The sequence below is a fragment of the Vibrio sp. 1151_11 genome, assembly GCF_029478525.1.
Classification (GTDB): Bacteria; Pseudomonadota; Gammaproteobacteria; order Enterobacterales; family Vibrionaceae; genus Vibrio; species Vibrio anguillarum.
In genome coordinates, this window is sequence record NZ_SHMN01000023.1 from 1 (window position 1) to 57,671 (window position 57,671).

54 protein-coding genes (1 of these 54 running past the window's edge) are annotated in these 57,671 nt (G+C 47.2%); 23 read left to right on the top strand and 31 right to left on the bottom strand.

Translation table 11 applies throughout. The annotated features are described in order from the left end of the window. Positions 1-228 precede the first annotated feature (228 nt). From fre to trxA, 6 genes are all read right to left on the bottom strand, one after another. Positions 229-936 carry an NAD(P)H-flavin reductase gene (gene fre, locus EXZ60_RS15135; protein WP_017044373.1) on the bottom strand — a complete coding sequence of 236 codons (708 nt, stop codon included), beginning with the start codon at positions 934-936 and terminating at the stop codon, positions 229-231. Between the two features lie 14 nt (positions 937-950). Next, the gene (locus EXZ60_RS15140) at positions 951-1,220 is read right to left on the bottom strand and encodes a 2Fe-2S iron-sulfur cluster-binding protein (protein WP_013855397.1); all 270 of its coding nucleotides are present in this window, start codon (positions 1,218-1,220) and stop codon (positions 951-953) included. Further along, complete coding sequence (gene ubiD / locus EXZ60_RS15145; RefSeq protein ID WP_029189858.1) at positions 1,217-3,073, bottom strand: 4-hydroxy-3-polyprenylbenzoate decarboxylase; 1,857 nt, start codon at positions 3,071-3,073, stop codon at positions 1,217-1,219. The genes EXZ60_RS15140 and ubiD overlap by 4 nt, the downstream gene beginning before the upstream one ends. Before the next feature lie 77 nt (positions 3,074-3,150). Beyond that, on the bottom strand, positions 3,151-4,146 hold the full coding sequence (locus EXZ60_RS15150; RefSeq protein ID WP_017045715.1) for a hypothetical protein: 996 nt from the start codon (positions 4,144-4,146) through the stop codon (positions 3,151-3,153). A 108-nt stretch (positions 4,147-4,254) separates the two neighbouring features. Beyond that, positions 4,255-5,514 carry a transcription termination factor Rho gene (gene rho, locus EXZ60_RS15155; RefSeq protein WP_010319292.1) on the bottom strand — a complete coding sequence of 420 codons (1,260 nt, stop codon included), beginning with the start codon at positions 5,512-5,514 and terminating at the stop codon, positions 4,255-4,257. A 199-nt stretch (positions 5,515-5,713) separates the two neighbouring features. Beyond that, positions 5,714-6,040: a thioredoxin TrxA gene (gene trxA / locus EXZ60_RS15160; RefSeq protein ID WP_010319293.1), complete on the bottom strand. Its 327-nt coding sequence runs from the start codon at positions 6,038-6,040 to the stop codon at positions 5,714-5,716. A 111-nt stretch (positions 6,041-6,151) separates the two neighbouring features. Here trxA and rhlB point away from each other — a divergent pair, with 111 nt between their 5' ends. Both rhlB and gppA read left to right on the top strand, forming a co-directional pair. Beyond that, positions 6,152-7,462 carry an ATP-dependent RNA helicase RhlB gene (gene rhlB / locus EXZ60_RS15165; protein ID WP_026027733.1) on the top strand — a complete coding sequence of 437 codons (1,311 nt, stop codon included), beginning with the start codon at positions 6,152-6,154 and terminating at the stop codon, positions 7,460-7,462. Between the two features lie 7 nt (positions 7,463-7,469). Beyond that, positions 7,470-8,963 carry a guanosine-5'-triphosphate,3'-diphosphate diphosphatase gene (gppA, locus tag EXZ60_RS15170; RefSeq protein ID WP_069211982.1) on the top strand — a complete coding sequence of 498 codons (1,494 nt, stop codon included), beginning with the start codon at positions 7,470-7,472 and terminating at the stop codon, positions 8,961-8,963. Between the two features lie 99 nt (positions 8,964-9,062). Here the strand turns inward: gppA and EXZ60_RS15175 are convergent, their stop codons facing one another. Then, the gene (locus EXZ60_RS15175; protein ID WP_277435908.1) at positions 9,063-9,737 is read right to left on the bottom strand and encodes a 7-cyano-7-deazaguanine/7-aminomethyl-7-deazaguanine transporter; all 675 of its coding nucleotides are present in this window, start codon (positions 9,735-9,737) and stop codon (positions 9,063-9,065) included. Between the two features lie 391 nt (positions 9,738-10,128). On the opposite strand from EXZ60_RS15175, the gene gmk reads away from it, so the two are divergent. From gmk to EXZ60_RS15200, 5 genes are all read left to right on the top strand, one after another. Next, positions 10,129-10,752, top strand: a complete 624-nt coding sequence (gmk, locus tag EXZ60_RS15180; RefSeq protein ID WP_017044367.1) for a guanylate kinase — start codon at positions 10,129-10,131, stop codon at positions 10,750-10,752. Positions 10,753-10,855: 103 nt separating this feature from the next. Then, positions 10,856-11,128, top strand: a complete 273-nt coding sequence (rpoZ, locus tag EXZ60_RS15185) for a DNA-directed RNA polymerase subunit omega (RefSeq protein WP_013855406.1) — start codon at positions 10,856-10,858, stop codon at positions 11,126-11,128. A gap of 39 nt (positions 11,129-11,167) precedes the next feature. Next, positions 11,168-13,288: a bifunctional GTP diphosphokinase/guanosine-3',5'-bis pyrophosphate 3'-pyrophosphohydrolase gene (spoT, locus tag EXZ60_RS15190; protein WP_277435909.1), complete on the top strand. Its 2,121-nt coding sequence runs from the start codon at positions 11,168-11,170 to the stop codon at positions 13,286-13,288. A gap of 207 nt (positions 13,289-13,495) precedes the next feature. After that, positions 13,496-15,574: an ATP-dependent DNA helicase RecG gene (recG, locus tag EXZ60_RS15195; protein WP_277435910.1), complete on the top strand. Its 2,079-nt coding sequence runs from the start codon at positions 13,496-13,498 to the stop codon at positions 15,572-15,574. A gap of 218 nt (positions 15,575-15,792) precedes the next feature. Beyond that, positions 15,793-17,187, top strand: coding sequence for a uracil-xanthine permease family protein (locus EXZ60_RS15200; RefSeq protein WP_115339452.1), 1,395 nt, complete (start codon positions 15,793-15,795; stop codon positions 17,185-17,187). 103 nt (positions 17,188-17,290) lie between these two features. Here EXZ60_RS15200 and envZ read toward each other — a convergent pair whose 3' ends face one another. The 3 genes from envZ to EXZ60_RS15215 all read right to left on the bottom strand — a co-directional run bounded on the left by envZ (position 17,291) and on the right by EXZ60_RS15215 (position 20,533). Next, positions 17,291-18,595 (bottom strand): two-component system sensor histidine kinase EnvZ, encoded by a 1,305-nt coding sequence (gene envZ, locus EXZ60_RS15205; protein WP_013855410.1) that lies wholly within the window; start codon positions 18,593-18,595, stop codon positions 17,291-17,293. An 80-nt stretch (positions 18,596-18,675) separates the two neighbouring features. Then, positions 18,676-19,395 (bottom strand): two-component system response regulator OmpR, encoded by a 720-nt coding sequence (ompR, locus tag EXZ60_RS15210; protein WP_010319303.1) that lies wholly within the window; start codon positions 19,393-19,395, stop codon positions 18,676-18,678. Between the two features lie 151 nt (positions 19,396-19,546). Further along, complete coding sequence (locus tag EXZ60_RS15215; protein WP_088720727.1) at positions 19,547-20,533, bottom strand: DUF3187 family protein; 987 nt, start codon at positions 20,531-20,533, stop codon at positions 19,547-19,549. Between the two features lie 282 nt (positions 20,534-20,815). Between EXZ60_RS15215 and EXZ60_RS15220 the strand changes: the two genes are divergently transcribed. Together EXZ60_RS15220 and EXZ60_RS15225 are read left to right on the top strand one after the other, a co-directional pair. Then, the gene (locus EXZ60_RS15220; protein ID WP_017049380.1) at positions 20,816-21,469 is read left to right on the top strand and encodes an oxygen-insensitive NAD(P)H-dependent nitroreductase NfsB; all 654 of its coding nucleotides are present in this window, start codon (positions 20,816-20,818) and stop codon (positions 21,467-21,469) included. Between the two features lie 3 nt (positions 21,470-21,472). Next, positions 21,473-21,763, top strand: coding sequence for a putative quinol monooxygenase (locus tag EXZ60_RS15225; protein ID WP_277435911.1), 291 nt, complete (start codon positions 21,473-21,475; stop codon positions 21,761-21,763). Positions 21,764-21,770: 7 nt separating this feature from the next. Here EXZ60_RS15225 and EXZ60_RS15230 read toward each other — a convergent pair whose 3' ends face one another. Together EXZ60_RS15230 and EXZ60_RS15235 are read right to left on the bottom strand one after the other, a co-directional pair. After that, positions 21,771-22,703: a LysR family transcriptional regulator gene (locus EXZ60_RS15230; RefSeq protein WP_013855415.1), complete on the bottom strand. Its 933-nt coding sequence runs from the start codon at positions 22,701-22,703 to the stop codon at positions 21,771-21,773. Beyond that, on the bottom strand, positions 22,687-23,451 hold the full coding sequence (locus tag EXZ60_RS15235) for a tRNA (adenine(22)-N(1))-methyltransferase TrmK (protein WP_170889730.1): 765 nt from the start codon (positions 23,449-23,451) through the stop codon (positions 22,687-22,689). Before EXZ60_RS15235 ends, EXZ60_RS15230 begins: the two co-directional genes overlap by 17 nt. A gap of 181 nt (positions 23,452-23,632) precedes the next feature. Here EXZ60_RS15235 and EXZ60_RS15240 point away from each other — a divergent pair, with 181 nt between their 5' ends. Continuing rightward, complete coding sequence (locus EXZ60_RS15240; RefSeq protein ID WP_017048724.1) at positions 23,633-23,983, top strand: GlpM family protein; 351 nt, start codon at positions 23,633-23,635, stop codon at positions 23,981-23,983. Positions 23,984-24,100: 117 nt separating this feature from the next. Next, positions 24,101-25,141, top strand: a complete 1,041-nt coding sequence (locus EXZ60_RS15245) for an AbrB family transcriptional regulator (protein ID WP_277435912.1) — start codon at positions 24,101-24,103, stop codon at positions 25,139-25,141. 48 nt (positions 25,142-25,189) lie between these two features. Here the strand turns inward: EXZ60_RS15245 and greB are convergent, their stop codons facing one another. Next, complete coding sequence (gene greB / locus EXZ60_RS15250) at positions 25,190-25,672, bottom strand: transcription elongation factor GreB (protein ID WP_010319306.1); 483 nt, start codon at positions 25,670-25,672, stop codon at positions 25,190-25,192. A gap of 343 nt (positions 25,673-26,015) precedes the next feature. Here greB and EXZ60_RS15255 point away from each other — a divergent pair, with 343 nt between their 5' ends. Continuing rightward, on the top strand, positions 26,016-28,346 hold the full coding sequence (locus EXZ60_RS15255; protein WP_277435913.1) for a Tex family protein: 2,331 nt from the start codon (positions 26,016-26,018) through the stop codon (positions 28,344-28,346). A gap of 149 nt (positions 28,347-28,495) precedes the next feature. Here the strand turns inward: EXZ60_RS15255 and EXZ60_RS15260 are convergent, their stop codons facing one another. Both EXZ60_RS15260 and bioH read right to left on the bottom strand, forming a co-directional pair. After that, positions 28,496-28,966 (bottom strand): hypothetical protein, encoded by a 471-nt coding sequence (locus tag EXZ60_RS15260; RefSeq protein WP_026027513.1) that lies wholly within the window; start codon positions 28,964-28,966, stop codon positions 28,496-28,498. A 265-nt stretch (positions 28,967-29,231) separates the two neighbouring features. Then, on the bottom strand, positions 29,232-29,996 hold the full coding sequence (gene bioH / locus EXZ60_RS15265; protein WP_038148688.1) for a pimeloyl-ACP methyl ester esterase BioH: 765 nt from the start codon (positions 29,994-29,996) through the stop codon (positions 29,232-29,234). Between the two features lie 146 nt (positions 29,997-30,142). Here bioH and EXZ60_RS15270 point away from each other — a divergent pair, with 146 nt between their 5' ends. The 4 genes from EXZ60_RS15270 (at position 30,143) to cysQ (ending at position 33,084) form a co-directional block, all read left to right on the top strand. Next, entirely contained in the window at positions 30,143-30,844 is a 702-nt protein-coding gene (locus EXZ60_RS15270) for an amidophosphoribosyltransferase (protein ID WP_013855424.1), read from the top strand. 99 nt (positions 30,845-30,943) lie between these two features. Beyond that, entirely contained in the window at positions 30,944-31,531 is a 588-nt protein-coding gene (gene nfuA, locus EXZ60_RS15275) for a Fe-S biogenesis protein NfuA (RefSeq protein ID WP_013855425.1), read from the top strand. Between the two features lie 155 nt (positions 31,532-31,686). After that, complete coding sequence (gene nudE, locus EXZ60_RS15280) at positions 31,687-32,232, top strand: ADP compounds hydrolase NudE (protein WP_013855426.1); 546 nt, start codon at positions 31,687-31,689, stop codon at positions 32,230-32,232. A gap of 24 nt (positions 32,233-32,256) precedes the next feature. Next, entirely contained in the window at positions 32,257-33,084 is an 828-nt protein-coding gene (gene cysQ / locus EXZ60_RS15285) for a 3'(2'),5'-bisphosphate nucleotidase CysQ (RefSeq protein ID WP_010319313.1), read from the top strand. Positions 33,085-33,163: 79 nt separating this feature from the next. Here the strand turns inward: cysQ and EXZ60_RS15290 are convergent, their stop codons facing one another. Genes EXZ60_RS15290 through gspC form a run of 12 tightly spaced genes read right to left on the bottom strand, consistent with a single transcriptional unit; the run spans position 33,164 to position 44,387 of the window. Beyond that, a complete protein-coding gene (locus EXZ60_RS15290) occupies positions 33,164-33,922 on the bottom strand; it encodes a type II secretion system protein N (protein ID WP_019281047.1) in 759 nt (252 codons plus the stop codon). Next, positions 33,919-34,416, bottom strand: a complete 498-nt coding sequence (locus tag EXZ60_RS15295) for a type II secretion system protein M (protein ID WP_013855429.1) — start codon at positions 34,414-34,416, stop codon at positions 33,919-33,921. The genes EXZ60_RS15290 and EXZ60_RS15295 overlap by 4 nt, the downstream gene beginning before the upstream one ends. Before the next feature lie 10 nt (positions 34,417-34,426). Continuing rightward, on the bottom strand, positions 34,427-35,638 hold the full coding sequence (gspL, locus tag EXZ60_RS15300; RefSeq protein WP_017043522.1) for a type II secretion system protein GspL: 1,212 nt from the start codon (positions 35,636-35,638) through the stop codon (positions 34,427-34,429). After that, complete coding sequence (gene gspK / locus EXZ60_RS15305; RefSeq protein WP_017048718.1) at positions 35,607-36,626, bottom strand: type II secretion system minor pseudopilin GspK; 1,020 nt, start codon at positions 36,624-36,626, stop codon at positions 35,607-35,609. Before gspK ends, gspL begins: the two co-directional genes overlap by 32 nt. After that, entirely contained in the window at positions 36,613-37,266 is a 654-nt protein-coding gene (gspJ, locus tag EXZ60_RS15310) for a type II secretion system minor pseudopilin GspJ (RefSeq protein WP_017043520.1), read from the bottom strand. Before gspJ ends, gspK begins: the two co-directional genes overlap by 14 nt. Beyond that, positions 37,253-37,615, bottom strand: a complete 363-nt coding sequence (gspI, locus tag EXZ60_RS15315) for a type II secretion system minor pseudopilin GspI (RefSeq protein WP_017045697.1) — start codon at positions 37,613-37,615, stop codon at positions 37,253-37,255. The genes gspJ and gspI overlap by 14 nt, the downstream gene beginning before the upstream one ends. After that, complete coding sequence (gene gspH / locus EXZ60_RS15320; protein WP_277435914.1) at positions 37,599-38,177, bottom strand: type II secretion system minor pseudopilin GspH; 579 nt, start codon at positions 38,175-38,177, stop codon at positions 37,599-37,601. Before gspH ends, gspI begins: the two co-directional genes overlap by 17 nt. Before the next feature lie 34 nt (positions 38,178-38,211). Beyond that, positions 38,212-38,655, bottom strand: a complete 444-nt coding sequence (gene gspG, locus EXZ60_RS15325; RefSeq protein ID WP_010319321.1) for a type II secretion system major pseudopilin GspG — start codon at positions 38,653-38,655, stop codon at positions 38,212-38,214. Positions 38,656-38,705: 50 nt separating this feature from the next. Next, positions 38,706-39,926, bottom strand: coding sequence for a type II secretion system inner membrane protein GspF (gene gspF, locus EXZ60_RS15330; RefSeq protein WP_017045694.1), 1,221 nt, complete (start codon positions 39,924-39,926; stop codon positions 38,706-38,708). Further along, positions 39,926-41,425: a type II secretion system ATPase GspE gene (gene gspE, locus EXZ60_RS15335; protein WP_019282846.1), complete on the bottom strand. Its 1,500-nt coding sequence runs from the start codon at positions 41,423-41,425 to the stop codon at positions 39,926-39,928. The genes gspF and gspE overlap by 1 nt, the downstream gene beginning before the upstream one ends. Further along, on the bottom strand, positions 41,422-43,452 hold the full coding sequence (gene gspD, locus EXZ60_RS15340; protein ID WP_277435915.1) for a type II secretion system secretin GspD: 2,031 nt from the start codon (positions 43,450-43,452) through the stop codon (positions 41,422-41,424). Before gspD ends, gspE begins: the two co-directional genes overlap by 4 nt. A gap of 38 nt (positions 43,453-43,490) precedes the next feature. Continuing rightward, positions 43,491-44,387, bottom strand: a complete 897-nt coding sequence (gspC, locus tag EXZ60_RS15345) for a type II secretion system protein GspC (protein WP_277435916.1) — start codon at positions 44,385-44,387, stop codon at positions 43,491-43,493. Between the two features lie 337 nt (positions 44,388-44,724). Here gspC and hslR point away from each other — a divergent pair, with 337 nt between their 5' ends. The 4 genes from hslR (at position 44,725) to EXZ60_RS15365 (ending at position 50,026) form a co-directional block, all read left to right on the top strand. Beyond that, complete coding sequence (gene hslR / locus EXZ60_RS15350; RefSeq protein WP_026028320.1) at positions 44,725-45,111, top strand: ribosome-associated heat shock protein Hsp15; 387 nt, start codon at positions 44,725-44,727, stop codon at positions 45,109-45,111. A gap of 31 nt (positions 45,112-45,142) precedes the next feature. Continuing rightward, the gene (gene hslO / locus EXZ60_RS15355; RefSeq protein ID WP_013855441.1) at positions 45,143-46,018 is read left to right on the top strand and encodes an Hsp33 family molecular chaperone HslO; all 876 of its coding nucleotides are present in this window, start codon (positions 45,143-45,145) and stop codon (positions 46,016-46,018) included. A gap of 337 nt (positions 46,019-46,355) precedes the next feature. Beyond that, on the top strand, positions 46,356-47,984 hold the full coding sequence (gene pckA / locus EXZ60_RS15360; protein WP_013855443.1) for a phosphoenolpyruvate carboxykinase (ATP): 1,629 nt from the start codon (positions 46,356-46,358) through the stop codon (positions 47,982-47,984). A gap of 107 nt (positions 47,985-48,091) precedes the next feature. After that, a complete protein-coding gene (locus EXZ60_RS15365; protein WP_277435917.1) occupies positions 48,092-50,026 on the top strand; it encodes an AsmA family protein in 1,935 nt (644 codons plus the stop codon). Here EXZ60_RS15365 and EXZ60_RS15370 read toward each other — a convergent pair. The 4 genes from EXZ60_RS15370 to typA all read right to left on the bottom strand — a co-directional run bounded on the left by EXZ60_RS15370 (position 49,987) and on the right by typA (position 54,269). Further along, positions 49,987-50,919, bottom strand: coding sequence for a bifunctional GNAT family N-acetyltransferase/hotdog fold thioesterase (locus tag EXZ60_RS15370; RefSeq protein ID WP_017048711.1), 933 nt, complete (start codon positions 50,917-50,919; stop codon positions 49,987-49,989). The genes EXZ60_RS15365 and EXZ60_RS15370 overlap by 40 nt on opposite strands. 72 nt (positions 50,920-50,991) lie before the next feature. Then, positions 50,992-51,426 carry a D-aminoacyl-tRNA deacylase gene (gene dtd / locus EXZ60_RS15375; protein WP_013855445.1) on the bottom strand — a complete coding sequence of 145 codons (435 nt, stop codon included), beginning with the start codon at positions 51,424-51,426 and terminating at the stop codon, positions 50,992-50,994. Beyond that, positions 51,398-52,312, bottom strand: coding sequence for a virulence factor BrkB family protein (locus tag EXZ60_RS15380; RefSeq protein WP_199868073.1), 915 nt, complete (start codon positions 52,310-52,312; stop codon positions 51,398-51,400). Before EXZ60_RS15380 ends, dtd begins: the two co-directional genes overlap by 29 nt. 133 nt (positions 52,313-52,445) lie before the next feature. Then, positions 52,446-54,269, bottom strand: coding sequence for a translational GTPase TypA (typA, locus tag EXZ60_RS15385; RefSeq protein ID WP_010319743.1), 1,824 nt, complete (start codon positions 54,267-54,269; stop codon positions 52,446-52,448). A gap of 500 nt (positions 54,270-54,769) precedes the next feature. Between typA and glnA the strand changes: the two genes are divergently transcribed. The 3 genes from glnA to glnL form a co-directional block, all read left to right on the top strand. Next, positions 54,770-56,179 (top strand): glutamate--ammonia ligase, encoded by a 1,410-nt coding sequence (gene glnA, locus EXZ60_RS15390; RefSeq protein ID WP_017043509.1) that lies wholly within the window; start codon positions 54,770-54,772, stop codon positions 56,177-56,179. Positions 56,180-56,327: 148 nt separating this feature from the next. Next, positions 56,328-56,909 (top strand): DUF4124 domain-containing protein, encoded by a 582-nt coding sequence (locus tag EXZ60_RS15395; protein ID WP_277435918.1) that lies wholly within the window; start codon positions 56,328-56,330, stop codon positions 56,907-56,909. A 134-nt stretch (positions 56,910-57,043) separates the two neighbouring features. Continuing rightward, positions 57,044-57,671: the 5' portion of a nitrogen regulation protein NR(II) gene (gene glnL / locus EXZ60_RS15400; protein ID WP_277435919.1), read on the top strand. 419 nt of this gene lie beyond the right edge of the window; the window shows 628 of its 1,047 coding nt (coding positions 1-628); the start codon lies at positions 57,044-57,046; the stop codon falls past the right edge of the window.

The following is a 57,671-nucleotide window of genomic DNA, read 5'->3' on the forward strand; positions in this document are numbered from 1 at the left end:
TAAATTATTTCGTCTTACTGATTTGACCTACTGATTGGCTGCTGGTTGGGCTTGAACCCTTACTGGCTGTGCCGTGTCAGTGAGGCGGCATTATAGGGAGAACGAAGATGAGTGCAAGCGGTTTTTAATAAAAAATAAGAAAAACATCTATTTTGTTTAAATAGCAGCCACAAAGCGTCAAAAGAGAGCATTTCGCTCTCTTTTGATAGGCTTTAATCTCTCTCGATCTTAAATAAAAGCGTAGGCATCAGCAAACATGTGATCGCTTTTTGCATTTTTGTATTGGGTAAACTGTTCTCTTGCTGCTCCAGCCATATCAAAACGACCTGCAATATAAATGTCGTACGCTTCTAACGACTCGAAATCATCATTGATCGCTTGGAGTACATTGCCAACCTTGCCATTCCAACCTTCATCAGCCGTTTCAACAACAGGTACAAAGTGGATGTTCTCAAATTGCTGAGCAATCTCACTCAGTTCTGTTTTTGCATAGAGTTGGTAAACGTCTTTTGCTCCCCAGTACAAATAGATAGCGTTACTTTTCTTTTGGCTAATACAGTGATCTAAAATCGAGCGTACATAGCTAAAACCTGTTCCTCCAGCAATGAGTAGTAGAGGGCGCTCATTTTCTTTTACCCACGCATCACCATGAGGTGCATCTATATTGACTAAACCCTTGTTGCTTAATGCCGTTCTCATTTTCTCAACCACTTCCTGTGCATAAGCATTGTGCTCGGCGGCACCAATGTGCAACTCTAGTTCACCAGTACGGCAAGGGCTGCTTGCGATAGAAAATGGACGTTTATCTTTCTCACCCATTTCTACCATGAGATATTGCCCAGCTTTAAATGCAAGAACACTTTCAGGTTGGAGGATGATTTTATAAGTATTAGAGGCTAATGGCTCAATTGACTTTACTTTACATTGGGTGGTCATGTTTTTCCTCTGGCTTACTCTGCAAAAGTAAGTACTAAGTTACTTGTTGCAAAGGCTTGGCAAGGGAATATCCAACCTTGTCGCTGCTCTTCGTCAGTCAACATCGGTTCTAAGTTATATTCCACTACACCTTCTAATTTTCTGCACATACACATAGCGCATGCACCTATTTGACAACGGTGTGGAAAAGAGATGTTCTTGTTGAGCGCAGCTTCCAACACCGTTGTACCGTCTTGCACTTCAAAAGTATCGCCTTTCGGCAGCAAGATCACCGTATAAGTCATAAAATACCTAGCTCATCCCAGAGCGAGTCTATTTTGGTGACGACCTCGTGATCTTTTTGGATTGGCGTCCCCCACTCTCGCTGAACTTCACCAGAGAGTTTGTTGGTTGCATCCAGCAGGAGCTTGGAACATTGCCCTTCATTAGCTTCTATACGATCAGTATCTCGAGACGGATCCATGCGCGTGGTTATCGCCCAAATCACGTCATTCCAATCTCGGATATTCACATCATCATCACAGAGCACAACAAACTTCAGATTTGAAAATGTCTCTAAAAATGCCCATATCTTTTTTAGCAGCTCTTGAGATTGACCAGCGAACGCTTTGTTCATGGATACAATCAAGAAACCATCATTAGAAAATGGCACTAAATAGATATCAACAATCTCAGAATGCTGTGCTCTAAGCTGATCCAAATGCTCAGCTTTGATCTGAGGAGCCGTTGATGGGGATGACTGTTGTCTTGTACCGTCACTCTCAACATCCCATTTAATGGTAGCATCTAAGCCCATTTTGGAGCCTAGCCCCACCACTGGAGAGGCAAAATCAAGTGAATCAATCGGTGTATGTTCGATGAATAAAGTGTCTCGGACTGGGTCCATATGTGTTGTCATTGCATTGATAACTGAATTCCAATCACGAGCATCGACTGATTCATCGCACACCACCACATATTTAGTGTACATAAACTGGCGAAGGAACGACCAAACTCCCATCATGACTCGCTTTGCATGACCAGGGTATTGCTTTTTCATCGTCACCACCGCCATTCGATAAGAACAACCTTCCGGCGGCAAATAGAAATCGACGATTTCAGGGAACTGTTTTTGGAGTATAGGTACAAACACTTCATTTAACGCAACACCAAGCACAGCTGGTTCATCAGGTGGGCGTCCGGTATAAGTGCTATGGTAGATAGGATTGCTGCGCATTGTGATATGCGTAACCGTAAAGACACGATGCTTTTCAACTTCATTATAGTAACCCGTGTGATCACCATAAGGCCCTTCGTCAGCATATTCGTTTGGATCTATGTAGCCTTCCAGCACAATTTCCGCACTAGCAGGCACATCTAGATCATTACTGAGCGATTTAACCACTTCTGTTTTACTGCCTCGTAGCAATCCCGCAAAAGCATATTCAGAAAGCGTATCTGGCACTGGTGTCACCGCGCCTAGAATGGTTGCAGGATCAGCGCCAAAAGCCACTGAAACTGGGAAATTCTCTCCGGGGTGAGTGTCCATCCAATCTCTTAAATCTAGAGCACCACCACGATGCGCCAGCCAACGCATGATGACTTTGTTTTTACTGAGTTTCTGTTGGCGATAAATCCCGAGATTTTGTCGCTTCTTGTTTGGCCCTTTAGTGATCGTCAGCCCCCAAGTCAGAAGAGGAGCAACATCATCGGCCCAACAACTCATCACTGGGATTTTGTCTAAGTCAACATCGTTGCCCTGCCAAACAATCTCCTGGCAAGGAGCCTTGCGTAGTCGTTTGGTTGGCATGTTGAGCACTTGCTTAAATAAAGGCAATTTATCGATAGCATCTTTGAAGCCCTGTGGTGGCTCGGGCTCTTTGAGATAAGCCAGTAATTTGCCGACTTCCCTTAACTCTTGGACCTCTTTACGCCCCATGCCGATCGCGACGCGTTTTGCGGTGCCAAACAAGTTAGTGAGCACGGGAACCGTATAACCGATCGGGTTTTCAAATAGCAAAGCTGGACCAGCGGCACGCAAAGTGCGGTCGCTAATTTCCGTCATTTCATAATGAGGGTCAATCGGGCAAGTAATGCGTTTTAGTTGGCCTGTTTTTTCCAGATGGTCAACAAATTCACGTAAATCCTTAAAGCTCATAGGCCTACTACATCGCTGATTAAACTGCAGGCAGTATAACAAAAACAACCCATTAACGATCCCCAAATTTCATAGGGTTATTGAGAGAGGGCTTGCAAAATACCACGACTTTTCACCTGAGAATTACTCACCAGTAAATCCTTTAGCCAGCGGCTGTGTCCTTGCTCGACCAAAGCAGTGGCCACTAAATTGACCTCTTCATTGATTGACATTTTGGCTATCAGAAAGTCGCGGATATCAGAACGCATGGGGCTGATGCGAACTAATGCCTTAATCGCTTGTACTTTTAAACTTGGATTTTCACTGGCGGCCATGATCTGTTTTATCGCAAATTCATCGCTTACGCTGGCTAATCGTGTGAGTTCCTGCTGAATGGAGAAATCGACCCGCATCAGCCACAGGAGTTTATAGATTTTAGGATCTTCACTAACTTGAGCTAATCGAACCATCACTTGTGTGGAAGGCAACCACCCGGTCACTGGCTCTGATGTCAGTTGCTCAGTGAGCGCAGCTAAAGCACTTGGGGATAGTGTATCTAACTCGCGGATCAGTAACGTTTCGCGAATTTTTACTTGATATTGAGTCCCTGACAACCATGTTTTCAGTACTAGCTCTTGGCGCTCCGCCTTCACCAAGAAATCGAGAATGGTTTGTTCTTGCCGCCAACGCTTTAATAAACGGCTGGCTATCGCAGAAGAGTCAAAAGCTGGAGTTGAGAATTCATAGCCTTGTTCTTTTTCAACAACTTGGTAAGTGGGTGCAAGCGCTTGCTGCTCTTCAATGAATATCACCATATTCGGCGTTATGGCGAGATCCAACTGCTCGATTTTTTGCAGCAACAGAAAACGTGCGGCTTCTTGCGGTAATAGCGCTAAACGTTGTAATGAAAAACGCAAAGAATCAAATTCATCATGTACCGCGTACTGCAATAACTCTGCACTTTTATGGCGAATTTGTTCTTCCTGAAGCCATTTCTGAGCTGTATCAGACGTTATTTCTATAGAGGCAGCACTTGGCCACGCACAAAATAAAAATAGCGAGAGGAGAAGCGACGACAACATTCCTTGTTGCATTTTAACCTCCTTGTAACATTTGGCCTATTGTGGAAGGTTAATGGGTTAAATGCAAACAAAAACGCCACCGATAAACGGTGGCGTTGGTCATACTAAACTTAGCGTCTATTATTGACGGCGCATCGCATCAAAAAACTCATCATTAGTTTTCGTCATCGCGAGCTTATCAATTAAGAATTCCATTGCGTCACTTTCACTCATTGGGTGAACGATCTTACGCAGAATCCACATTTTTTGTAACTCATCAGGTTTAGTAAGCAACTCTTCACGACGAGTACCGCTGCGGTTGAAGTCGATAGCAGGGAAGACACGTTTTTCCGCAATTTTACGGTTAAGGTGCAATTCCATGTTACCTGTACCTTTAAACTCTTCGTAGATAACTTCATCCATTTTAGAGCCAGTATCAACCAGTGCCGTCGCAATAATCGTTAAACTACCGCCTTCTTCTACATTACGAGCCGCACCGAAAAAGCGCTTAGGGCGTTGCAATGCGTTGGCATCCACACCACCAGTCAATACTTTGCCAGATGACGGGATCACTGTGTTGTAAGCACGAGCTAAACGTGTGATGGAATCAAGCAGGATAACGACATCTTTCTTATGCTCAACCAAACGTTTTGCTTTTTCGATCACCATTTCTGCCACTTGTACGTGACGTGAAGCTGGCTCATCGAACGTAGAAGCAACCACTTCGCCTTTCACAAGGCGTTGCATTTCCGTTACTTCTTCAGGACGTTCGTCAATCAGTAGCACCATCAACACACAATCAGGATGGTTGTTAGCAATACTTTGCGCGATATTTTGTAGCAACATGGTTTTGCCCGCTTTTGGCGGAGCAACAATCAAACCACGCTGGCCTTTACCAATCGGAGAGGCAAGGTCTAGAACTCGTGCCGTAATGTCTTCTGTCGAACCATTACCACGCTCCATGATCATACGTTCATTGGCATGCAGTGGAGTTAAGTTCTCAAATAAAATCTTGTTACGTGCATTATCCGGTTTGTCGTGGTTAACGGTGTTAACTTTTAACAATGCGAAATAACGTTCGCCTTCTTTTGGTGGGCGAATTTTGCCGGATACTGAGTCACCGGTGCGTAAGTTGAAACGGCGAATTTGGCTTGGTGATACGTAGATATCATCAGGGCCAGCTAAATATGAACAGTCGGCGCTACGTAAGAAACCAAAACCGTCTTGAAGAATTTCCAAGACCCCATCACCAAATATATCTTCACCACTTTTTGCGTGCGCTTTTAGGATGGAGAAGATGATGTCTTGTTTTCTTAGACGCGCTAGGTTTTCGAGGCCTAGGCTCTCACCAAGTTTCACAAGATCAGACACAGGTCTGTTCTTCAATTCTGTTAGATTCATTGTGGTGGATACTTGTTTAGTCAAAATAGGATCTATTTTCTAGTTAAGATGGATTTTGGTCTCAGGATCGACCAAGAAGTGAACACTTGTCTAATTAACGTGCGATAAACTAGCACTAAATAATAGCCTAGTCTAGAGTTTGTTTCTTTTCAAAAAAACAAAGCCGTGCATCAGAAAATGTACGGCTTTGCGATACCTGTTATAGGTTTGCGTCCAAAAACTCTTTCAATTGAGTTTTTGATAACGCACCAACTTTCGTTGCAGCGACGTTGCCATTTTTGAACAGCAGCAAGGTTGGGATGCCACGAATACCAAACTTAGGTGGAGTACCTGCGTTGTGGTCGATATTTAATTTACCGATAGTCAGTTTGCCTTCGTACTCGCTAGCGATTTCATCCAAAATTGGTGCAATCATCTTACAAGGACCACACCATTCTGCCCAAAAATCAACAAGAACAGGGCCTGCAGCTTTGATTACATCGTTCTCAAAACCATCATCTGTAAGCTGCAAAATCTTATCGCTCATCTTCCACTCCAATATGTTTTTCTGCACTGATTATAAGCTAACCAGTAAATAGATGCTCTATTGGAATGTATTTACTTTCGTATTGCAAGCTTAAGCTGATATTCTATGGCGATGAAAAAGACACATATCACAGAGCAAAAGTTCGCCGATTTGGGATTACATCCTCAAGTTGTTGAAGGATTGGAAAAAAAAGGGTTCGATTACTGTACCCCGATCCAAGCCTTGGCGTTGCCGGTACTGCTCACCGGCCAAGACATTGCAGGCCAGGCCCAAACAGGGACTGGTAAAACGCTTGCGTTTCTCGCTGCTACTTTTAACCACTTACTAACAACCCCTGAACATGAAGGGCGAAAACCGACGCAGCCGCGTGCCATTATTATGGCTCCGACTCGTGAGTTAGCGATTCAAATTTATAACGACGCCGAACCTCTGATTGCCAGTACTGGCATCAAAGCCGCGCTGGCTTACGGTGGTGAAAGCTACGATAAGCAATTGTCTAAGCTGCAAGATGGTGTCGACATATTGATCGGTACAACAGGACGTATCATAGATTTCTACAAACAACACGTGTTTAACTTGAATAATATTCAAGCTGTAGTGCTGGATGAAGCCGATCGCATGTTTGACCTTGGTTTTATCAAGGACATTCGTTTTCTGTTTCGCCGTATGCCTGAACCTAAAGAGCGCCTGAACATGCTGTTTTCAGCCACGCTTTCTTATCGCGTTCAAGAGTTGGCGTTCGAGCACATGCATAACCCTGAGCACGTGGTTGTTGAACCAGAACAAAAAACTGGCCATCGCATCCAAGAAGAGCTGTTCTACCCGTCTAACGAACATAAGATGGCGCTATTACAGACACTGATAGAACAAGACTGGCCAGATCGCGCCATCATTTTTGCCAACACAAAACACCGCTGCGACTCTATTTGGGGTCATTTAGCTGCAGATGGGCACCGTGTCGGCCTACTAACAGGTGATGTACCGCAGAAGAAACGTGAAAAGATCCTTGAGCAATTCACTACCGGTGATGTCGACATTCTTGTTGCAACCGACGTGGCAGCGCGAGGCTTACACATTCCTCAAGTCACACACGTATTCAACTACGACTTACCTGATGACTGTGAAGACTACGTGCACCGCATTGGTCGTACAGGTCGCGCAGGAGAGAGTGGTCACTCGATTAGTTTTGCCTGTGAAGAGTACGCCATTAACCTAACCGCGATTGAAGAGTACACCGGGCACGCGGTTCCTGTTTCTGATTACGATGCATCGGCGTTGATTGAAGACTTACCGCCGCCAATTCGTCTGCGTTCTCGTAATCCTCAGCAGCGCCGTACTAATAACAATGGCCCTCGTACTGGCAACCGTAAGCCACAAAGTCGTCGCCCACGTCAACCGCATCAAAGTAATAAGGGTTCGTAATCCATTTATGAGTAAAGCCGTCTCCTCGCCGCTCTACGCTGCCATCGACCTTGGGTCGAACAGTTTTCATATGCTCATCGTGCGTCATATTGATGGCAGTGTACAAACGATGGCCAAAATAAAGCGCAAAGTACGCTTGGCCGCCGGGTTAGATGATAACAACGCTCTTAGCCAAGAAGCGATGCAGCGAGGATGGGACTGCCTCAGTTTATTTGCGGAACGACTACAAGATATACCCGCCAGCAATATCCGTATTGTTGGCACTGCCACACTGCGTACAGCCACCAACGTTGAGCTGTTTTTAACTCAAGCCAACCAAATACTCGGCCACCCCATTCAGGTTATTTCCGGTGAAGAAGAGGCGGCGACTATCTATAAAGGAGTGGCGCACACTTCGGGTGGCTTAGGACGACGCTTGGTTGTCGATATTGGTGGGGCCAGTACTGAACTCATCATTGGTGAAGGGTTCGATGCCAAAGCGTTAACCAGTTTAAAAATGGGCTGCGTCACTTGGCTTGAGCGCCATTTTAAAGACAGACAGCTTAACGCGGCTAACTTTAATCGAGCGATCGATGCGGCAAAACAGACGTTAGCGCCTATCCTTGAACAATACTCACAGTTAGGTTGGGATGTGTGCGTGGGTGCCAGTGGCACAGTACAAGCGTTGCAAGAAATTATGTTAGCGCAAGGTATGGATGAGGTGATCACTCATACCAAACTAAAACGCTTGCAAAAACAAGCGATGCTCGCCGATCACTTGGAAGAGCTTGATATTGAAGGCTTAACTTTAGAGCGAGCGTTAGTTTTCCCAAGTGGCCTATCGATTTTAATTGCCATCTTTGAACTGATCGAGATTGAATCGATGACTTTAGCTGGCGGCGCATTGCGTGAAGGCTTAGTGTATGAAATGGTCGAAGAGCTGCGCCAAGATGACATTCGAACGCGTACCATCAATAGCGTTCAGGTGCGATATCAAATTGATGTTGACTACGCCAAGCAAGTGGCTCAACTTGCCCAATCGCTGCTCAAACAGTGTGGGGGGGAAGATTGGATTGCGGAACCGCAAGCTGAAATGCTGCTCACTACCGCTGCACAATTGCATGAAATAGGGTTAGCGATTGATTTAAAAAAAGGCGGTGAACACAGCGCCTACCTGTTACAAAACCTCGACTTACCCGGCTATACCCGTGCACAGAAACACTTTCTAGGCGAAATTGCTCGTCGTTATCGCGAGCAGCTCTCTTCATTGCCAGAGCAGTACGCTCTGTCGGGCAACAGCGCCAAACGGGTGTTACGTTTACTGCGCCTTGCCGTATTGCTCAGCCATCGTCGTAACAAGGCACTACAGCCTAAATTTACATTACAAGCTCAAGGTGACCAACTGACTCTTCGGTTATCCGCCAAATGGTTAGCGGCCAATCCTCTCACCACCGCCGAGCTGGATATTGAAGCAAACCGTCAAAGCGACATTGGTTGGCCACTCATTATCGATCCATCATAATCATAAATAGTCATAAGATGCAGACACATAAAAAAGCCCGAGCAGCACTTGCTCGGGCTTTGATTTTCTCTCTTCCTAGTATAATGGCTTGCTACTCCACTACTGAGCATTGATCCCAACGGTTCGAAAATCAGGGTTGACCGCTGTCAGCTTGCGGATCAAGTAATTGAGCAGCACACCGTACATCGGCACAAACAGGCCTAAACTGATCACCAGTTTAAAACCATAATCGACCAAGGCAATTTCGGTCCAATGTTCAGCCATGAACGGATCGGGGCTTTGATAGAAAGCAATCGCAAAAAAAGCGACCGTGTCTAATGCATTACCAAATAACGTAGAACAGGTTGGCGCAACCCACCACTGCTTCATCTGGCGCAGACGATTAAACACATGCACATCCATAATTTGCCCTAGCAAATACGCCATAAAACTGGCAATCGCAATACGAGCAACAAACAGATTAAACTCATGAAGCTGAGCAAGCCCTTGTAATTGACCTTCAAAAAATAGCACCGAGAGTGCATAAGAAACAATCAAAGCCGGTAACATCACTAAGAAAATGATTTTACGAGCCAACGCTGCACCAAAAATGCGTACAGTGAGATCCGTTGCCAGAAAAATGAATGGGAAAGTAAATGCGCCCCAAGTGGTATGTAAACCGAAGACAGTAAAGGGCAACTGAACCAGATAATTGCTTGATGCGATAATGATCAAATGAAATAGCACTAAAAGTGCCAAAGCTTTGCGCTGCTGCGCAAGGGTAAAGTAACTCATTGTGTACCTTTTTAGTTTGTTTTGGGGGCGAGGGAACCCAAATCGAAGAATTAGTCTTGCATTAATTTGTAGGCTTACCACGCGATCATATTCAAATCACGAGCTCAGCGGCGGGCGATTATACAGCAATAAACCCCCTCGACAAGCCTTGAAATAAGAGCAAACGTTTACCCATTGAAGAAAATATCACCGTTTTAAAATTCCCCTTTCACAGCTAAAGGCCGACCTTTTTGTTGTAGACATCCATGGGAACGTGCTACTCTTCGCCTCCATTTTTTCTGGCCTTATTTTCATTTTCTAGGATGAAACTCTCTGGGTCAGTGCTATCTTTTAACATGCTGATAGACGCAAATATCAGCATTCAATCCTAACCTAACGTGGAACAGAACAGATGGGCAAAGGTACTCTTTATATCGTCTCTGCACCCAGTGGTGCAGGCAAATCAAGCTTGATCTCTGCGATGTTGGAAACCAACCCAACCTATGCGATGAAAGTCTCTGTTTCACATACCACACGCGGCATGCGCCCGGGCGAACAAGATGGTGTTCATTACCATTTTGTACAAAAAGAGCTGTTTGAAGAGTTGATTACTAAAGGTGAATTTCTCGAACATGCTGAAGTATTTGGCAACTACTACGGCACCTCTAAGGTATGGATTGAAAATAACCTCAACAAAGGCATTGACGTTTTTCTTGATATTGACTGGCAAGGCGCGCGTCAAATACGCGACAAAATGCCGGATGCAAAAAGTGTGTTTATCCTTCCTCCTTCAAAAGAAGAATTGGAACGCCGCTTGAATGCTCGTGGTCAAGACAGTGAAGCCGTCATTGCTAAACGTATGAATGAAGCTCAAGCTGAAATCTCGCATTACACCGAATACGACTATGTCATCATAAATGATGATTTCGATGTGGCATTAATGGATTTCAGAGCTATTTTACGTGCTGAACGATTGAAGCAAGACAAGCAAGCTGCTAAATATAACAGCATGCTCAACGCGCTACTGGCGGAATAATCACCCGCTCAAACAAGGCAAAGTCTATCGCTAGTATAAACAAAGATTAGACTGTATACTTTCTCGTCATTTAAAAATTTTTAGTTAACTATTTGGAGTTCTCATGGCACGCGTAACTGTTCAAGACGCTGTTGAAAAAGTGGGCAATCGTTTCGACCTAGTTCTGATTGCGGCTCGCCGCGCTCGTCAAATGCAAACTGGCGGTAAAGATTCATTGGTGCCAGAAGAGAACGATAAGCCAACCGTTATCGCTCTGCGCGAAATCGAAGAAGGTCTTATCACGAAAGATGTGCTTGATGCTCGTGAGCGCCAAGAGCAGAAAGAGCAAGAAGCCGCAGAATTGGCCGCCGTAAGCAGCATCGCTCACAACCGTTAATTCTGCCATTCAAATTCAACAACCTTCCGGGCCTATAATTTGTATCTATTTGATAGCCTTAAAGACGTTGTCCAAGAATACCTAACAGAGCCTCAAATTGAGGCTCTGCGTCAATCTTATGTGGTCGCACGTGAAGCCCATGAAGGGCAAACCCGTTCTAGCGGCGAACCTTACATTATTCACCCTGTTGCGGTTTCTCGAATTTTGGCTGATATGCGCCTTGATTTGGAAACGCTACAAGCAGCGTTATTACATGATGTCATCGAAGATTGCGATGTCACTAAAAGCGATCTTGAAGCGCAATTTGGTCACGCCGTGGCGGAATTGGTAGACGGGGTTTCTAAACTCGACAAGTTGAAATTTCGTGATCGTAAAGAAGCCCAAGCCGAGAACTTTCGTAAGATGGTGCTGGCAATGGTGCAAGACATTCGCGTTATTCTCATCAAACTTGCTGACCGCACACACAATATGCGTACCCTTGGCGCATTGCGCCCAGATAAAAAGCGTCGTATTGCCCGTGAAACGTTAGAGATTTACGCGCCTCTTGCTCACCGCTTAGGGATTCATAACATCAAGACTGAGCTAGAAGAGCTTGGCTTTGAAGCATTGTACCCAAATCGTTATCGCGTATTGAAAGAAGTGGTGAGATCCGCTCGCGGTAACCGCAAAGAGATGATCCAACGCATCCACAGTGAAATTGAAGGCCGCTTGCAAGATTTCGGTTTGAAAGCACGCGTGGTCGGCCGTGAAAAGAACCTGTTCTCCATCTATAACAAGATGAAAACCAAAGAGCAGCGCTTTCACACCATTATGGACATCTACGCTTTTCGAGTCGTGGTCGACACTGCAGATACTTGTTATCGTGCATTAGGCCAAGTTCATAGCTTGTACAAACCTCGCCCGGGGCGCATGAAAGATTACATCGCCGTGCCCAAAGCGAACGGCTACCAATCTTTGCATACCTCGATGGTCGGCCCACACGGCGTCCCAGTTGAAGTGCAGATCCGCACTGAAGACATGGAACAGATGGCCGACAAAGGCGTGGCTGCTCATTGGTCTTACAAAGGTAATGGCGAACGCACTGGCACCACCGCGCAAATTAAAGCTCAACGCTGGATGCAAAGCCTACTTGAGCTACAACAAAGCGCTGGCAACTCGTTTGAGTTTATTGAGAACGTTAAGTCGGATCTTTTCCCTGATGAAATCTACGTCTTCACACCCAAAGGCCGCATCGTTGAGCTGCCTGTCGGGGCAACTGCGGTTGATTTTGCCTACGCGGTACACACCGATGTCGGTAATACCTGTGTTGGAGCTCGTGTTGATCGAAACCCTTATCCGTTAAGTAAATCACTGAAAAACGGCCAAACGATTGAAATCATCAGCGCTCCTGGGGCTCGTCCTAATGCCGCTTGGCTCAACTATGTGGTCACGTCTCGCGCTCGTACTAAGATACGTCAAGTGCTTAAAACCATGCGCCGTGAGGAATCGATCACACTTGGTAGACGTTTGCTCAATCACGCGCTGGGTGATCTTTCACTCAGTGACATCAGTGACGAGAACATTAAGCATGTGATTGGTGAGCTTAAAATGGCCACGGTCGATGATCTGCTGGCCGCGATTGGTTTAGGCGAACTGATGAGTATTGTCATTGCGCGTCGTCTGCTTGGCGATGCTGATGAGCTGACCGAAGTGGAAAGCAATGATGGCAAACCGAAAAAGAAACTGCCGATCCGCGGCGCTGAAGGTATTTTGCTCACGTTTGCTAACTGCTGCCACCCCATCCCAGACGATCACATCATTGCGCATGTATCTCCGGGTCGTGGTTTAGTGGTGCATCGTGAAACCTGCCCTAATGTTCGTGGCTACCAAAAAGAGCCGGATCGTTACATGGCGGTTGAGTGGTCTAAAGATTACGACCAAGAGTTCATCACCGAACTGAAAGTGGACATGCAAAACCACCAAGGTGCGTTAGCGGAACTGACGAATGTAATCTCGAAAACAGGTTCCAACATTCATGGCCTCTCCACCGAGGAGCGTGATGGACGTTTGTATACTGTCACTGTGCTGCTGACCACCAAAGATCGCATTCACTTAGCAAACATCATGAAAAAAATTCGTGTGATGCCTCATGCACTGAAAGTGCGACGCCGGAAAAATTAAACTATCCAAACAAATAAAACCCCTTGCGGCTAACCACTCATGGGGTTTTTTATTTTCCGATACCCTACCCCCATCTTGCATTTTAGGCGTCACTATTCAAATTAGCCGATGGCCTGCCGCTTATCGACCATTACATGATTTTATGCTGTACAAAAAAACAGTTCGATGGTTGAATAATACATAACGATACTGTTAATGAGCCCTGTTATGTCACAGCTACTGTCCGCGATTCCTCTCACCTCACTCTCTGGCGTGGGCGCTAAAGTGGCTGAAAAACTGGAAAAGGTTGGCTTAATCAGTGTGCAAGATCTGCTGTTCCATCTCCCTTTACGTTATGAGGATCGCACACGGATCTACCCTATCGCTAAATTGCATCCCGGGCTTTGGGCCGCTGTGCAAGGTAAAGTCATGGCGGTGGATACGGTTTTTGGCAAACGCAAAATGCTCACAGTAAAAATAAGCGATGGTAACGGCACCATTACGCTGCGTTTTTTTAACTTTACGGCTGGGATGAAAAACAATTTTGCTGAAGGTAAGTTAGTGCACGCTTACGGTGAAATTAAGCGTGGTGGATTCGGCCTTGAAATTGTTCATCCTGATTATAAATTTTATGCTCCTCAGCAACAGCCAGATGTCGAAGCTAACTTAACACCCGTTTACCCAACAACCGATGGCCTGCGCCAACTCACGCTACGCACACTCACTGATCAAGCATTAAGTTTACTCGACAAAGCCGCCGTACAAGAACTGCTACCTGCTGGGTTATATGATCACCAAATTACGCTCTCTGAAGCGCTGCACATCATTCACCGGCCGCCACCGGGCATTAACCTGCAACTGTTTGATGAAGGGAAACACCCGGCGCAGGTTCGCTTAATTATGGAAGAGCTGTTGGCGCAAAACCTCTCCATGCTGGCTGTACGCCATCAAGGCCAGCAAGATATCGCATTGCCACTAGCTGGGTCTGGCACACTCAAACAACAACTGCTTGCACAACTGCCTTTCTCTCCCACTAAAGCACAAACACGTGTTGTGACAGAGATCGAAGCCGATCTGGCACAAGCTCACCCCATGATGCGTTTAGTACAAGGTGATGTGGGCTCAGGGAAAACCTTGGTCGCTGCATTAGCCGCCGCACGTGCTATCGAACATGGCTATCAAGTAGCATTAATGGCACCGACGGAATTGCTGGCCGAGCAGCACGCAATTAACTTTGCCAACTGGTTTGAAGCAATGGGTATCCAAGTCGGCTGGCTGGCGGGTAAATTAAAAGGCAAAGCGAAAGAAACAGAACTAGCTCGCATTGCCAGCGGTGAGGCAAAAATGATAGTGGGTACTCACGCTCTTTTCCAAGAACAAGTTGAATTTCATCACCTTGCGCTCGTCATCATTGATGAACAACACCGCTTTGGCGTCCACCAGCGTTTAGAACTGCGTGAGAAAGGGGCGAAGCAAGGCGCGTATCCGCACCAGTTAATCATGACCGCAACGCCGATCCCACGAACTTTAGCGATGACTGCTTACGCTGATTTAGAAACCTCCGTTATTGATGAACTGCCACCGGGACGAACGCCCATTCAAACTGTCGCTATCCCAGATACAAAGCGTGATGATATCGTCGAGCGCGTACGTCATGCCTGTTTGAATGAAGGAAAACAGGCTTATTGGGTCTGTACTTTGATTGATGAGTCTGAGGTGCTAGAAGCGCAAGCCGCCGCCGACACAGCGCAAGAGCTACAACGCACTCTGCCCGATGTCAAAATCGGTTTGGTGCATGGCCGAATGAAGCCGAGCGAAAAACAAGCGGTGATGCAAGCCTTTAAAAACAATGAACTGCACTTGCTGGTTGCCACAACGGTGATTGAGGTTGGCGTTGACGTGCCGAATGCGAGCTTGATGATCATCGAAAACCCTGAGCGTTTGGGCTTAGCACAGTTGCACCAATTACGCGGCCGCGTAGGGCGAGGCTCTGTCGCCAGCCATTGCGTATTGCTCTACCATGCACCACTATCGAAAACCGCGCAAAAACGCTTGGGTGTACTGCGTGAGAGCAATGACGGTTTCGTAATTGCTCAGCGAGACTTAGAAATTCGCGGTCCGGGGGAGCTGCTTGGTACCAAACAGACTGGCCTCGCGGATTTCAAAATTGCGGATTTAGTCCGTGACCAAGGTTTAATTCCTGAAGTACAGCGCATTGCTCGCTACTTACACGACCATTATCCAAGCCACGCGACCGCCATTATCGATCGCTGGTTAGGAGAGAAGGACATCTACGCCAAAGCATAAGATTGTTCGTTCTGTATTCCCCTCTCCCTTACACAGCAAAGCAAACGTTTGCTTTCTTGCGTAAACTCTCTATAATTTCGCCAATTTTTTTAGTGAACTACTCACTTATCCAGTCCGAGCAGATTCTGATTAACAGCAATCACAGATGACGTGTCTGCTCCACTTAGTGCTCCCACTCAGCGAACGCTAAGACAATAACGCACCATTAGGAAAACAGTATGACTATCCACAACGCTTCGCGTAAGTCTGATTTGGTTTATCAACTCAACGATAGGCCACCGCTACCCCAAACCATTTTCGCCGCTTTACAACATTTGCTAGCCATGTTTGTTGCGGTCATCACCCCTTCGCTTATTATTTGCCAAACACTTGGTGTTTCTGCCGAACAGACCAACACCATCATCAGCATGTCGCTGTTTGCATCTGGCTTATCCTCCTTTATCCAGATCCGCACCATTGGCCCAATTGGCTCCGGTTTACTTTCTATCCAAGGCACCAGTTTTAACTTTCTTGGGCCAATTATTGGCGCAGGCTTGTCATTAAAAGCGGGTGGTGCAGATATCAGCACTATGATGGCGGCGATCTTTGGCACCATTTTAGTCGCTTCTTTTGCTGAAATCCTATTATCACGAGTGCTGCAATACGCGCGCCGCGTGATCACGCCGCTGGTGTCAGGCATTGTGGTCACCCTGATAGGCTTAACACTGGTACAAGTTGGTTTAGTTTCTATGGGTGGCGGCTATGCTGCGCTCAGCGATGGCACTTTTGGCAGCTTAGACAAACTGGCATTGGCGGGAACCGTGCTTGGGCTTATCGTGTTGCTCAACCGCTCAAGTAACCCATACATTCGCGTAGCATCTATTGTGATTGCGATGTTCATCGGTTACATCATGGCCTACTTGATGGGGATGGTGAACACTGATTCACTGAGTGAAACTGCCCTGATTGCCCTACCAATACCGATGCAGTTTGGTTTAGGTTTTGATTGGTCACTCTTTATTCCTCTGGTACTGATTTTCTTGATCACCGCATTGGAAGCGATTGGTGATATCACCGCCACTTCTGAAGTGTCGGGCGAGCCCGTCAAAGGGCCGATTTACATGAAGCGCATTAAAGGTGGTGTGCTGGCTGATGGTTTGAACTCAGCGCTGGCGGCGGTCTTTAACAGTTTTCCCAACTCGACCTTTAGCCAAAACAATGGCGTAATTATGCTCACCGGGGTTGCCAGCCGTTATGTGGGTTACTTTATTTCCGCCATGCTGGTGTTGCTCGGCCTGTTCCCAGGCGTGGCAAGCTTTGTACAATTGATTCCTGAACCGGTACTTGGCGGTGCAACCATCGTCATGTTCGGCACCATTGCCGCCGCGGGTGTGCGTATTATTTCCCGTGTGGATCTCGACCGCCGCGCGATTTTAATCATGGCGCTGTCGTTTTCGATGGGGTTAGGCATTGCGCAAAAGCCAGAGATTCTGCAATTTATGCCCGAGTTCATTAAGAGCATTTTTTCATCCGGCGTAGCGGCTGGCGGTATCACCGCCATTTTGCTCAACTTGCTACTGCCAGAAAAATTGCCACGCGAAGAAGAAGAACTCGAAGAGCTCAAAACCAACTGATTGCATGGATGGGCCCAAAAACGTCGGTCAGCAGCCGAAAAGACATAAACCGCAAACACAATGGGCTCAACGGAGACCATTGTGTTATTTAGTGAATAAGCCCCTATTTGGTCGGGAAGCTCAGTTGCGCTTTGAGCCCACCTTCACTGCGGTTACTCACCACAACGCTGCCATGATGCTGGCTAACAATCCGTTTCACTATCGCCAAACCAAGTCCTGTGCCTTCACTGCCGCGCGCGGTATCACCACGCGTAAAAGGTTCAAACACTTTACTCACTTGGCTAGGATCAATACCCGGACCATTATCCTCCACACAAACCCAAGCCATTTTGTTATCTGCGGTACTGCCCGTACTCACCTTAACCCAACCATTACCATAACGAATGGCGTTCACCACTAAGTTGCTCACTGCGCGTTTAATGGCGATCGCATTGCCAAAGGCTGGCTGCATTGGTAAATGCAGCGCGACATCGATTTTGATCTCATAGCCCCCTTCGGCAGTGGCGACATCATTAGCTATCTCATTGAGATCAACGGCGGTAAAGGTCTGTTTATTGACGGGTTTAAGGTAGTCCATAAACTGACTGATGATCTCGTTACACTCTTCCGTATCACTGATGATCCCTTCGGCGAGATAACTCTCTTCTGGAGACATCATTTCCGTGGCTAAGCGAATGCGGGTCAGCGGCGTGCGTAAGTCGTGGCTGATCCCCGCCATCAATAATGAGCGATCCTCTTCAAGCGCTTGGATCCCTTTCGACATTTGATTAAACGCCAACGTCACCGCGCGAATTTCAGAAGCGCCTTTGAGCGGCAATGGTGGCGGGTTCTCGCCTCGGCCAACGGCTTTGGCGGCTTTTTCTAAGGCAATTAAAGGACGATTTTGCAGACGAATAAACAGCCATCCCCCCAAGACAATCAGTAACGCCATCACCAAACTATTGTGAAATAGTGGCGCAAAATCCTCTTTTTGCAACTCAGAGAGAGGGATGCGTATTAATGACCCCGGAAAAGAGTCCACTTTCATCCATAAAATATAACTCTCTTTACCCAAAATCATCCGCACATCGGTCGGCGAGCCGAGCTCATTGCTCATCTCCTCGCTCATCAAATCAATGCTGATGGCATCGTGATACTCTTGGGCCATCTCACTCTCTTCACTATGAATGGTGACGCCCAACTGTTCTAACACTCGGCGGCGCTGTAAGGCGTCCATTCCCAGCTTCGATGTATTGTTCGCCGCATCATCCAGCATTAGGTTGATCTCATGGCCCAAAATCTTATTGAACTGCTGCAAACTGGGCATCAAAGCATAGTTAAATACGGCGTAATAAGAATACACTTGGCTGGCGATCAGCAATGAAAAGAAGAGCAAAATCGATTGAGTAAAGGAACTGCGAATGCGCATAGGAAAACCCGCTATGAACGTACTATCAAAAAGGTGACAAAAAAGCTCCTGTGGGTTAACCGACAGGAGCTGATTGAAATTTAAGACTCTTTACCATCTGGAACGAAGACGTAACCTAAGCCCCACACCGTTTGTATGTAGCGTGGTTTGCTTGGATCCACTTCAAGCATGCGACGTAAACGCGAGATTTGCACATCAATCGAGCGCTCCATTGCGGAGTATTCACGCCCTCTTGCCATATTCATCAACTTATCGCGCGACATCGGCTCACGCGCATTGGTGACTAAGGTCTTCAATACGGCAAATTCACCGGAAGTGAGCGGCATTGGCTCATCACCACGGAACATTTCGCGGGTACCTAAATTCAAGCGAAACTCACCAAACTCAACCACCGACTCTTCAGCACTTGGCGCGCCGGGGGCTTCAATCACTTGGCGACGCAGCACGGCTTTGATTCGCGCCAGTAGTTCACGCGGGTTAAACGGTTTGGGCAGGTAATCATCCGCACCCACCTCCAAGCCAACAATACGATCCACTTCGTCGCCTTTAGCGGTCAGCATTAAAATCGGCAACATATTATTGGCGTTACGCAAGCGGCGGCAAATAGACAAACCATCTTCACCCGGTAACATCAAATCAAGCACCATTAAGTGGAAGTTTTCACGAGTGAGCAGGCGATCCATCTGTTCGCTATTGGCGACACTACGCACCAGAAAACCTTGCTCTGACAAGTAACGCTCAAGCAATGCACGTAAACGCGCATCATCATCCACCACTAAAATTTTATAGTTTTCTTGCATCTGAGATCCCACCTAATTCTGAGCTTCAGCCAATATCAAACCGAGCGAGTAAAATGTAACACCGTTGCGGCTAAAATCATGCAAAGAATTGTTAACGTTTATGTCTTTTGTCGCGCTTCGTTGTTAGACACTAAGCGGATAACATCGTTTGTCAGTTCGGCTCTTTATCAAAGCGGCCAAAACGATAGCGATAGCCTAAACCAAAGGCAATATCGGTGCTGTTGTTGGCATTAAACATATTTTCGACCGCAGTAACTTCAATCGCTGAATGGCTCATTTGATAACGATACCCCAAAATAAACTCGGTCGATGGTTTAGAAAAGTCATCCTCGCCCGTTGAAAGGCCTTGATAGAATGAGACCTGCCCAATCAGATAATGGCGTTCTAACCACTGATATCGATAACTGGTACCCATCGACCAAGTGCTCGAATGATACTGGGTTTGGCCTGGTACATTGGTCGGGTTGCGAAAGGTGATAGCCAACAGGGTATCAAGTGCATGCTTACCTCTTCGGTAGCCATAATTAAGCTGCACCGCTTGTTCAAACTCAGACAGGTTGAATATTCCATGGTGTGGATCGTTGTAATAGAGTGAAACTCCCAATGACAAACCGTGATGAGGCTTATCCACCAGCTGGTACTGTAAATAGCTGGTCAACGCACGACTCAATGTCTCGCCTCGGAACGCTTCCTGATCAATGCCGTACTCTGGCATTTGAATGATGAAGCGATCGTTATCGACATCCTCACGCCCATTTTGATCAATGCCAAACCAGTCATGAAAAGCAAGTGTTAAGCCATCTAAATGATTATTGGCAGCAAAGTTCCAACGATAATTAAGCTCAGCCTGCCACTTCGAAGTGAGCTGCCATTTACCACCCATTGCAAGCTGATTCTGGTAATAATCCAAACTATAGTGGGGAGTGATCGCCCAAATGCTGGCGATAGTCGCGCTGGTGTAGAGCTCCACTTCTTCCTCTTGCATCGAAAAGCCGGAGCGAAGTTGTGCAGAAAGGCTATTGGTATGCAGTGGCGATTGCACATAGCTTTGCGCAGGCCCGTAGTCAATGTCCGCCCACGCCGAGGGGATGGGAAGAGAAAAGAGAATAAACCAACAAATGCACTTACACTCCGTCATGCATACTCTCCGGCCAAAGCAACCTTTTGAATATATTAGACAATCATTAACGCTTAGTGAGTGACCATATCCCTTAATGATGATCTACCGTACACATTAAGTGTATGCGCTAATTCAGAAATATCATGAGATAGTGCTAACTTTTTCCGCAAGCTAGGGCGTTTTCAAATTCGGATTATCAAATTTTTTTTGAAAATGAATTAAGTAAGAGGCGGTTTCTTGTTTGGACTCAGTCCGTTATCTTAGCGCCATCTCGAATGTTATCTTCCCTAGGAGGGAAAAATGAATATTGTTCAAGCATCGCAAGCGCGCTATTCCACCAAAGCGTTTGACACCAACCGTAAACTGACTGAACAGCAAGTCGCTGATATTAAAGAACTGGTACGCATGAGCGCCTCTAGCGTCAATTCGCAGCCTTGGCATTTTATTTTGGCGGCTAGCGAGGAAGGCAAAACGCGTATCGCCAAAGCGGCGCAAGGTCAATTTTCCTTTAACGAACGCAAAATTTTGGATGCGTCTCACGTGATGGTGTTTTGCGCCAAAACCGATATTGATGATCACTACTTATTGACGCTGCTGGAAAACGAAGAGAAAGATGGCCGCTTTGCCAATGAAGAAGCCAAAACAGGCATGCACGGCGGACGCAGCTATTTTGTTAACTTGCATCGAGAAACGCTCAATGACGCCGAACACTGGATGCAAAAACAAGTTTATTTAAATGTTGGAACACTGCTGCTCGGAGCGGCTGCGATGGGCATTGATGCTGTCCCCATTGAAGGGTTTGATGCCGAGGTGCTCAACCAAGAGTTTGGCCTGACTGAAAAAGGGTTCACCAGCTTAGTGATTGTACCGCTCGGTTACCACAGCGAAGAAGATTTCAACGCCAAGCTGCCGAAATCTCGCTGGCCAGAGCAAACCGTCTTTACTGAGTTATAAGCCATGATCCACTTATTAGCCGAAATCAAAGCCCTTCCCGACTCAATAGAGCGAGTGCAAGCTATGCTTGAAGCGCTGCTTGAACCGAGCCGCAACGAAACAGGCTGCTGCCAATATGAGCTCTATCGTGATAACTCGATTGACGGGTTATTCTTGATGCAGGAGATTTGGTGCTCAGAGGAGAGCTTGCAACAACACCTGCAGAGTGCGCATTTTCAGCACTTTCAACAACAGCTTAGCGAGCAAGAGGCATTGGAATACCTACAAATCCGCCCGCTAACGTTTGTTGGCTAATGCGGGATTAACTCTCACGCTGTTTGATGGCTGTCAGTACCGCTTGTCGTTGCTGGCAGCCTTTTCCACGAATAAATTCCTGAAAAGCGCGAATGGTTGGGGTGATCAAACGTCGATCTGCGCACACGATATAAATTGGCACTGGCCCACTTTCCCATTGCGGTAAAATGCGTACTAAGCGCCCATCAATAATATCCTGACTGATATCCATTAATGACTTATTGGCAATGCCTTTGCCTTTAACAGCCAATCGATGTACCACGTCACCATCGTTGCATGCGGGGTTTCCTTGCACTACCACACTCTGCGTTTCGCCCTCTCGGCTCAAAACCCACTTATTATGCAGCGTGTCGGCCAGCATATAACAAAGACAATTGTGATGTTGCAGGTCGTCAGGATGGAGGATAGGTGGATGCGTTGCCAAATATTCTGGCGAGGCGCACAACACGCGCTCGTTTGATTCACACAGCGGCATTGCAACCAAATTGGAATCAGCAGGATGGCCATAACGAATCGCAATATCCATCGGGTGAGCATACATATCCGCTAAGCGATCAGAGAGATCCAGTTTAACGATGACGTTCGGGTGCAAGGCAATAAATTCATCGATCCAATCCAGCAGTAAATTGCGCCCCAAATCCGAAGGGGCACTGAGGTGTAGCTTCCCCGCTAGTTGACCGCGCGCGCATGCTATCTGATCGAGCCCTTCTTGTAACGTGGCAAGGGCTGTCTGAGTTTTGGCGAGGAAAATCTCCCCCTCTTGGGTTAAGCGCATATGACGTGTCGAGCGGACAAAGAGCGGAAACTGCACCTGCTCTTCTAAGCGGCGAATGGCGGCACTGACCGCGGCCGTGGTCAGCGATACGCTGTTGGCCGCCTTAGAAAAACTGCCTTGGCGTGCGGTTTCGACAAACAAGTTCAGATCATTGAGTGCTTTCATATTCTCCGCCTATTGGGCTATTTCCATCGCTAAAATTTCCACGACAAGTGATATTAATCGGCTGATAGGCTTGCCAACACTTTTGCGCGCTAACATCACCGCCTTGCGCTTTACGCTGATAATGCTGTTGCAATTGCGTCAGATAACGCTGGGCAATCATTTTTTGCTCATCATTGGCCACTTGCCAGATCGATTCACCGACCAAACTAAGGGGGGGTAATTTTGGTTCTTTGCCTCGTACTGCAAGCGGATTAATCTGCACGTTCAGCAGCTCGTAGATACGCCGATTCTCTTCCACCAGTTGTTCCTGTTGTAATCTCGCGCCCAGTGTCATCAACTGTTCACGTAAGGTGTAGCCGTGATGCACAGGACAAAGCAGAAAATCGAACGAGCGATGCGGATAACGCTCAACCAGCGCGGCAATGAATTCACTCATTAAATCACCGCCAACCCCAGCGATGATCAGTAGATGCGAGCCAGAATGGCTATCAAGCGGCAAATCGCGCACATCCAGGCAATGTGTACGCCAGCGCGGTAACGCCGCCGTTGCAGGGAAATAGCGCGTTAAATCGAGCGTCACCTTTTCAATCAACGCTGGCACAATATCAACAAAATGCACCACACTATTTGGACAGCGCTTCAGTAATGCCGCGCCAAGCAAACCGTGATCGCAGCAGCAATCCCAAATATGATCGTAGTGGCGGTTGATCTGCTGTACTAACTGCGTGAGCCGTTTTCCTAATTTCATCTTTGCCCAACCAAGCCGCATGATACAACACGCCGCCGAATAAAAAGAGTGGCGGCCATTTTACTTGGATTTGAAGAAATGTTGCATAGAAAATAACAAACCCATCAATGAACATTTCTAGTTAACCTGTCAGTGATTTATAGTGAGCAACACTTAATCTATTCTGATAAAAGGAAATGTCATGGCAGCTCTGTTTTTCAAGTGCCTGCTTGGTGCGCTTGCCGTGTTGATCATCGCCCTGCTCTCTAAAAGCAAAAGCTTTTTTATTGCTGGTCTTGTACCGCTGTTTCCTACCTTCGCTCTGATTGCGCATTACATTGTAGGCACCGAACGCACGATGGAAGACCTGCGCACCACCGCGTTGTTTGGCCTTTACTCGCTTATCCCGTATGCGGCATATCTGTTGGCAGTATACTACTTCAGTTATTGGCTACCTCTCACCAGCACACTGGTATGTGCCACTTTGGTGTGGTTGGCATTCGCTGCATTATTGTTAGTAAGCTGGACACGTTTAAACCCTGCGATGGCCTAAATCATCATCCCCCGACGGTCATATCGATACGGGAGAAAGCCAAACGCAAGCACTACAACGTGAAGTGCTAGAGGAGCGATGGCATTTACGCTGCACAATTTATTAAGGAAAGGCATAATGTTCGAAAGAGCTTCTTTTACTCTGTTTATTCACATTGTGGTGATCGCAGCTGTTGCGGCGAGTGTGGGAAGCCTGCTCGCCATTCCGCTTTCTGAAATGTTTATTGCCGCAGCTTTGGTCATTGTGCTGCATAAAAAACGCCTCTTATCCATTCGCGTTCCTAACGGGTTATTGTTGACGGTGCAAATTGTGCTCGGCATCAGCGTTGGGGCGACCATCAGTTTAAGTCAATTGGGCGAAACCTTAAACCTACCGGTGATTATCGGTTTGGTTTGCTGCTTAAGCTTGCAGATCGCCAGCAGCTTTCTTTGGCTCCGCAAAAGAGAAGGTTGGTCACCGTTTGAATCTCTACTCGGTGCGGTACCGGGCGCGATGGCAGCGATTTTGGTGATCAGCGAATCAAGCCAGACACCTTCAACCAAAGTGGTTTATTCGCACTCGGTGCGCTTGATGATCCTCACTTTACTGGCTCTTTTTATCTCCAATAGCACGCCCGACGTTGCCCCCGTTGAGAGCAGTTTGACGATTTACGCATGGTTGATTTTCTTTGCGCTTGCGCTGCTTAGTCTACTGCTGGGCAAAGGCTCGACCTTGCTCGGCATTCCTGCGCCCTATATGTTGGCGGCACTGCTGGTCACGGCCAGTTTCAATAGTTTTTCGACAGGCATTGCGCTACAACTTCCAACATGGATGGTGGTATTCGCCACCGCACTGCTGGGCATTTTGATTGGCGCACGCCTTGCCGATACCACATTGCGCGAAGCCATGGCTTATTCGCGCGCGGGTGTGATGGTTACACTGATTGGTCTGCTGGTCGCCGTCGCCGTGTCTGGCTTGTTTGCGTTACTGCTGGATAAATCTTGGGTGGTATTACTTTTAGCTTGGGTCCCCGGCAGCGTAGAAGCGATGACCGCCGTCGCCCTACTGCAGGGCATGGAACCCGCGTTTGTGATGATCAACCACGCCCTACGGCTACTGCTGCTCTACTCGCTACCCGCCGTGTTGAAAAAGCCGTTAGAGGCGTTGCGAAGCAAGTGAGATGAGAAAAATGAGCGACCGAGGAATATTTTGAACCGAATACTCCGTTCACTGCCCTTTTTCATACTCAATCGAGTTAATAAACCACTCTTTGATACCGGTGGGTGTGGGCACTTGCACCTCGTCATCAACCTCTTTTTTCAGCAGAGCACGCGCCATCGGTGAATCGATGGAGATGTAATCTTTCGCGTCACCGTAAATCTCTTCTGGGCCCACAATGCGAAAGCGCTTTACATCACCCGCTTCATTTTCAATTTCCACCCAAGCACCGAAAAACACTTTCCCCTCTTGTTGAGGCGAATAATCAACTATCGTCACTTCCGGTAAAAATTTTCTCAAAAAACGAATTCGGCGATCAATTTGGCGCAGTAAACGCTTATTAAAGGTGTAGTCTGCGTTTTCAGAGCGATCCCCGAGGCCAGCAGCCCAAGTGACTATTTTGGTAATTTCTGGCCGTTTTTCATGCCAAAGATGGTCATGCTCTGCCTTTAATTTATTGTAGCCCTCACGGGTAATCAGTTTGGTCTTCAAGATCTTTTCCCATTACACACTGCCGCACATTCAAGGTAGCCGCGGGTTATACATTCATCACGATGGCTTGCTACTATACTGTCATTTTCGCTCGGCACCAACTGACTGAGCTTATCTTTAGCCACCAAACTCATCTTCGGTTTTAGCGCTGCCAACGCTGAAAAATGACATCAAAATCACACGCGTTACGTGACCTCTTTGGCACAATCGGGTAGAAGGTTATCTCACTAATCTCATAACAGCGCGCCGTTAGACTAGAAATAAGTCTAACGTGCCCCAATAGTTACCCTATTCAAACCACCCTGAGTGGTGGTGCTACTGAACTACAAAAGAGAAACCACGGATGAGCCAAGCTATCTGCAAATTGATCGCACAAGAGCTAAATGTGCGTCTTGAGCAAGTGACAGCAACTGTCACACTTATTGATGACGGAAACACCGTTCCTTTTATCGCCCGTTACCGTAAAGAGGTCACGGGTGGGCTAGACGACACCCAACTGCGTACCTTAGACAGCCGTTTATCCTATCTGCGCGAGCTCGATGATCGCCGCCAAACCATTCTGAAATCGATTCAAGAACAAGGCAAACTCACCGCCGAGCTGGCACAAGAGATCAACCAAGCGGATAGTAAAACTCGCCTTGAAGATCTCTATTTACCCTACAAGCCTAAGCGTCGCACTAAAGGACAAATTGCGATTGAAGCAGGGCTTGAACCCCTGGCAGACAAGCTGTGGAATGAAGCGCAAACCGACCCTGAAACCGAGGCCGCACACTATGTGAACACCGAGAAAGGGATCAGTGATATCAAAGCAGCACTGGACGGTGCACGCGCCATTATCATGGAACGCATTGCTGAAGATGCCAACCTGCTGGACAAAATACGCCGCCATTTGACGCGCAGTGCCGAATTGGTCTCTCGCGTGGTCGAAGGCAAAGAGCAAGCTGGGGAGAAATTTAAAGATTACTTCGCGCATAATGAAACACTCAGTAAAGTGCCTTCACACCGCGCATTGGCCATGCTTCGCGGCCGCAATGAAGGCTTTTTAAGCTTGAGCATGAATGCCGACCCAGAGCAAGAAGAGGGCGTGCGCCAATCGTATTGCGAAACACTGATTGCACAACACTATGGCATTCACTTAAGCAGCGCCCCTGCCGATGGGTGGCGCAAACAAGTGATCAGTTGGGCGTGGCGCATTAAAGTGTCAATGCACATGGAAACCGAACTGATGGGCGCAATGAAAGAGCGTGCCGAAATCGAAGCGATTGAAGTGTTTGCCACCAACTTAAAAGATTTGTTGATGGCCGCACCGGCTGGCCCACGCGCCACTCTCGGCTTGGATCCTGGTTTGCGAACGGGTTCGAAAATTGCGGTAGTGGACGCCACGGGTAAGGTACTGGCGACCGAGACGATTTATCCGCATCAGCCGCATAACCAACATGACAAATCAGCGAAAATTGTTGAACAGTTGGTACGCCAATTTAAGGTTGATTTGATTGCGATTGGTAACGGTACCGCATCGCGCGAAACCGATACTTTTGTCGCCGATGTCATTAAGCGCGGCAACCTGAAAGTGCAGAAAATCATTGTCAGCGAAGCAGGGGCCTCGGTCTACTCAGCCTCTGAACTGGCGGCCAAAGAGTTCCCCAATATGGATGTGTCGCTACGCGGCGCGGTGTCGATTGCTCGCCGCCTGCAAGACCCACTTGCCGAGCTGGTGAAAATCGATCCGAAATCGATCGGTGTGGGCCAATACCAACACGATGTCAGCCAGTCGATGCTCGCCAAACGCTTAGATGCGATTGTTGAAGACTGCGTCAACGCAGTGGGCGTGGATGTGAATACCGCCTCTGCCGCGCTGTTAACACGCGTGGCTGGCTTGTCTAACGCACTGGCGCAAAACATCGTTGATTATCGTGATGAAAATGGACGCTTCGCCTCACGCGCTACACTGAAAAAAGTCGCGCGCTTAGGGCCAAAAGCATTTGAGCAATGTGCGGGCTTCTTACGCATTATGGATGGTAAAAATCCACTCGATGCCTCTTCGGTTCACCCAGAAGCGTATCCCGTGGTGAAAGCCATCGCCGAAAAAAACAGCAAAGAGATCAAAGCACTGATCGGCAATAGTGAGTTTTTGCGCAATTTACACGCCGTCGATTATACCGACGAGCATTTCGGCCTGCCGACTGTCACTGACATCATCAAAGAGCTCGATAAACCGGGCCGCGATCCACGCCCTGAGTTTAAGACCGCGACCTTTGCTGACGGCGTGACTGAAATGAAAGATCTGGAAATTGGGATGATTTTGGAAGGCGTGGTATCGAACGTGGCCAACTTTGGTGCTTTTGTTGATATTGGCGTTCACCAAGATGGCTTAGTGCATATCTCTGCGCTGACCGATCGTTTCATTGCCGACCCGCGTGAAGTGGTGAAAGCAGGCGACATCGTCAAAGTCAAAGTGATGGAAGTCGATGTGCAGCGAAAACGCATTGCACTCTCGATGCGCTTAAACGATGAGCCGGGGCAAGATAACCGCAGCCAACGCTCTGGCGCAACAAGTGGCAACACGCGTTCGCATCAAAACAGTGGCCAACCGCAACGCCGTCGTGAAGAGCCACAACAAAACGCTGCGATGGGTGGAGCTTTCGCCGCCGCCTTTGCTAAAGCGAAAAAATAGCGGCGATGCATAACTTACTGGATAAACGAATCACAGTGAAAAGCACCTAACCGCGTCGCTCATATCAGAGCCGCAAAAAACACAAATCCCCACTGCGGCCAACGCCTAAGTGGGGATTTTATTTATCGCGATAAGTCGCATTCATCGACCTACAACACCGCAATCACTTCAGAAGGCGTATTGGGTGCAACCGCGTGACCATAATAGTACTTAATTACAGTTCGCCGGCGCGCCATTTTGCCTTCGGTTATCGCAGCATCAATAATGTGTTTAGGTAACCTAAAACGCATCGTATAGCTTTTACCTTGATCCTTGCTGTAGGTGGCGAGAGCGAGCAAGTCAAACAGCCTTTCGAGCTCGCTTTTCTGCTCCTCTTGATAAGAAGTCGATGTTTCGTATTCGGTGCCAACCTCATAGCTTGGATGCTCTGAAGGGTCCCATGACGACTGTTTTCGTCTTTTATCATCCGCCTTTACCTTACGCTCAGCGTTGGTTTTAGCCAGTTCGACGGTTGGCATCACAGGGGCGCGGATCCGATTGTCACGCGCGGCCTGTTCCGTTTGCACATTAACCGATGGGGCGATAAGTGGCACACTTACGTTCGTTGGTGACACCATCATAGCCGAAACCTCCTCAGTATCGCCCGCCCCGATAGACCTGCTTTCGCTCAGCACTACTGGGTTAGACTTTATATCGACCAGATTGCTCAAACTTTTAGCAAATTTATTTTTAATTTAACATTTGCACCCAACGACTTGACGTTTCAGGATGCTACAGATAAAGACAGCAAACGGGCGAATCCCCATGAGAGAGCAACGATGTGATTGAGGTGAGCCAACACAGCTGTAGCTTTAAGTAGAAAGACATTGCATGGGTATCAATGCCTTAACGTGCAAAGGCGATGAGCTGCTGGCAAAAATCGTCCAGTTCAGTGATGAACGGTGCGTGGGAGGAATTGCCAAAAATGTACTGCTCGCTATTGGGCAAGGTTTTTTGCAACTCTTGCGCCACCTTAACCGGCACCAAACCATCAAGCCGACCATATAGACGAAGCATGGGAATCGAGAGTGCTGTCAACGGCTGGCGCAAATCCACCTCCGCCAACATGACCAAACCCGCTAACAATGATTGTGGGTTCGGCGCGGGCCGTGATAACACCGCTTGTTTTAGGTATTTGACATCTTGCTTTGCCTGAGGGCTGCCCATCGCTTGCAGCGCCATAAAGCGCTCAACAGTAGCCTGAAAATCGTCCATTAACTGTTCAGTAAAGGCACTGAGCACTTGAGGGAGAATGCCACGCCACGGTTTCTGTGCCGCAAATTTGGGAGAGCTCGCCACAGTGACCAATTTGCTCACATAACTTGGGTGATGCAGTGCCATATGAGTCGCCACTAACCCACCCAAAGACCAACCGACCCAAATGGCTTGTTTAGGCGCTTGCATGATTAGCGCTTGCGCGATCTCTTCTAGATCAGCGGCGTGGCTAGCAGCGCTGTGACCATAACCAGGCAAATCAACCACGTGCACACGAAAATGTCCTTTAAGCACATCGACCGCTTGCTGCCATACTGCACCATTCATCCCCCAACCGTGCACCAAGACAAGATCATCGCCCTCGCCTGAGGCTTGCCAATATAACGCTGTGGCCATGCTCACAAATTCCCCCACTAAATTCACACTTCTTCGCTGAAAAAATACCGATCATACACTCACTCACTTGAAATCACGGTCAACACAAAGACTGATTCAAGTTGCAAGAGTATAACCATACTTCGTTTCACAGCTTTGGTTGAGTTATGTTATCGCATTGGGTTCAAAAAACCATCACTCGCTTGGTAAGCCGTCAGTGTCTACTGTGTCGTTTACCGATTGAAACTCACCAAACTGGGGCTTGGTGTAAGACCTGCCTAACCTATTTTTCACCGCAACCTCGCTGCCAACAGTGCGGCCTGCCAACGCTTATTACCGTGCCTCAATGTGGGCAATGTTTAGCGAATCCTCCGCCTTGGCAACGCCTATACTGTGTCGGCGACTATATTTTTCCGCTCAGTCACACCATTCATCAACTCAAATATGAAGGTCAATTTTGGCAATCTCGCCATTTGAGTGCCTTACTGACGCCACGTATCGACACTCCCGCCCCGCTCATCACTAGCGTTCCGTTGCACTGGCAACGGCGCTTAAAACGCGGCTTCAATCAAAGTGCGCTACTTGCCTCTCAATTAAGTCAACAGCTGGGGGCTAGCTGCGATAACCAGTTGATCAAACGCAATCGCGCAACGCCCCAGCAGCAAGGTCTTTCTAAATTACAGCGCAAACAAAATCTCAAACATGCATTCACACTACGGCACCTTCCCACGCACAAGCACATTGCACTTGTTGACGATGTAGTGACCACGGGCAGCACCGTGCAGCAAATCTGTCAATTACTGCTTGAAGTCGGTGTCGAAAGGATTGATATTTACTGCATATGCCGCACTCCTGAACCTAAAGATTAACCAACACGGTTTTATTTAGCGCGTAAAAAGGACTGGATCCGCCGTGTTTCAGGAGTAGAATGGCAAGTAATAACCTATAAATTTACTCAGGTATTCGTCGTGTCAAATTCTATTATTATTACCGAAACAGCCCAAACCCATTTCGGCAAGTTGCTTGGGCAACAGCCTGATGGTACTAACATCCGAGTTTTTGTAGTCAATCCAGGCACTCAAAATGCAGAGTGTGGCGTCTCTTACTGCCCACCCGAGGCAGTGGAAGCGACTGATACTGAAATTGCCTTTGAAGGTTTTTCTGCGTATGTCGATGAACTGAGCTTGCCGTTTTTAGAAGACGCAGAGATCGATTTCGTCACTGATAAAATGGGTTCACAACTGACACTTAAAGCTCCGAATGCGAAGATGCGTAAAGTGTCTGATGACGCAAGCCTGATTGAACGTGTGGAATATGCGATTCAAACTCAAGTCAACCCGCAGTTAGCTGGCCATGGTGGCCATGTCAGCTTGGTTGAAATCACCGAAGATGGTATTGCGATTGTCGCCTTTGGTGGCGGCTGTAACGGTTGTTCAATGGTCGATGTCACCCTCAAAGAAGGCATTGAAAAAGAACTGCTTCAACAATTTGAAGGCGAATTAACCGCGGTGCGCGATGCTACTGAACACGATCGTGGTGAGCACTCTTACTACTAGTGACTCGCTAAATACGTGGATTACAGAAAAACGAAGCCGAGATGAGATTCTCGGCTTTTTTATACTTAAAATCATTTGCCGCGCTCAAGTCCTTTTCAATTAAGGTCATTTTCTCATATAGTTAGAAAAGTCATTTGCCTTACGGGAATTAGTGTATGCCAACCAGAAAACTGCCCGAAATTTTAGCCCAAAGAACGGCAGCTCAATCGACCCTGTTTACCATCGAATCATTAGATTTACGCTTTTCTAACGGCGAACAGCGCACCTATGAACGAATGAAACCGAGCGGCCGGCATGCAGTTATGATGGTGCCAGTAACGGCACAAGGAGATTTACTGCTGGTTCGAGAGTATGCCGCTGGCACTGAACGCTATGAGCTCGGATTCCCTAAAGGTTTGATTGACCAAGGAGAAAGTCCGCAACAAGCAGCAAATCGTGAACTCAAAGAAGAAATTGGTTTTGGCGCAAGCACCTTAACCCCCTTAAAAGAGGTGGTACTTGCCCCCTCTTACTTTTCGAGCAAAATGACACTCTTCTTAGCACAAGATCTATACTCAGAAGTAATGGAAGGCGATGAACCCGAACCTTTAGAGGTCATTCGCTGGCCTCTGGCCCAAGCAGAAGAGCTACTGACTCACCTCGATTTCTGTGAAGCCCGAAGTATTACCGCACTACTGCTTGCTCTGCGCAGCCTAAAATAACAAAGTAGAGCTATAGGATTGATGATGCCAACAGCCAATAATTTATCTTACTTACTGCCTGACGTAATTGAAATCGCTCGCTCTGCCGGGCAATTGATTCTCGATATTTATGAGAAGAAAAACTACGAAGCGTTCACCAAAAGTGACCACACCCCAGTCACCAGTGCTGATCTTGCTGCGCATAAACTGATCTGCGAACGACTGAGTGAACTCACGCCAGATATTCCTGTTTTGTCGGAAGAGGCGGCGGACATTAGCCTAGAAAAACGCAGCCAATGGCAGCGATACTGGTTGGTTGACCCGCTTGATGGTACGCAAGAGTTTATTGCGCGCAGTGGTGACTTTGCCACCATTATCGCACTGATCGAAGAAAACCAACCAGTAATGGGCGTCGTCTATGGGCCCGTTTCTGGCGTGACCTACTACGCCTACGCAGGCAAAGGCGCATGGAAGATCCCCGATATGTCTGAAAGCTTGCGTATTGAAACACACAAGCACGAAACCGTTGGGCAATCCATCGCGATTGCGATCAGTCGCCGCCAAGATATTAACCGTATTACAAGTTGCATGAGCAGCGCATGGAATTATGAGCTAGTGCCGCTGGGCTCGGCAGCGCTGAAAGCGTGTTTAGTCGCGGAAGGTGCTGTCGACTGCTATTTGCGTCTCGGCCCAACCGGTGAATGGGATACCGCCGCCACGCAATGCATCGTAGAAGAGGCGGGTGGACGCATCCTTAACACGCAACTGCAACCGCTGTCCTACAATGAGCGTGAAACGTTAGAAAACCCCAACTTTATTGTATTAGGGGATGCCGATTTGCCTTGGAATACCATTTTACAAGTCAAACCATAACGCCATTACCAATAAAAATGCTGAGCAATAGACTCAGCATTTTTATTGGGGTATGAAATGATTACGGTAAAAAAACCAATCAAAGCTGGCCTTGATAATTAAACTGATATTTACCTTGGTTGTCTGGCGCTCCAATCCACTGTAATTGCTCCGCCATTTCGGGTGGGAATTGCGCTTCAGGTTTAAACCATGCTTTCGCACTGTAACTCATGTCTGGTTGCAGCTGCAGGGCAAACTCACTGCTCATTTGATCACTGTTTTGCTGGCCGTTCAATGTCATCTGATTGCTTTGACATTGCAGATCTGCGACTACCGGACCAAGCGAGAGCTCTCCTAAAGGTGAGTCAACTCGGCCATGAGTCCACGCAAGTGAGCCTTCGGCAGATTCACACCACGGGCTATCATAGCGGTAATGGTTCAGGGACAACTCGACTTGCCCCTGAAAAGTCACTGGTACAGGCAGCGGAAACAGCGTCGCTAATTTATTAGCCGCGACAGAAACCACAACCTTGTCCGCATAAGGGCCAGAAAACCCCAGACCAAGATTGCCTTTGCCACGAACTCCCATATCACTACCACGTCCAAAGCGTACCGCCACTTCAAACTTGGCCATCAGCAGTTGCGATACTTGGATGTCCCAGCTGAGATCGCCGACATTTTGCCCTTGCCAAAAGAGTTGTTGAGCACTACCAGACCACACCGTACCGTCAACACCAGTGACACGCATGACTTCGGAAGAGGAGAGTTGATTCATCACCAAGGAGGCAGGAATATGCGCGACCACACTGATGAGAAAAACCATTACAAGGAACCCGCTATAGAGCAATTTCTTTTTCACTCACCACCTCGCTTCAGTTGTAAGCGTTTTACTTCGACAACGCCACTTTGCTGAGCACGATTGATGTCCATAAACTCGACATCGACACCTTGCTGCTCTTTTAGAAAGGCAAGCCAATCCACCAATTTAGAGAAAGGAAGTGGTTGTATCCAAACCTGCATCATTTCATCACGCGGTTGAATACGAATAAGCTCAATTTGAAAACGCTGCACACTTGATGAGATGACTTGATTGAGCGGTTGCGTCGTTGCCACCCCACCACCTTGTGCGCGCAATTGAGTAATGGCATCGGCCTTATCCGTCACCCAATTAAGCAATTGTCTTTCACTGATAATCCGGGCTTGCGCAAGCTCGGTTTTCTGATTAAGTGGCGCTAAAATGCCCCAATAAATGATCGCAACCACACACAGCGACACACCACCTAACAGTAATTTCTGTTCACGAGGGGAAAAGGCCGCCCATCGTTGTTGAAGTGCACTCAGGCTATTTTTCATGTCACTAACCTCACTGGCTTTTCAGTATGAAGGTACCATTAACTACAGAACCCGAGCGGTTTAACTGCCCTTGCTCAACCACAAACTGCTTTTCCAATTTAAGGCGCGCTTGTTCAAAGCTTTCAAAATCATTACTTTGAACTTCAAGGCGAATCTCACCCCGATTGCCATCATATTTAACACTTTGCAACTGCATGTTCGGTACGCTGCCGACACTGCTGGGCAGCTTGGACAACCACTCCAACATCGAACCGTTGGCTTCGCCGCCAGAGAGTCGAGCCGCTTCATCATTCATCAGTCTTTTCAGGTAACTGATGGTGGGTATTTTCTGTTTATCAGGGAAAACCGCGCGAAAAACACGTTCACTCTCCGCTCGATAAGCATCGGCTTGCGCTTCGTAGTGCCCAGCTTGCAAAAGATGGTGGCTGGTTGAAATTACAATCAACACCGCGGCCGCTAATGCGCATTTTTGCCATACTTGCCAATGCTTCAAAAACGAGGACTTGGTTTTAAAACTTCCCGTCAGTAAAGTCACTTTGCTCGCTATCGCTTGCTGAGTCAGCAGCGCCATGACTAAATGAGGCTCGGCCTGTTGCCAATGTTGTCCTTCAGCCAGTGTCAGCTCAGGGAGCGGGGTATACGCCTCAAGTGGTAAATAGTGCCCATCTTGCTTGACCCACTCTGCAGCACTAAACAGCGTTAACCACTGCGGTTCAATGCTCACCCCTAAATACTCACCTTTACGGATTAACCATTCTTGGCCGATCTGCAGTGCCGACAACCCCTCTGATGCAGGGATAGCCAACACATCCGGTAATACCTTTTTCACGTCAAAACCCGCGGCTTTGAGCTCATCTAAGCGGGTACGCAACCAAGCACGATCCACCCCGACAACGTAAGCAGTGGAAGCGGTTTTATGCAAAATTGAAAAATGCAGCTCATCCACATCTTGTGCGATCTCATCTTCGATTAGATAAGGTAACATTGACTCTAAGCGACGAGCCGCCCCTGATGGAATCGCGACCTCAGTGAGAACTAAATCACTGGCAGCGAGCAGCACAATCGTGGCGCGTTCAGCCGCATAGCTAGAGAGCTGAGATAGCTGCTCCCATCCGGATATTTCACCGCTGGCAATCACTTCTTGCTGCTGTGTTGACCACACCAGCCAAGGTATTTCAGCGTCTTGTTGACTACTCAGCCGAACGGTCAGAAACTCGCTCACTGATCCCTCCAAAGCGACGGCGTATGACCGTTGCGGTTTCTCTATTATCACTAAACAATAAACTGCGAATACGAACTCGCGAGTCATCAACCAAGATTTGAGCATCCAGTTCAAAATAAGCACTATCGACAGCTAGGTACTGTTTCGCTTCTTCTTTCACTTTGCTCTCCACAGCAGCCAATGCGGCCTCTGCGAGAAAATTGTCTACCGAAGCCCAACCATCAAATGGTCGGCTCTCGAGTAAGTTTTTTGCATCCCCTTCACTTAAGTGCGGGCTGAACATCGCCACCAATAACTTGGCATGATCGGGTTCCAAGGTATTGATATTCAAACGCCAATCATCAGTGGGGAGAGTACAGATATAAGGCGCTATTTTATTCATTACATCACCGCTCACCTGCTGAACCGCGCGCAACTCACTGTTATCCGCAAGTAAACTATTCGCCGCCAGATAAGCAGGAGACATTGATTCATACTGGCTGTCTTCTACGCCATAAGAGGACTGCACATCTGAATCGCCATCAATATACTCCCAAGCCGAATCGGCAATCACTTCGGCTTGATAGCTGTCGACCTCAAGCTCTTCCAATAACCGTTGCAACACTTGCACTAAATAGGGTTTTTCGACACTCCCTGCCGCAGGTCTGGCTCTCGAGAGTACATTCAGGTTAAAACAAGCCTGTTTATCAAGGATGCGTCCTTTCAGAGTGCCGTAATCCAATGGATACGTTTGCTCTTTCATCGCCCAAGGTTGACTTAAGTTAATCGTTTCGTTGTCTTTGTAGCTCTGCTCGATAGCGACTTTGGCTAAAGCTTCACTACCCACACTATACCAATAGGCTTGCTGGTAACTAATTTGATTATTCGCTCTTTGAAACTGTGTGAATAAACGTTCAGACATGGTTGCGGCAATCGACACCATAATCGCCAACAACAGCAAGATAACGATTAACGCCACACCGCGTTGGGCTCGATTAGGGTGCGCCATTATTATCAGCCTCTTTATTGGTCGAATTGATGCCACCACCAGCAGTAAGGTAGATACGCTCAATCTCGCCATAATCTTTCAGCGCCAATTTCACGGCCACCGCCTGTGGGATTTTCAAGGCATCACTCCACTCTTCACTCCATTTATCTTGGTTATAAAAGCGCAGCGATAGTGACTCAACATCATGTAACAATGGCGTGATGATCCCTTCTTGCCCTGCAGGAGTATCAGGATAACGCCACCATATACGCTCTAACACGCCCTCTTTAATTCGGTAGCCGACCTTAGTGACTTCCCCGCGTGGAAATTGCTGCTGTGGGTTATGCCAACCTAATCGTGCAAACAGCACTCCTTTTTGATCGGAGTCGAGCAAGTACTCTTTCCAAATCAGCATCTGTTGACTTGGCTCTTCACCATTGGTGCGAAATTGACGCGTTGCCATCTGCCGAAAATCGCCATCCATTAACACCATGGCGCGCTGCAATTCGTTCAAACGTTGGCTACGTTGGGCTGAAATCTCATTACTGCGCTGGACTTGGTTCAATACTTGGTAAGCACCAACGCTCAAACTAGCGAAAATCGCAATCGCCACCAGCACTTCAATCAGGGTAAAGCCTTTGCTTTGTTTATTTGGCGACATAACTTCTCACTGTCACCAAAGGTGATCCTTCTTTTTCACTAGCCACGCTAACATCAAAAGCTTTCAATAAATTATCCGCAGTGGGTACTAAAGTGACTTTCCAATACCAGGTTCGACCCGCCAATACTTCACTGCCATTTTTCGCTTGTACGTTTTGAGGAGTAAGCATCACTTGCGCCATCTGGTTATCGACCACCATGGCGGCAAACGCTTTTTCTTCCAAATAACTCACGGTATTGATGTGTTGGCTGACCGAACGGATCACACTGATGGAAGCGGTGGCAAAAATAGCCAGCGCCACCAAGACTTCTAACAGCGTCATCGCTTTTTGTTTACCCATCGATCGCATCTCCCGGAGCGAACAGCGTGATTTCCCCGTTTTCTTTCACTACCACTCGCCAGCCTTGCTCTGTATCTTGCTGATTAAGATGGATGCTCAGGATAAAAGGGGTCAGCTCACCACTCGATAAAATAAACACTTGTGGTGGTAGCTGCTTTTTCTGTTCGTTTTCATCAGCAAACTTATCGTCATCAAACAGACTGCCCGGTTTGAAGAGTCGATCATCGTTTTTCCATGCACTTCCTCCCAGCTCAAACTGGAGAGATAACCCCTCAGGCAGTTGGAGCTGTGAAGCCATTTTCTTGCTCTCTAGCGGCTGCCATCCCTTATCCTCCATCGATAGGAAAACCAGATGCGATTTTTTTTCATCGACCCGCAAACCAAAATCTTTGCCACTGAGAATGGCTTCTTCATTACTCAGTTGTAGACGCTGATAAAGGCTCATCGCGTACTGTTTCGCATCATCGTTGTTCGTGCTAGGTAGCGTCGATATAACGGCCACAGCACTGAGCGAGAGCAGCACGAGCACCAGCAGTATTTCGAGTAGGGTAAAACCGCGTTGAGATAGCATCAGATAAATGGGGCGGCTAAGGCCGCCCTCTCTCTTATTGGAAATCTTGCATGTTCCAGTTGCCTATGTCGGCACTGGCGCCTTCGCCACCTTCTTGACCATCAGCACCTAGCGTGAAGATATCAATCGTACCGTTATCACCAGGGCTTAAGTATTGATAAGGGTTGCCCCAAGGATCATTTGGCAAACGGCGAATATAACCGTTATCGCGGTAGTTGCGTGGCTCAGGATTCGACGGCTTGGTCACTAGCGCTTCTAAGCCTTGATCTGTCGTTGGGTACACGCTGTTGTCTAATTTATACATATCCAACGCATTTTCGAGTGCGACAATATCGGTAATCGCTTTTTGTTGGTCAGCTTTTTCTTTATTACCGAGCAAATTAGGCACCACAAAACTCGCCAAAATACCCAAAATAACTACAACCACCATCACTTCAAGCAAAGTAAAGCCCGACTGTTTATTTGTTTTTGTTCTCATTCCAATCTCCAACATAGTTTGGTCGTTATCATTGCAGAATTCAGTCATGATCAACGACTCATTAAATTATTCATTTCTAAAATCGGCATCAAGGTCGCCATCACGATAAACAGTACCAACCCAGCCATTAATGCAATCAGCGCCGGGGTAAAAATACCTAATGCGATGTTGACCGTCGATTCAAAACTCGCGTCTTGGTTATCGGCCGAGCGCGTCAGCATACTTTCGAGCTCACCACTTTGTTCACCACTGGCGATCATATGCAGCATCATCGGTGGAAATAACTTGGTTTGCTCAAGCGCTTTACGCAAGCTCGACCCTTCGCGAACATTGTCAGCCGCCAACAATACTTGTTGCTTGACGTATTTATTGGACATCACATCCACCGCCACACGCATCCCATCCAAAATAGGAATCGCACTGGAGGTACAAATAGACAAAGTTCGCGCAAAACGCGCGGTGTTGAGACCGCGAGTGATTTTGCCAATCAACGGCATGCCGATGATTTTTTTATCCCACTTCAACCGCAAATTCGGCTTGCTTAGCAACCATCGGACGAGATAAATCAAGATCACCAATAGCACCAGCAATTGGACACCCCAATGCTGGATAAAATCACTTGAGGAGAGTAAAAATTGAGTCGACTTCGGTAATTCTTGCCCCATTTGGACAAATTGTCCGACAATTTTAGGCACCACAGCCGCCAGCAAAAAAGCCACAATACACACCGCGAACACCACCAACACCACCGGATAAATCATCGCTTGTTGTAACTTGGAACGCATTTTTTGGCGATTTTCAGCATAGTCAGCTAAACGCTCAAGCACCGAATCCAAATGGCCTGATTTTTCGCCCGCTTCAACCATCGAACGAAACAGGTCATCAAAGATATGTGGATAATCACCTAAGCTGTCTGACAAGGTATAACCCTCGGTCACTTTGGAGCGAACAGCGGCCAACATGGTGCGAATACGCGGCTTTTCCGATTGTTCAGATACCGCTTTCAAACACTCTTCCAATGGCATGCCTGACTGCACTAAAGTGGATAACTGGCGAGTAATGAGCGCTAAATCCGGTGTACTGATACCGCGCTTAAAACTCAAAGGCGATTGCTCACGCTGAGCCGCTTTCGCTTGCGTCTCAATGAGTTCAATCGGTATAAGCCCTTGCTCTTTTAAGCGCTGGCGAACCTGCCGAGCATGGTCCCCCTCAATAACACCCTTTTTTTGTTTGCCTTTGGCGTCGAGCGCTTTATATTCAAATGCCGCCATTATGCTTCCTTCGTCACTCGCATCACTTCTTCAAGTGAGGTAATGCCTTTCAGCACTTTATCGAGCCCGTCATCACGAATGCTCGGTGTTTTCGCCCGCACCGCTTTTTCAATTGCTTGCTCTCCGGCTTCGCTATGAATTAAGGCTTGTACCTCATCATCAATCAGCAACAATTCATGTATACCCGTTCGGCCTCGATACCCTTTGTGATTGCATTTGTCACAGCCCTTCGGACGATACAGTGTCAGCGACTCTTTTTTCTTACAATTGAACAGTTTTTTCTGCTCATTATCAGCTTGGTAGGCCTCTTTGCAATCTGGACATAAGGTACGCACTAAGCGTTGTGCCAATACGCCAAGCAGCGATGATGAGATCAAAAAGGGTTCAATTCCCATATCGCGCAAACGTGTTATCGCACCGATGGCGGTATTGGTGTGCAACGTCGACATCACCAAGTGTCCGGTTAAAGACGCTTGCACCGCAATCTGCGCGGTTTCTAAATCACGAATTTCCCCAACCATGACCACATCCGGGTCTTGACGCAAAATAGCACGTAATCCTCGCGCAAAAGTCATGTCCACTTTAGGATTGACTTGAGTTTGGCCAATACCATCAATATCGAACTCAATCGGGTCTTCCACGGTTAAAATATTACGCTCGTTGCTGTTGAGCTCTTGCAGGCCAGCGTACAAGGTGGTGGATTTTCCTGAACCGGTTGGGCCCGTCACCAAAATAATGCCGTGCGGTCGTTTGATTAATTGACGGAAGCTTTCGTGGTTGGCGGCCGTCATTCCTAGACTGTGCAGATCTAAGCGCGTGGCGTTTTTATCTAGCAAACGCATCACCACACGCTCACCGTGAGACGAAGGCATGGTGGACACGCGAACATCGACCGCTCGGCCGCCAATGCGTAATGAAATGCGTCCATCTTGTGGTACACGTTTTTCAGCGATATCAAGCTTAGCCATTACTTTGACGCGTGAAACCAGCAACGGCGCTAATTTACGACTCGGCGCTAACACTTCACGCAGTACTCCATCGACACGAAAACGAATCGACAAGATTTTCTCAAAGGTTTCAATGTGAATATCCGACGCGCCCTCTTTGATCGCTTCGCCAAGCATGGCGTTGATCAATTTGATGATGGGCGCATCGTTTTCTGACTCTAACAAATCTTCATTTTGTGGCAGCTCTTCGGCTAATGAGAAGAAATCATCACTGTCAGCACCGATATCTTCCATTAACTGTCGCGCTTCTGACGAGTCTCGTTGGTAAGCTTGGGTTAACTTACTTTCAAATTCGGCCAGTGAAATTTCAACCAAGTTGAGCGGCTGTTTCACGACTCGTTTCACTTCGACTAATGATTCGATAGCCAGCGGAGCGACATAAAATAACGTCGGTAGCTCGTTGTCTTCTACCAGCTCTAATACCAATTTAAAACGATTGGCAAAGCTAAACGGTAAACGACGGTAGTGAGGTTGCGACAAAACTTCGGTCATTGCTGTTTTTCCATTTGTTCGATAAAGGCTTGTACTTCCGCAGAATGGTTGCGCTCATCGCCAAACTTAGGCAGCACAGGAATATTGTCGTTCGCCATCAACTTCAAACCGCGATCAGCGTTATAAAGCTGCTCTGCACGAATGTAGTTGTACTTACGCTGAGTGATGCCATCGGCCGTCATGCCATCACGAATGATGGTCGGCTTAATAAAGACCATCAGGTTTTTCTTCTCAACTTGGGTACTGGTCGATTTGAACAAATAGCCTAAAACCGGTATATCGCCTAATAGTGGGACTTTGGATTCACTTTCGACCGCGCGCTCATCAATCAACCCCCCCAGAACTAACATTTGCCCGTCTTGAATGATGACCGATGTGTTTAATTGACGCTTTGCAAAACGGACATCGACGGCACCATTCGCTCCTAATACGTTGGATACCTCCTGCTCAATTTTCAATTGAACTGAGTCGCCTTCGTTGATTTGTGGTACCACTTTCAGCTTGATACCGACCTCTTTGCGTTCTACGGTTTGGAAAGGATTATCGTTATTTGCGCCCGCGCTCGAACCTGTCAAAACAGGCACCTCTTCGCCCACGATGAAGGAGGCTTCTTCATTATCCATCACCGTAATACTCGGTGATGACAAGATGTTCGAGTTGGAGTCACTCGACACGGCGCTGATAAGGGCCGTCCAGTCGCCCATCACTAAGCTCATGGCTGCACCATTGACCGCACCGAGCGCTGACGCCAAAGTAGAGTAATCCCCTTTGGTAGTGGTGTTCTCATTGCGCAAGAAAGTACCATCAGAATTATAAACCGCTTTACTGGTGGTGGTATCTTTGGCTTCTTCTAAACCAATCATTACCTTACCGATTGGCGCGCCCGCGTTGCCATACTGAATTACAGAGCCGTTATCGAGTGAGCCCCATTGTACGCCTAAGTTGATGCCATCCCCTTCAGCCATTTCAACAATCAGCGCTTCAATCAATACCTGAGCGCGACGAATATCCAACTGCGCAACCACATCTTCTAGCTCTTTCATAATGTCTTGCGGAGCGGTAACAATTAAGGAATTGGTCGGCGCATGTGCTGAAATCATCACTTCAGTGCGTTGTGAACTTTGCCCCGTTTTTTGCCCAGACTGTTTTTCGGCCTGCAAGTTGTCAGACACTCCTTTCAGCACATCAACCAAATCTTCCGCTTTCGCATTCTTTAGATAAATGACGCGGTTATTGCCTCTTGTTGCCATCTCAACATCAAGCTGAGTGATCAATCGCTTTAGGCGTTCACGGACTTTAGGATCACCTGAGATCAAAATCGAATTGGTACGATCATCGGCCACCAGCTTAGGCTGCAAAAACTCTGGGGTATTTTTAGCATCCGTAGTTTTGTTTAATGCCTCCACAATACGCACCATTTCAGCGGCAGATGCATTACTTAGTTCCACCACTTCGATGTCTTTGTCACCGGCTTGGTCAACTCGTTTGATGATATCGGCTAAACGGTTGACGACCGCAGCACGACCTGTAATCAAAATAATGTTCGCCGGATCATAATGCACTACGTTGCCCGCTCCTGCGTTATCGATCAACTGGCGCAGCAAAGGTGAAAGCTCTCGTACCGAAACATTCCGCACCGCAACAACGCGCGTGATCACGCTATCACCGTTCTCTTTTCCTTCATCGCCAACCACAGGAATCGCAGACGTTTTGGCATCTTTCGACTTGATCACTTTGAGCACGCCGTTGTCCATTTCCACCACGGCAAAACCATACACTTCCAATACATTCAAAAAGAAGCTGTAGTATTGCTCTTCATTAAGCGTGTCATAGCTGCGGACATCGACTTTCCCTCGAACTGAAGGATCAACAATGATTGTTTTTTCAAGATTACGGCCCACGATATTGATGAATTCTTGAATATCGGTGCCTTTAAAGCTGGCACTAAAATCGTTTGCCATGGCTAACGGCGATGACAACAAGCCACCCATCAATAACCACGTCGTTTTGTTTAACCAATGCTTCACGTCTTACTCCCTAAACTCATGCTCATGCATCAGTCTGTCTAAAATTGGATATAAATGTCATGGGATTGCCCGTCTCTTTCGACTGTTAAGTTCATTTCGGTTAACTCAGAGACTGACTGAAAAATCTTATTCATGGCGTCCGGGTCCGTTAAATCCTGACCGTTTAACGCGATTGCGACATCGCCATCTTGTAGCCCTACCGACTCAAACAACTCAGGAGATTGCCCAGGGCTCACTCTGTATCCAAGCACTTTGTCATCACGTTTCACTTGCGACAGGCGTACATATTTAAAGATTTCTTGCGGATTGCTGGCAATAGCGGCGCGAATGTCATCCAACTTCTCTTCTGCAGACGCTGGGTTATTACCACGCACATTCGATGCAACAACGCGCTCAGGCGTTGCTACACTCGGTTTATGATAGTCAATTCCATCCAACATCAAGGTTTCATCGCGCCCTGAGTTATCAATAATAACGCGATCATTGAACACCGCTTTCAATTTGACACGGGTTCCTTCAATGACTTCGTTAACACCATAGGTCGATTGACTGCCACGATTTGCGATTACCGCTAGACTCTTACTCGGTTCATTGCTCGCCACCACCCCAACCAATAATAAGCTAAGGCTGGTTTTAGGTGCATCTTTGACCACAGGCTGTGCGGCTTCGACCTTCTGCTCGCTATAGCGACCAAATAAACTTCCTTGTTGTAAAGAAGAGAGATCAAGCGAACGCGTCGCATTCGGCGTTGATGCGATTGCTCTTGGAGACCAAGGCGTTATATCAACCGCGTTTTGCTGAATCAGCCACACCATTTTTCCTAGAATCCAAGCCGACGTGACCAGCAATACTAAGGTAAGAAATTGGCTGATTTGTTTCTGCCATTGCGGTATTTTTTGTAGCAAACCTGCTTGCCATAAGCGAGATGAGGTCATACTGCTAAAATCGATTCGCCTCAAAAGATGTCCTTACTGATATTTTCTTACTTCAACCATGATATTTCACATTCATGAGCCGTTAGCCAGACGAAAACCGGCGGATTGGCCTCAAACTATACTTCCATTTCATTTAAACTATGCTTCCATTTAAATGGAACAGATACATAAGACCGCGAAGATCGCGCTACAAAAACATATTAATATATCATAGGAGACATTCTCGTCATTTTTACTGACATTATTTTGTCGGGTAGCTTGAAAATCTGGAACCAAAACACCATTGTAAAGGCCATAAAACGTACAAGACTAACTCCCTTTGAGGCACATTTGTAGTATGAGTTCTGCGACAGAGCAAATAAGATTGGATAAATGGCTATGGGCAGCACGATTTTATAAAACGCGGTCGATCGCCCGCAGTATGGTCGATGGTGGTAAAGTCCATTATAATGGCCAACGCACCAAGCCAAGCAAAATTGTCGAGCTTGGGGCAACGATTACCTTACGCCAAGGCCAAGAAGAGAAAATCGTCACTGTGATCAATCTGTTAGGGCAAAGGCGTAGCGCGCCAGAAGCACAAACCCTGTATTCGGAAACCGCAGCAAGCATCGCCAAACGTGCCCATCATGCCGAGCAACGCAAGCTCAACGCACACAACCCAAGCCCCGAACGCAGACCAGACAAAAAAGAGCGTCGTGACATCATTAAATTTAAACATCAATAAAAGCTGGACCATGTTCCGAGGAAATAGCTAAATGGCAAATAACATTTTAAATCGCTACTTATTTGAAGATCTATCCGTACGTGGCGAGTTGGTACAATTAGACGACGCGTATCAACACATCCTTTCGAGCCAGGAATATCCAGCCCCAGTACAAAAACTTTTGGGCGAACTGCTCGTCGCAACGACCTTGCTAACTGCAACGCTGAAGTTTGAAGGCTCAATTACCATGCAATTGCAAGGCAATGGCCCAGTTTCCTTAGTCGTTATCAATGGTGATAATGAACAGAAAGTGCGTGGTGTCGCACGCTGGAAAGGCGATATTGCCGATGATGCCGACCTACACACTTTGATGGGTAAAGGTCATTTAGTTATCACTATCGAGCCCAAGAAAGGCGAGCGCTACCAAGGTGTGGTCGGTTTAGAGGGGGACAACTTAGTGGAAGTGCTGGAAGGTTACTTCATCCGCTCTGAACAGTTGAAAACACGCCTTTGGATACGCATTGGTACGCAAGATGGAAAAGCCTGTGCCGCTGGCATGTTGCTGCAAACCATTCCGGACGGAACGGGTACGCCCGATGATTTTGAGCACTTAGAGCAGTTAACTAACACCGTAAAAAACGAAGAGCTGTTCACCTTAGAAGCCACTGATCTGTTGTATCGCCTGTATAACCAAGAGAAAGTTCAGTTGTTCACCCCACAACCCGTGGAATTTCATTGTGGTTGTTCACGTGAACGCAGTGGGGCGGCCATCATCACAATAGGCAAAGAGGAAATTTACGACATTTTATCGTCTGAAGGATCCGTTTCTTTACATTGTGACTACTGTGGCACCAACTACTCATTTGAAGAGGCTGAGATCGCAACACTCTACGCACAAGCCTCCTCAGGAAGCGACACAATTCATTAATTTGCATGAATTAACAAGCACGAAGAAAACGTATCAGAGCCAGCTTTACGCTGGCTTTTTTTGTGATCAAAACCCAGTAAAATCAAGCCTTAAACAAACAGAATGGCGTACTTATTTTTTTAAAAGTATTAATCTTATTGATCTAGCGCAAAGGTTTGCGTACGCGATAAAATAGTTGCGCCAATATGTGACGGGACACCTAAAACCACAGGAGTGTCATGGGCAATTTTTGAACTGTGTCCCTGTTTTATCCCCCACCCGTTGCTAGCATGGTGAGCAGATAACAATTACAAACATTATTACAAAATCCCTACAAAATCTCTTACAAGGAGCACCTATGACCGTTATGGAACATACAAAGGCTGCACAACTAGACCTGACCAAATACGGAATAACCAACGTAGTCGAAGTGGTTCGCAACCCAAGCTATGAACTGTTATTTGCCGAGGAAACTCGCCCAGACCTTGAAGGCTACGAAAAAGGCGTCGTCACTGAACTTGGCGCTGTTGCCGTTGATACTGGCATTTTTACAGGCCGCTCACCAAAAGATAAATTCATTGTCAAAGATGACACCACACGCGATACCCTATGGTGGACATCTGAACAAGCGAAAAACGATAACAAGCCGATTAACCAAGAAGTATGGAATGATCTAAAAGCACTAGTGGGTCGTCAACTATCCGCTAAACGTCTATTCGTTCTTGACGGTTACTGTGGTGCCAACGCAGATACGCGCCTTTGCGTGCGCTTCATTACTGAAGTGGCGTGGCAAGCGCACTTCGTCAAAAACATGTTCATTCGCCCAACAGAAGAAGAGCTAGCTAACTTCGAACCTGATTTTGTGGTCATGAATGGTGCCAAATGCACCAATGACAAATGGCAAGAGCAAGGCCTGAACTCAGAAAACTTCACTGTGTTTAACTTAACGGAAAAAATGCAGTTGATCGGCGGTACTTGGTACGGCGGTGAAATGAAGAAAGGGATGTTCGCAATGATGAACTACTTCCTTCCACTGCAAGGTATTGCTTCAATGCACTGTTCAGCCAACATGGCTAAAGATGGCGATGTGGCGATTTTCTTTGGCCTATCTGGCACAGGAAAAACCACACTCTCTACCGATCCAAAACGCGCGTTAATCGGCGATGACGAGCACGGCTGGGATGATGATGGCGTGTTTAACTTTGAAGGAGGTTGCTACGCGAAAACCATCAAGCTCTCCAAAGAAGCCGAGCCTGACATCTACAACGCGATCCGCCGTGATGCGCTACTGGAAAACGTCACAGTACGTAGCGATGGTTCGATTGACTTTGATGATGGTTCTAAAACCGAGAATACTCGTGTTTCTTATCCTATCTACCACATCGAAAACATCGTTAAGCCTGTATCGAAAGGTGGTCACGCCAATAAAGTGATCTTCCTATCTGCGGATGCATTTGGTGTGCTTCCACCAGTCTCTAAATTGACTCCAGAACAAACCAAGTATCACTTCTTGTCTGGCTTTACGGCAAAACTAGCGGGTACTGAACGTGGCATCACCGAACCAACACCAACCTTCTCAGCCTGTTTTGGCGCAGCGTTTTTAACGCTCCACCCAACACAATATGCCGAAGTGCTGGTAAAACGTATGGAAGCAGCTGGTGCTGAAGCTTATCTAGTCAACACTGGTTGGAACGGCAGCGGTAAACGCATCTCGATTCAAGATACCCGCGCCATCATTGACGCTATCTTAGATGGTTCGATTGAGAAGGCAGCAACCAAGCATATTCCAATCTTCAATCTTGAAGTGCCAACCTCACTACCTGGTGTAAACCCAACCATTCTCGACCCACGCGATACTTACGTGGATCCTCTACAATGGACAAGCAAAGCTGAAGATCTCGCCTCGCGCTTTATCAATAACTTTGCCAAGTATACTGATAACGCAGAAGGTAAAGCATTAGTGGCCGCAGGCCCACAACTCGACTAAAACTGATAAGTCAGTAGCAAGCCCCTTTGATAAGGGGCTTTTTTTGTTGCTGCGTGAGGTAATTTGTTTCACTCTGTCGCAGGTAACGATTTACGAGTAAGGACACCATGAACAAGGCTTTGGCATTGCTGATTGCGATCATCGCGCTATTTCTCACTTTCATGCTGGGTATGTTTGCACTGCTACATACCTCTTATGCTACTCCCGTTGCTCAAACTCTCGTTGAACGGCTTTCGAAAGGAAACGTGACGTTTCAATCTCTTCAATACCAGTATCCTTTGCATTTTCAGTTCAACCAATTAACACTGCGGCAAAATAAGCAGCACATCCCGATAGAGCAAGCCGATATTTGGCTCAGCCCACAGCTCATTCGCGACCAAAAAATCGCCGTTGATAGCGTGCTACTTAGTGGTATCAGTCTACAAAATGGCCTTCCTACCGATTTGCGATCATGGCCCATTTCGGTGAGCCAAATCGCGCTCAATCACGCCGACATCGCCCAACAAGGTTGGCTAGCGCGCGGTGTTAACCTACAGATTAAAAATCCACATTGGCCGGATGCTCCAACAGCTCTGCCTTTCGGCGAGATACAACTCTCAGCTGAACAATTTTATTGGCAAGGAGAAGCGCTGAATAACCTACTGCTCGATATGGATTACAAACCTGCCAACAGCACCGTCTATGGGCTCTCGTTGTCATGGCGCGGCGCGGCTATTTCAGGTCAAGCCGAGCAGTATCCTCAAGGTTGGTCGCTGATCAATGTGACACTGGAAAAACTCAATCTTAGCCGAGATATGAGTCATTCCTTACGCCAATCGGGTTGGTTTCAGCTCTTTGACAAAATAGACCATATCAATAGCTTAGATATTTTAAACAGTCAGATCGAGCTTGCGGATATCAGCTTGCGTAACGTCGATATTTCGCTGGAGAACATTTATCCACACAGCAATATTTGGCAGCAGCAACAAGGTAAATTATCGCTGCGAGCCGACGATGCAACTTGGCTAGGTCAGCAGTGGGTGGAGCCGACCTTTAGCCTGCGCACCGAGCCGGGTAAACTGATCATTGAGGATTTTAGTAGTGAGTTTAAGCAAGGTGATATTCAATGGGCGGGTGTTATCACCCCAACCTCAGCATCGCTGCAACAGCTCACTATTCGCGGTGTAAAATGGGTGAGCGAAAGCAAAGATGATTTTACGTCGCTGAGCCAGCATTGGCCGTGGGTTGATAACCTCACCATCGAGCAACTCACCATCGCCAATAGCCAACTCATTCAATTGTTTGCGCCACCTTATTGGCAATTGTCTGGTGTCCATGCCAAAGGAAAGCAGCTAACTCTCGTAAAAGAGAAACGCTTGGGATTGTGGCAAGGCACGCTCAATATCAGCGCAAACAGCGCCAGCTACGATTCACTATTGAGCACGCAAAGCGTTGTTGAGATGCGCAGCGAACAAGGCCAATGGTACCTAGATCGTTTATTCATGCCGTTAGAAAACGGCTATATCGATGCCACTGCGCGTTGGAATTTCCAAACGTTAAGTCAGCCTTGGCAAACCAACATTCATGCCGATGGGCTACCGCTAGCGGTGCTCAATAAAGTCACCCAGCTTCCCTTTACCATAGAGGGTCTCAGTGAATGGGAAGCGCAGGTCAACGGCCTCGCCGGAGACTACGCCACCTTCGCCCACTCCCTCACAGGTGAAGCAACGCTCAATATTCGACAAGGCATATTAACGCTAAGCGATCCTGAGCAAAACCTCAGCCATGAGCCGTTTACGCTCGAAGGTTTAGTCATTCACTCAGACAGAGGGCGGATGATGATTAATACAACGCCGCTGGTTGGAAAGACGCTCAAGGCAAACCTTGATGGTCACGTGGATTTGGTCAAGTTGGAGAAAGGACAACTTAACCTTAACCTCCAACAGATGTGCCGTGAGATGCACTTCGAACTGCTCCACAACACACAGCACACCATCTATTCGTGTGATCCAGAAACCGACACTTACTCAGCCAATGATGCGGCGGCTAACAATGCCTTGTAATTGGGGATCAACATATAGGTTCCCGTAAATTCAACGGCGGGTTTACCGCCACTGGTGATAGTGACATTGACGACGATACGCGCTTTACGTCCACTGGCTAAACGATCTAAATCGCCACTGATGCCATCCAATGAAGTGAAGGCTAAAGGGTTATGCACCACAGGGTGACGATAGCGGATGCGGCTATCAACCAAAACAATATCGCCATTCAGGCTTCGCTCACGCATCAGCAACCATGCCATTCCCCATCCGGTCAAGGTGGCAAGGGTAAATGCCGAGCCTGCAAATAAGGTGTTGTGTGGGTTCAAATTCGGATTGAGCTGGGCGCTGCACTCAAATTGGTAGCCCGTATATTGAGTCACCTTAATGCCCATTTTTTCGCTGATAGGAATGTGCGTGGCCCAGCGTTCTTGCAGTTCAGTACACCATTCAGGTTTGCGAATCACATTGGCCATGGGATCGAGCGGTTTGACCATTTGTTGATGTCGAACAGGACCGCGTTCATCATTGAGCGAGCCCCTGCGTTCAAAGCCGTTCTTTTCATAAAATGCAATCGCATCTTCACGGGCGCTACAGACTAGGCGCTTTGCACCTTCTTGACGAGCCAGCGACTCTAGCGCCACCAGCACCAAAGAACCCATACCTTTATTGCGACGGCTACTTTTAACCGCCATATAGCGAATTTGCCCTTCGCAATCTGGCGTAATATACAAGCGACCAATAGCAATCGGTCGGTTACGACCATCGACAATCATCCTGTGATGGCTCATGCCATCATACTCATCGCGCTCCGAGCCGATCGGTAGATGCCATGGCTCACGCAGCATTTGCCAGCGAAAATGGTAGTATTTATTCAGTTGGTTGTCGGTACTTGGCGTAATCAGTTTAAACATTTGGTTATCCCTAAATCACAGCCTCTCATACTCCGCATGATCCCAACGAAGGAGGCTCTATCCATTTCTTTATTAAACCTGAAGCCAGAATGTCACTGGGCCATCATTAATCAGCGAGACTTTCATATCTTGTGCAAAGCGGCCACGCTGAGTTGGCAAAATGTGCTCACACAAATCCGAAAAGTAATCATACAGACGCTCAGCATCAGCAGGGTGTGCACCTTTTGAAAATCCGGCACGCGTCCCCTTTTTGGTATCGGCTGGCAATGTAAATTGAGACACCACTAAAACCTGACCATTCACTTGTTGCACGTTCAAGTTCATTTTTCCCTCTTCATCTTCAAACACGCGGTACTGAGTCACACGTTCGACTAGACGTTTGGCCTTTGCCTCATCGTCATCTCTTTCGACCCCAAGTAGCACCAGTAAGCCTTGATTGATTTCGCCAACCACTTCCCCATCAACACGTACCGCCGCTTCACTCACTCTCTGGATCAACGCTATCACTCTGATTTCCCTTTATCATTTGCTCGGAGATAAGCAATGAGTTTAGCATTTCTTGCTCATTGCTCCAGTGCTCTTTTTCACCCAAAGTCGCCGTCACCTCCGCCCCAACGAGCACAATCATCCAGCATAAGTAGACCCACACAAACAGAATAGGGATCGCCGCCAGTGCGCCGTAAATCAGTTGATAGGAGGGAAACTGAGTAATATAAGCAGCAAACCCTTTTTTACTGAACTCAAATAAAATAGCCGCCACCATTGCCCCGACCAAGGCGTGTGAAAGATGCACTTTTTTATTCGGCACCAGCAGGTACAAACCGACAAAAGCAGAGAATGACAAAATAAAAGGTAGCCAGCGCAGCAACAAATTATAAGCACCAGAGAGTGCTTCGCTGTCAATAATCTTGAGTGAGGTAATATACGAGGTTGCCGCAATACTCGCGCCGACTAAAATTGGCCCGAGCGTAAGAACCATCCAATACATTGAAAAAGAGAGCACCATGCGCCGTTTATCTTTAACTCGCCAAATGTAGTTTAAATTCTTGTCAATATTAGAAATCAGCATTAAAGCTGCAACGAATAAAAATACCCCGCCCACGGCCGTCATCTTACCTGTATTCGCGATAAATTCGAGCAACGCCTCTCGCACTACATCGCCTGCGGCAGGCACAAAATGGGTGATCACAAAATCTTGAATAACCATACCGACATTAGCAAAAATAGAAAATGAGGAGAGAATTGATAACAGCACGGTAAGCATAGGTACGATCGACAACAACGTGATATAAGCCAAATAGCCCGCATTAACATTGACGCGGTCATGATCCATCCGGCTGAGTAAATAACGCGTAAACAGTAAACATTGTTTGCCAAGCTTTTTGATTTTCAAATGCCTTCTCCCTGCTTATTTTTATCATCAATCACCATTCTATACCTAAAACTGACTATATTGCAGATAAGCAAAAGGCGAGAAGTACACTCCTCGCCCTTAGATTAACTCGTTAACTTATACCATGACGGTATTAGCCACGGCTTGCACGTTTACGATCATTCTCAGTTAAATGACGTTTACGGATACGAATGCTCTGTGGGGTCACTTCCACTAGTTCATCGTCGTCAATAAACTCAAGTGCTTGCTCAAGTGTAAACTTGATTGCAGGTGACAATACTTGCGCTTCATCAGTACCAGAAGCACGAACGTTTGTCAGCTGCTTGCCTTTCAAGCAGTTCACTGTTAGGTCGTTAGAACGGTTGTGGATACCGATCACTTGGCCTTCGTACACTTCATCTGCGTGCTCAGTAAATAGGCGACCGCGCTCTTGTAGGTTGAACAGAGCGTAAGTCAACGCTTTACCTGTCGCGTTAGAGATCAACACGCCGTTGTTACGTTGACCAATGTTACCGCCTTTGTGCAGGCCGTAATGATCAAACGTATGGTAAAGCAAACCTGAACCTGAAGTTAAGGTCATGAATTCTGTTTGGAAACCAATCAAACCGCGAGAAGGCATCATGAAATCAAGACGCACACGGCCTTTGCCGTCTGGAGTCATGTTCGTCAGCTCACCTTTACGTAGGCCGATTTTCTCCATCACGCCGCCTTGGCTCTCTTCCATCACATCGATCGTTACGGTTTCGAACGGTTCCATTTTCTGGCCGTCTTCTTCCTTCAAAATAACTTCAGGACGAGAAACTGCAAGCTCAAAGCCTTCACGACGCATGTTCTCAATCAGGATTGATAGGTGAAGTTCACCACGACCTGAAACGCGGAAGCGATCTGGGTTGTCGGTTTCTTCAACACGCAATGCTACGTTATGAACAAGCTCTTTTTGCAGACGCTCAAGGATATTACGTGAAGTCACGTATTTACCTTCTTTACCTGCAAACGGTGAAGTATTGACTTGGAAAGTCATGGTCACTGTCGGTTCATCAACGGATAGCGGCACCATAGCTTCAACACAGTTTTGGTCACAAATGGTGTCTGAAATTTTCAGTTCACCTAAACCTGTTACCGCAATGATGTCGCCAGCGTTAGCTTGTTCAACTTCGTTACGCTCAAGGCCAAGATAGCCCAGAACTGTACCAACTTTACCGTTACGTTTCTTACCATCAGCGCCGACAACTGTTACTTGTTGGTTCGCTTTTACGCTACCACGAGTCACACGACAAACACCGATAACACCAACGTAAGAGCTGTAATCAAGTTGAGAAACTTGCATTTGTAGTGGGCCATCAAGGTCAACTTGTGGTGACTCTACATTGTCAACGATCGCTTGGAACAAAGGTTCCATATTTTCGCCAACTTCACCTTCGTTAAGTGTCGCCCAACCGTTCAGTGCAGAAGCATAAACCACTTTAAAGTCGAGCTGCTCATCCGTTGCACCAAGGTTGTCGAACAGGTCGAACACTTGATCCATAACCCAATCAGGGCGAGCACCAGGACGGTCAATTTTGTTAATAACAACGATTGGTTTCAAACCGTGAGCAAAGGCTTTTTGTGTTACGAAGCGAGTTTGTGGCATTGGGCCATCAACCGCATCAACAATCAGCAAAACAGAGTCAACCATTGACATGATACGTTCAACTTCACCACCGAAGTCGGCGTGTCCTGGAGTATCTACGATGTTGATACGGAAATCATTCCAGTTAATGGCTGTATTTTTTGCAAGGATAGTGATACCGCGCTCTTTCTCGATATCGTTCGAGTCCATGACCCGCTCTTCCGTATTACCGCGAGACTCTAACGTACCTGACTGTTGCAGCAGTTTATCAACCAACGTTGTTTTACCGTGGTCAACGTGTGCGATGATCGCGATATTTCTTAATTTATCAATCTGTGGAGTAGCCATGGATTTTGCTTCACTTATTAAGGGAGTAACTCGCTTCGGCATGAGGCCGCAACGAGCATAGAACTTGATTAAAAAAACGGTCAATAATGTACCAGATTTTGGCGAAAAACCTAGAAATATGTGATCTATCGCGCTGATTTTCGCTCACCACAAGCTTAGTCCGCTACTTGCTTTAAAACAAATTGCATCAAAATGGACTAAATCAGCATTGACAAGCCTAGTAAACCTAGGCTGAATAGTGTGCGCTTTGGTAGTTAATGGTGCAACATAAAACTCAAGGCACCAAAATAGTGCAAATAAGGATCTTTTTGGTGCAGAGAAGCATTTAAATTCGACAAAGAACAACCAAAACACTTGAAATTAAAGGATTAATTTAATTGGCACGAATTTAGCTTTGTTAGAAACAGCATCGATTAATAAGTTTAGAATGAAATTAATCAATGCTAGTTTCAATTCGATTCGGGCCATTACCGCTTTAATAACACTGGAGGTTATCCAAGATGTCAGTAGAAAACGTTCTATCGCTGATCCAAGAAAACGAAGTTAAGTTTGTTGACCTGCGCTTTACCGACACGAAAGGCAAAGAGCAACATATCTCTATTCCTGCTCATCAAGTCGACGCAGACTTCTTCGAAGAAGGTAAGATGTTCGATGGTTCATCCGTTGCTGGCTGGAAAGGAATCAATGAGTCTGACATGGTGATGATGCCTGATGCATCAAGTGCAGTTCTTGACCCGTTCACAGAAGACGCAACACTTAACATTCGTTGTGACATTCTAGAGCCTGCAACCATGCAAGGCTACGATCGTGACCCACGCTCTATCGCAAAACGCGCAGAAGATTACATGCGTTCAACAGGGATCGCAGACACCGTTCTTGTCGGTCCAGAGCCAGAGTTCTTCCTTTTTGATGACGTGAAATACACCAACAATATGTCTGGTGCCTCATTCAAAATTGATGATATCGAAGCGGCTTGGAACACTGGCGCTGAAATTGAAGGTGGTAACAAAGGTCACCGCCCTGGTGTGAAAGGTGGTTATTTCCCTGTTGCACCGGTTGACTCATCACAAGACATCCGTTCAGCCATGTGTTTGATCATGGAAGAGATGGGCCTCGTCGTTGAAGCTCACCACCATGAAGTAGCGACCGCAGGTCAAAACGAAATCGCCACTCGCTTTAATACGCTAACCACAAAAGCCGATGAGATCCAAATCTACAAATACGTGGTGCACAACGTTGCGCACGCCTTTGGTAAAACAGCGACCTTCATGCCTAAGCCTCTTGTTGGCGACAACGGTTCAGGTATGCACGTTCACCAATCTCTTGCAAAAGATGGTGTAAACCTATTTGCTGGTGACAAGTACGGCGGTCTATCTGACTTAGCGCTTTACTACATTGGCGGTATCATCAAGCACGCGCGTGCCATCAACGCATTTGCTAACCCATCAACAAACTCGTACAAGCGCCTTGTCCCTGGGTTTGAAGCACCGGTAATGCTAGCTTACTCGGCTCGTAACCGTTCTGCGTCTATCCGTATTCCAGTAGTACCAAGCCCGAAAGCACGTCGTATCGAAGCTCGTTTCCCAGATCCAGCAGCGAACCCATACCTAGCGTTTGCCGCTCTTCTAATGGCTGGTCTTGATGGTATCAAGAACAAGATCCATCCAGGAGAAGCGATGGATAAAGATTTGTACGACCTACCAGCAGAAGAAGCCGCTGAGATTCCAAAAGTAGCCGAGTCACTTGAAGTGGCACTAAAAGCACTGGATGAAGATCGTGAATTCCTGACCGCTGGCGGCGTATTCTCTGATGATTTCATCAACTCATACATCACGCTAAAAGCAAAAGATGTAGAACGCGTCAACATGGCCGTTCACCCACTAGAATTTGAATTGTACTACTCGGTATAATTCTTAGCTTTAGTACAAAATGTAACTTAGGTTACGGATTTATTAGGCTCGCCTCGCAGGTGAGCCTTTTTCATATTTGGGGTTAATTCCGAACGTCGTAACATTAGCGTTACAACAATAACGGCACTCAAAAGCCGATACCCTTAACGTGAAAACATCTCTATATAGGGGGATGCCTGTGAATCTGATCCGAACTTTACTCCTAACACTCATCATGCTTTATTCCGCGACTTCAATTGCACAAAACGTCTATACGTGGGTGGATGCGAACGGCGTGTTGCATCTTAGCGATGTCCCACAAGATAAGGGAGCAAAGCAAATTTCGATTCCTGATTTTCAGGCCGATGCGCCTGAGCCAACCTTTGAAACCTCTCACCCCGTCACTGAGCTCACCAAAAATCTGCCACAGGAAAAATCCGCAACCCATGTCAACAAAATAGAACCGCTGACCATTGCAATTCGCTCTCCGGCTGACGATGAAACCTTACGCAGCAATGCGGGCGTTATTTCAATCAACGCCGAACTCAATCGCAACTTAACCGTCAATGAACAGTTGCAATTGGTCATGAATGACAAGGCCTATGGCGCCCCCGCCACTCAACCTACTTGGACGCTGAAAAATCTAGATAGAGGAACGCATCGCTTTTTAATTCAAGTAGTTGTAAACGGCAAGATTATTGCATCGTCTAACCCTGTGACGGTGCATTTACATCGAGCCAGCATCAAGTGATGAACTCTTCGCCAATAAGCTCGATATAACAACAGGTTTCACTTTTTCTTCTGACACCGATGCGCCATACTTAGCCATGCAATGCACCAAAGTTGTGCATTGCATCATTTGGGAACACGGACAAGGATGAAAACGTGAATTGTGAGCTAAGCCAAACGATTTTAAATAATATCGTTACCGCCACCTTGATGCTCGATGAGTCTCTTTGTATCCGTTATGCCAATCCAGCGGCTGAACAACTCTTCTCCCAAAGTGCTAAGCGAATTATCAACCAACCACTGTCAAAACTCATCCAGCACGCTTCTCTTGATTTAGCGCTGCTTTCTCAGCCGTTGCAAAGTGGCCAAAGTATTACTGATAGCGATGTTACGTTTGTGGTCGATGGTAAGCCACTGATGCTGGAAGTGACCGTGAGCCCTATATCTTGGCAACGCGAGCTGATGCTTTTGGTCGAAATGCGCAAAATTGGTCAACAACGACGGTTAACACAAGAGCTCAATCAGCACGCCCAACAGCAAGCGGCAAAGCTCTTAGTTCGCGGGCTGGCGCATGAAATTAAAAACCCATTGGGTGGGCTACGCGGAGCGGCGCAACTGCTAGAAAGAATGTTGCCGGACCACAGTCTCACTGAGTACACCCAAATTATTATTGAACAAGCCGATCGACTGCGCGCGCTCGTTGATCGTTTGCTCGGCCCACAAAAACCGGGCAAGAAGTGCTCTGAAAATCTCCATGTAATTTTGGAAAAAGTCCGCCAATTGG

What these genes read in the sequence shown, in the direction of transcription:
- EXZ60_RS15225 (WP_277435911.1), top strand. Translation starts at nt 21,473, where the DNA reads ATGATCCACTTATTAGCCGAAATCAAAGCCCTTCCCGACTCAATAGAG.
- gmk (WP_017044367.1), top strand. Translation starts at nt 10,129, where the DNA reads ATGGGCAAAGGTACTCTTTATATCGTCTCTGCACCCAGTGGTGCAGGC.
- EXZ60_RS15365 (WP_277435917.1), top strand. Translation starts at nt 48,092, where the DNA reads ATGAACAAGGCTTTGGCATTGCTGATTGCGATCATCGCGCTATTTCTC.
- EXZ60_RS15240 (WP_017048724.1), top strand. Translation starts at nt 23,633, where the DNA reads ATGGCAGCTCTGTTTTTCAAGTGCCTGCTTGGTGCGCTTGCCGTGTTG.
- trxA (WP_010319293.1), bottom strand. Translation starts at nt 6,040, where the DNA reads ATGAGCGATAAGATTTTGCAGCTTACAGATGATGGTTTTGAGAACGAT.
- typA (WP_010319743.1), bottom strand. Translation starts at nt 54,269, where the DNA reads ATGGCTACTCCACAGATTGATAAATTAAGAAATATCGCGATCATCGCA.
- hslO (WP_013855441.1), top strand. Translation starts at nt 45,143, where the DNA reads ATGGCAAATAACATTTTAAATCGCTACTTATTTGAAGATCTATCCGTA.
- rpoZ (WP_013855406.1), top strand. Translation starts at nt 10,856, where the DNA reads ATGGCACGCGTAACTGTTCAAGACGCTGTTGAAAAAGTGGGCAATCGT.
- recG (WP_277435910.1), top strand. Translation starts at nt 13,496, where the DNA reads ATGTCACAGCTACTGTCCGCGATTCCTCTCACCTCACTCTCTGGCGTG.
- ompR (WP_010319303.1), bottom strand. Translation starts at nt 19,395, where the DNA reads ATGCAAGAAAACTATAAAATTTTAGTGGTGGATGATGATGCGCGTTTA.
- ubiD (WP_029189858.1), bottom strand. Translation starts at nt 3,073, where the DNA reads ATGAGCTTTAAGGATTTACGTGAATTTGTTGACCATCTGGAAAAAACA.
- EXZ60_RS15270 (WP_013855424.1), top strand. Translation starts at nt 30,143, where the DNA reads ATGTTATCGCATTGGGTTCAAAAAACCATCACTCGCTTGGTAAGCCGT.
- EXZ60_RS15215 (WP_088720727.1), bottom strand. Translation starts at nt 20,533, where the DNA reads ATGACGGAGTGTAAGTGCATTTGTTGGTTTATTCTCTTTTCTCTTCCC.
- gspC (WP_277435916.1), bottom strand. Translation starts at nt 44,387, where the DNA reads ATGACCTCATCTCGCTTATGGCAAGCAGGTTTGCTACAAAAAATACCG.
- EXZ60_RS15200 (WP_115339452.1), top strand. Translation starts at nt 15,793, where the DNA reads ATGACTATCCACAACGCTTCGCGTAAGTCTGATTTGGTTTATCAACTC.
- nudE (WP_013855426.1), top strand. Translation starts at nt 31,687, where the DNA reads ATGCCAACCAGAAAACTGCCCGAAATTTTAGCCCAAAGAACGGCAGCT.
- gspE (WP_019282846.1), bottom strand. Translation starts at nt 41,425, where the DNA reads ATGACCGAAGTTTTGTCGCAACCTCACTACCGTCGTTTACCGTTTAGC.
- EXZ60_RS15370 (WP_017048711.1), bottom strand. Translation starts at nt 50,919, where the DNA reads ATGTTTAAACTGATTACGCCAAGTACCGACAACCAACTGAATAAATAC.
- EXZ60_RS15220 (WP_017049380.1), top strand. Translation starts at nt 20,816, where the DNA reads ATGAATATTGTTCAAGCATCGCAAGCGCGCTATTCCACCAAAGCGTTT.
- EXZ60_RS15235 (WP_170889730.1), bottom strand. Translation starts at nt 23,451, where the DNA reads ATGAAATTAGGAAAACGGCTCACGCAGTTAGTACAGCAGATCAACCGC.
- glnA (WP_017043509.1), top strand. Translation starts at nt 54,770, where the DNA reads ATGTCAGTAGAAAACGTTCTATCGCTGATCCAAGAAAACGAAGTTAAG.
- rhlB (WP_026027733.1), top strand. Translation starts at nt 6,152, where the DNA reads ATGAAAAAGACACATATCACAGAGCAAAAGTTCGCCGATTTGGGATTA.
- fre (WP_017044373.1), bottom strand. Translation starts at nt 936, where the DNA reads ATGACCACCCAATGTAAAGTAAAGTCAATTGAGCCATTAGCCTCTAAT.
- EXZ60_RS15140 (WP_013855397.1), bottom strand. Translation starts at nt 1,220, where the DNA reads ATGACTTATACGGTGATCTTGCTGCCGAAAGGCGATACTTTTGAAGTG.
- gspJ (WP_017043520.1), bottom strand. Translation starts at nt 37,266, where the DNA reads ATGTCGCCAAATAAACAAAGCAAAGGCTTTACCCTGATTGAAGTGCTG.
- bioH (WP_038148688.1), bottom strand. Translation starts at nt 29,996, where the DNA reads ATGGCCACAGCGTTATATTGGCAAGCCTCAGGCGAGGGCGATGATCTT.
- hslR (WP_026028320.1), top strand. Translation starts at nt 44,725, where the DNA reads ATGAGTTCTGCGACAGAGCAAATAAGATTGGATAAATGGCTATGGGCA.
- gspF (WP_017045694.1), bottom strand. Translation starts at nt 39,926, where the DNA reads ATGGCGGCATTTGAATATAAAGCGCTCGACGCCAAAGGCAAACAAAAA.
- rho (WP_010319292.1), bottom strand. Translation starts at nt 5,514, where the DNA reads ATGAATCTAACAGAATTGAAGAACAGACCTGTGTCTGATCTTGTGAAA.
- EXZ60_RS15150 (WP_017045715.1), bottom strand. Translation starts at nt 4,146, where the DNA reads ATGCAACAAGGAATGTTGTCGTCGCTTCTCCTCTCGCTATTTTTATTT.
- gspH (WP_277435914.1), bottom strand. Translation starts at nt 38,177, where the DNA reads ATGCTATCTCAACGCGGTTTTACCCTACTCGAAATACTGCTGGTGCTC.
- EXZ60_RS15255 (WP_277435913.1), top strand. Translation starts at nt 26,016, where the DNA reads ATGAGCCAAGCTATCTGCAAATTGATCGCACAAGAGCTAAATGTGCGT.
- EXZ60_RS15175 (WP_277435908.1), bottom strand. Translation starts at nt 9,737, where the DNA reads ATGAGTTACTTTACCCTTGCGCAGCAGCGCAAAGCTTTGGCACTTTTA.
- gppA (WP_069211982.1), top strand. Translation starts at nt 7,470, where the DNA reads ATGAGTAAAGCCGTCTCCTCGCCGCTCTACGCTGCCATCGACCTTGGG.
- gspI (WP_017045697.1), bottom strand. Translation starts at nt 37,615, where the DNA reads ATGCGATCGATGGGTAAACAAAAAGCGATGACGCTGTTAGAAGTCTTG.
- envZ (WP_013855410.1), bottom strand. Translation starts at nt 18,595, where the DNA reads ATGCGCATTCGCAGTTCCTTTACTCAATCGATTTTGCTCTTCTTTTCA.
- EXZ60_RS15295 (WP_013855429.1), bottom strand. Translation starts at nt 34,416, where the DNA reads ATGAAAAATAGCCTGAGTGCACTTCAACAACGATGGGCGGCCTTTTCC.
- EXZ60_RS15245 (WP_277435912.1), top strand. Translation starts at nt 24,101, where the DNA reads ATGTTCGAAAGAGCTTCTTTTACTCTGTTTATTCACATTGTGGTGATC.
- EXZ60_RS15230 (WP_013855415.1), bottom strand. Translation starts at nt 22,703, where the DNA reads ATGAAAGCACTCAATGATCTGAACTTGTTTGTCGAAACCGCACGCCAA.
- EXZ60_RS15260 (WP_026027513.1), bottom strand. Translation starts at nt 28,966, where the DNA reads ATGATGGTGTCACCAACGAACGTAAGTGTGCCACTTATCGCCCCATCG.
- gspK (WP_017048718.1), bottom strand. Translation starts at nt 36,626, where the DNA reads ATGGCGCACCCTAATCGAGCCCAACGCGGTGTGGCGTTAATCGTTATC.
- gspG (WP_010319321.1), bottom strand. Translation starts at nt 38,655, where the DNA reads ATGAGAACAAAAACAAATAAACAGTCGGGCTTTACTTTGCTTGAAGTG.
- cysQ (WP_010319313.1), top strand. Translation starts at nt 32,257, where the DNA reads ATGCCAACAGCCAATAATTTATCTTACTTACTGCCTGACGTAATTGAA.
- pckA (WP_013855443.1), top strand. Translation starts at nt 46,356, where the DNA reads ATGACCGTTATGGAACATACAAAGGCTGCACAACTAGACCTGACCAAA.